Origin of the sequence: Acidihalobacter sp., from assembly GCF_037381185.1 — a bacterium.
GTDB lineage: Bacteria > Pseudomonadota > Gammaproteobacteria > DSM-5130 > Acidihalobacteraceae > Acidihalobacter_A.
In genome coordinates this window covers 1-50,680 of sequence record NZ_JARRQY010000035.1, presented here as the reverse complement: position 1 = coordinate 50,680, position 50,680 = coordinate 1, and the positions used below count along the sequence as shown (strand labels likewise).

The following is a 50,680-nucleotide window of genomic DNA, read 5'->3' as shown; positions in this document are numbered from 1 at the left end:
TGCATTCCAGCACTTCCGCCGGCTTTTTGTTCTCGCCGCAAGCCCGTATCCTATGAGTTTGCCAATACCAGCCGTGTCCATGTTCGAGCGCATCCGCGAAATCCCCTATAACTACACCTCGTTCTCCGATCGGGAGATCGTTATCCGCTTCCTAGGCGAGGATGCGTGGGAAACGCTCAACCGCCTGCGTTCCACGCGCCGTACAGGGATCTCGGCGCGCATGCTGTTCGAGGTGCTGGGCGACATGTGGGTGGTGACCCGCAACCCCTATATCCAGGACGACCTGCTCGCCAACCGCAAGCGTCTCAAACAGCTTATCGAGGCGATGAACCACCGGCTCGATCAGATTGTGACTCGTGCGGAGGGCAGCGAGGATGCCCTGGTTTTGGCCCGGTCAGCGCGAGAGGCGGTCAGGCGGTTCGCAAACGACTTCCCGGAGCAAGGTAAACGCCGCGCGCGAGCGCTGCGGCGTTTCTCACGGGATATACCGGCGGCGCGATCCCGCTGACGCCGGACAGCGCGGTGATCAACACCGAAAAGCTCGAAGGGCTGTCCTCGGTCGAGCGGCGGCGCTTGCCCGAAGTCGAGCAGGAAGTGGCGACGGTGCGAGCCGAGGCCGGCGTGGTGACCAAACGGGTATCCGAGCTGGCCGCCGCGCAGGGTTTGGTGTTCGCGGTCGACCCGACTTCGCAGGATGCCTCGACCATCGGCGGCAACGTGGCGATGAACGCCGGCGGCAAGAAGGCGGTGCTGTGGGGCACGACGCTGGACAACCTGGTGTCCTGGCGCATGGTGACGCCGGATGCGCAGTGGCTGGAGGTCGAGCGTCTCGGACATAACCTGGGCAAGATCCACGATCAGGACACCGTGCGTTTTCGCCTGACGCGCTTCAAGCCAGACGGGCGCACCCCGCTCGGCGAGCCGAAGGTGCTGAGTTTCCCGGGTCGGGCATTTCGCAAGGCGGGGCTTGGCAAGGACGTTACCGACAAATTCCTCGGTGGCCTGCCGGGTGTGCAGAAGGAGGGCTGTGACGGCCTGATCACCTCCGCGGTGTTCGTGCTGCACCGCATGCCGTCGTTCATACGCACTGTGTGCATGGAGTTCTATGGCGCCGACCTGCGCGATGCGGTGCCTGCCATCGTCGAGATCAAGGACGCGCTGGATGCGGATCCGGAGGTGGTGTTGTCCGGCCTCGAGCATCTGGACGAACGCTACGTGCGCGCGGTGAAGTACACGCCTAAGGGGACCCGCGGCGAGCGCCCGAAGATGGTGCTCATCGCGGATATCGTCGGCGACGACGAGGACGCGGTCGCGCGCGCCGCCTCGCGCGTGGTGCGGTTGACCAATCAGCGCGGCGGCGAGGGTTTCGTTGCCACCAGTCCGGAAGCGCGGCGGCGCTTCTGGGCCGATCGTTCGCGCACGGCGGCCATCGCCGCGCATACCAACGCCTTCAAAATCAACGAGGACGTGGTCATTCCGCTGGAGAACCTCGCCGCCTACAGCGAGGGTATCGAGCGCATCAACATCAATCTGTCGATGCGCAACAAGTTGCGTATCGTGGATGCGATGCTCGGATGCCTGCGTGGTGACCTGCCTGAACTCAAACGGGTGCCGGGCTACGAGAAGAGCGAGGAGGGCGAGGCGGAGCTGGCGGTCAAGCGCGATGCGGCGCTGAGTTATCTTGATGGCATCAAGGCGCGCTGGGAAGCCATGCTGGCGCACGCCGACGAGGCGGCGGCGGAGCATTCCGGGTTGTTGCCGGAAACGATGCGCGCCGATCTGCGCGAAGGCGATACGCTGATGGCGCTGCTGCTGCGTCGCAGCCTGCGTGTGTCCTACCGGGCCGAGGTCGAGCGCCCCCTCAAGGAGATCTTCGAGGGGCGTGAGTACGAACCGCTACGCGAACGCCTGGACGCGCTGCACGCGCGGGTGCTGTCCAGTCGCCTGTTCGTGGCGCTGCATATGCACGCCGGCGACGGCAACGTACACACCAACATCCCGGTCAATTCGAACGACTACGCCATGATGCGCGAGGCCGAGCAGGTGGTCGACGAGGTCATGGCGCTGGCGCGTTCGCTGGATGGCGTGATCTCGGGCGAACACGGCATCGGCCTGACTAAGATGCAGTATCTGGACCCGCAGGTGGTCGAGGCCTTCGCCACCTACAAGCAGGAGATCGATCCGGAGGGGCATTTCAACCAGGGCAAACTGATGCCGGGTTCTGGTCTGGCTGGGGCCTATACGCCGTCGCTGCGCCTGGTCGAACAGGAAGCGCTGATTCTGGAGGCCAGTGAGCTCGGCGACCTCAACAATGACATCAAGGACTGTCTGCGCTGCGGCAAGTGCAAGCCGGTGTGTAATACGCACGTGCCGCGCGCCAATCTGCTTTACTCGCCGCGTAACAAGATTCTTGGTACGGGGCTGATGATCGAGGCCTTTCTCTATGAGGAACAGACCCGTCGCGGCATTTCCCTGCGTCACTTCGAGCAGATGAACGAGGTGGCCGATCACTGCACCGTTTGCCACAAGTGCCTCACGCCGTGTCCGGTGAACATCGACTTCGGCGACGTGACCATCCGCATGCGGCATATCCTCAAGCAGCGCGGCAAGCGGCGCGCGAGTCCGGTGACGGCGCTGTCGATGGCGTTTCTCAACGTCAAGGACCCGACTACCATCCGGGCCATGCGCAAGGCCATGATCCAGTGGGGCTACAAGGCGCAACGCACTGGGCACAGCGTATTTCGCCGCTTTGGGTTGCTACGCAACAAGCGCCGCCCGTCGGCGACCGCGGAGCGCGCCTCGTTGCCGACGCAGGTCGTGCAGTTCGTCAAGAAGCCGATGCCCGGCAAGCTTCCGGCCCGCACCATGCGCGCTTTGCTGGACGTGGAGGACAACACCTTGGTGCCGGTGCTGCGCGATCCGGCGCGTACCACGGAGGATTCGGAGGCCGTATTCTATTTCCCCGGCTGCGGCTCCGAGCGCCTGTTCAGCCAGATCGGTCTCGCTACCCTGACCATGCTCTATGAGACGGGAACACAGACGGTTCTGCCGCCCGGTTATCTATGTTGCGGCTATCCGCAGACCTCCAGCGGCGATGCGGAGAAGGGCAAGGCCATCACCACCGAGAACCGGGTGTTGTTTCATCGCGTGGCCAACACGCTGAACTACCTCGACATCAAGACGGTAATAGTATCCTGCGGTACCTGCATGGATCAGCTGCTCAAGTACGAGTTCGAGCAGATCTTTCCCGGTTGTCGCCTGCTTGATATCCACGAGTTCCTGATGGAAAAGGGCGTCAAGCTCGATGGTGTCGAGGGCGTGCAGTACCTCTACCACGATCCCTGCCATACGCCGATGAAGACCTATAATCCCACCTCGGTGGCTTCGACGCTGATGGGGCAGGGCGTGCAACTGTCCGATCGCTGCTGCGGCGAGGCGGGAACCTTTGCGGTGAGCCGTCCGGACATCGCCACGCAGGTACGCTTCCGAAAGGAGGAGGAGCTGCGCAAGGGGATTCGCGACCTGACGGGGGCGGATACCGCAGACAGCGGCAATGTGAAGTTGCTGACCAGCTGTCCGGCCTGCCAACAGGGTTTGTCGCGCTACGCTGAGGATACCGGCCTTGATACCGACTACATCGTGGTCGAGCTGGCACGCAAGCAATTCGGGGAGGATTGGGCCGAGCGGTTCGTGGAGCAGGCGAATCGCGGCGGAATCGAGCGGGTGCTGCTGTAGACGTCTCCGGTCAGGCCCGGAGCGTGCGCTGGCGCGTCCCGGGCCTTTGTGAGCCGGCCTAGTTCAAGGTCTGGACGCCGTTTTCGCCACTCAGGATGAGGACGTCGGCTGGGCGCGCCGCAAAAATGCCGACCGTGACCACGCCGGGGATCATGTTCAGTTCGGTCTCCATCTTGACCGGGTCGAGGATGTCCAGGTTGTGTACGTCGAGGATCAGATTGCCGTTGTCGGTGGTGAAACCCTCGCGCAGGACGGGCTTGCCGCCACGCTTGACCAGCTCCCGACCGACGAAACTGCGCGCCATCGGAATGACTTCCAGTGGCAGCGGGAAACGCCCCAGGTAGTTGACCAGTTTGCTGTCGTCTGCGATGCAGACGAAGCGATCGCTGGCGCCGGCGACCACTTTCTCGCGCGTCAGTGCGCCGCCGCCGCCCTTGACCAGATGCATTTGCCGGGTGGCCTCGTCGGCGCCGTCGACGTAGAGCTGAAGCTGGCCGGTGGCGTTGAGGTCCAGCACCGGAATACCGTGATCGCGTAGTCTCTGAGCCGATGCTTCGGAGCTGGCGACGGTACCGTCGATGCGGGCCTTGATGCCGGCCAGCAGATCGATGAAGTGGTTGGCGGTCGAGCCGGTGCCGACGCCCACGACCATGCCGTTCTCGACATAGCTGAGCGCCGCCTCGGCAGCGGCTTTCTTCATTGCATCCTGGTCCATGGTCTCGTCCGTTGTGTAGGTTCTGGATGCATCATACTAAGACGAGCCGAGGATAGGCGATACTCGGCGTGTCTATGCGCATTCGCCGCTCGGGTGGGGGCGGAATCTTCGGCGCCCATGATCGCTTTGGCCCCTGTTTACGCGATGGGGCGGTGCGTTTTGCCCGGCGCGGAACGAGTTGGATCAGGTCGGTTCGCCGCCCGGCGGAAACCGCGGAAACGCCGGTCGATCTGGACGGCGCCTGGATCGACCGGCGTCTCGGGCAGGCTGTCAGCTGGCGGCCCGAAAGCGTTCGAAGCCGCGAGTCAGGTCGTTCTTGAGATCCTGTACGTCTTCCAGGCCGATGTAGAAGCGCAGGGCCGGGCCTTCGGCTTGCCACGTGGTGGCCGTACGTATCCTGCCTGGATCGAATGGGGTAACCAGACTTTCGAATCCCCCCCAGGAATAGCCCATGCCGAATAGCTTGAGATCGTCGAGCATGGCGGCGACGGCTCGTTGCGGGGCCGGGTGCAGAATCACCGAGAACAATCCCGACGAGCCGGTGAAATCACGCCGCCAGAGCGCATGGCCGGGGTGCTGTTCCAGTGCCGGGTGCAGCACTCGCGCGACTTCGGGGCGCTGTTCCAGCCAGTGCGCCATGTCCAGCGCCTGGCGCTCGGATTCGCGCAGGCGAAGGTTCAGCGTGCGCAGCCCGCGCAGGCAGAGAAAAACGTCCTCGGGGCCTACGGTGCTGCCCAGGCCGACGTGAGTCGCGCGCAGCGCGGGCCAGTATTCGGCGTTGGCCGAAGCCAGGCCGAAGAGCAGGTCGGATGCGCCGCTCAGGTATTTGGTGCCGGCTTCGATGACGATGTCCGCGCCGTGGCGGTGCGCGTCGAACATCAGCGGCGTCGCCCAGGTGTTGTCAATGATGACCGCCGCGCCGTGCGCGTGTGCGGCTTCGGCGATGGTCGGCACATCCTGGATCTCGAAGGTCAGCGAGCCTGGGGATTCGAGAAAGACGGCCCGGGTGTTCGGGCGCATGAGTTCGGCGATGCCGGCTCCGACGAGCGGGTCGTAATAGCTCGTTTCGACGCCGAAGCGCTTGAGCATCTTGTCGCAGAAGCTGCGCGTGGGGCCGTACACCGAGTCGGTGACCAGCAGGTGATCGCCGGCTTGCAGCACGGCGAGCAGAGAGGTGGTGATCGCCATCAGGCCGGAGGGCGCCAGGATGGTGCCGGCGGCGCCGGCCAACTCGGACCAGGCATCCTGCAGGGCGGCGATGCTCGGGTTTCCAAGCAGGCCGTAGGTGAACTCGGCGCGGTCGTTGAGCAGGTCGTCCATGCTCTCGAACAGCACCGTCGAGCCGCGGTAGATCGGCGGATTGACGAAGCCGTGCTGGGCGGCGGTGTCGCGGCCGAGATGCGTGAGGCGGGTGCTCGGCTGCAGATCGCCGGTGATGTCATTCCGGGTGTCGTTTGTCTTGCCCTGACTCACGTGGCCTCCTGGCGGTTGGATGTGATTTGGGTGTGAGAAAGAATATACCTTGAATCATGGATAGTGTTTTTAATGTATGCTTTTGATTGTTTGATTTTGGGTTATTCATGCTCAATAAAAGTTACTTCAAGGTAAATAAATCTAATCAGATGTTACGTGGATAAATTCGATCGCAATATTCTCGCCTGCCTGCAGGCGGATGCAACGCTCTCCATAAGTGAGATCGCACAGCGGGTCGGTTTGTCGCCGACGCCGTGCTGGCGGCGCATTCAGAAACTGGAGGAAGCCGGCGTGATCACCAAGCGCGTCGCGCTGTTGAATCCGGACAAGCTGAATGTCGGCGTCACCGTGTTCGTGTCCGTGCGCACCAGCGAGCACGACATGGACTGGCTCGAAACCTTTGCCCGCGGCGTGGCGGAAATTCCGGAGGTGGTGGAGCTGTACAGGATGAGCGGCGACGTGGATTACCTGCTGCGTATCCAGGTGCCGGATATCGCGGCATACGATACGGTCTACAAGAAGCTGATCAGCCTGGCGCGGCTGCAGGACGTGAGTTCGAGCTTTGCGATGGAGCGGATCAAGTCGACGACGGAACTGCCGTTGGACTATATCGCGGGCAGTGGATGATCGACTCGGCCGGACGGAGCTGCGTCCGCCCGGCCGGCTGCTTTGATGGACGATCAGTTCGCGTTCTGCTGTCCCGTCGGGGTCGCCGGAACCATCTTGGTCGTGACCATGTCGACTTTGACCGTGACGCGGCGGTTGGGAGCGAGGCACTTGACCAGTGGTTTCCAGCCGGACACCCCCTTGCATTGCACCACCGGATCGGCAGGTCCCATACCGACGCTCTGGATCTTGTTGGCGGAGATGTCGTAGTGCTGTTTGATGTAGGTGGCAACGGAGTCGGCGCGTTTTTGCGATAGCTTCATGTTGTAGGCGCGCGGCCCGATGCGGTCGGTGTAGCCGGTTATCTTCACCGATTGCACCTCGGAGTCCTTGATGCTCTTGAGCTGACTGTCGAGGAGCTGGGCTTGCTCGGGCGTGACCGCATACTTGTTGAAGCCCATGGTGGCCTTGCCTGAGGCGGTTTCGTTCAGGGTGATCATCTTGGGCTTGGGCTTGGGCTTGGGCTTGGGCAAAGGCGCCGGTGTGGGTTCGGGCTTGCTGGTGGAGACTGGCGCCGGTTTGGGCTTTGGCATCAGTTGCGAATCGCATGCGGCGGTCGCGTTCTTGCTGGTCCAGCTTCCGGTGTGCCAGCACTGGCCATAGCTGTTGTGCCAGGTCTGGCCGGCACTGTTGACCCAATAACCGGGCGCGGCGAAAGCGGACAGGGGCAGGGCGAGGCCGATGCCGAGAGCCAGCTGACGCAGAGCGGGGCGACTGATGTGACGCATTGAACACCTCCTTGTAGTGAAAGTCGGCTGCCGCCATTCGGGTAGCCGTCGCGAAGCATTTTTCGTTTCTGGCGAAAAAGGCTCAACTGTCGTCTGTTACCGACGTTTCGTCGGTTATGCCTTGCATCTTACGCTCAGGTTGTTGCCGAGAGGCGACGAATTATGCTCCGTCGCAGCTAGTCATCCTCTTCATCGTCTGTATCCTCGTCATATTGCTCCTCCAGCAGAATTGCCCAAAGCGCTTCGTGATGCTCGACGAGTCGCAGCAGTTCGTGGCGAAAGCCGAGCAGCGTTTTCTCGAAGCGGGCGAAGTCGTCGCCGCCGTTCACCGACTGGGCGGCGCGTTCGAGCCCGAGCAGGACGTCGCGCAGTTTGACGCTCGCGCCCATCGCCCCCTTGATCTGCTCGCGTGGCTGTGGAATCCAACTGCGGTCGTTGGTCAGTGAACGTAGACCCTCGCCGCTCTCTAGCAGACGTTTGCGTAGACGGTCGACGGCGCCGATTTTGCTCGAGCGGACGTCGCCGAATACCGCCAGATCGAGCAGAGCGAGCCAGTCGCGCCGCAAAGCAGCGACGTGGTTGCAGTCGAAGTCGAAGGAGGCGCTGACGCGGTCGGGATCGAAAGCCATAGGGGGGCTCCTTGCGGGAAATGGGACTTAGGCGGGTTTTTCCGAGGCGAGGCGGGTGTCGAGTGCGTCCAGGCGCTGGGGCGTGCCGACGTCGATCCAGTTGCCGCGGTAGTGTTCGCCGGATACGAGGCCTTGCGCCATCGCTTTACGTAGCAGCGGAGCCAGCGGTTGCGGACCCTCGCCCAGCCCGTCGAACAGTTCGGGCCGGTAATAGCCGATGCCGCTGAAAGTGAGCCGTGGCCCGCCGCTGTCGCTGGCACGATCGCCGTGCAGCGAGAAATCGCCTTGTGGATGTTGTTCGGGATTGTCGACCAGCACGAGATGGGCAAGTGCTTCGCCGGGGTCGAACGGGGTGAGCGGATGATCGCACCAGATGTCGCCGTTGACGACCAGAAACGGCGCGTCGCCCAGCAGCGGCAGCGCATGGCGTATGCCACCGGCGGTTTCCAGCGCTCCGGGCGGTTCCTCGGAGTAGCGGATATGCAGACCGAAGCGGCTGCCGTCGCCCAGCGTTTCCCGGATCTGTTCGCCCAGCCAGGAGAGGTTGACGGCTACCTCCCGGTAGCCGGCAGTGGCTAGGCGTTGCAGTTGGTGTTCGATCAGCGTCCGTCCGCCTACGCGCAGCAGCGGCTTGGGGGTGTGGTCGGTGAGCGGGCGCATGCGTTCGCCGCGTCCGGCGGCGAGGATCATCGCGCGCATGCTGACAGCTTCCGATCCAGCTGGGTTGGGATGTCCAGGGCCTTGAGCAGGTCGGCCAGGGGTGCGGTGTCCGCGTAGCGCGGTGCGGTGTGCATCACGTAGGCCAGCACGCGGGGCAGGTCGGCGAGATAGCCCATCTTGCCGTCGCGATGGCAGAGTCTGGCGAAGATACCGAGCACCTTCAGCTGGCGTTGCAGACCCATGAGGTCGAACCAGCGCAGGAAGGTATTGTCGGCGACTGCGGCGCAGAGGCCGGCGCCGACCGCATGGTCGCGATAGTCCAGGGCCCAGGCGCGAACGCGCTCGTCGGGCCAGGCGACATAAGCGTCGCGCAGCAGGGACACGAGATCATAGGTCAGCGCGCCGCGGACGGCGTCCTGATAGTCGAGCACACCGGGTTTGTCCTGGGCGGTGAGCATGAGGTTGCGCGAGTGGTAGTCGCGATGTACGAAGACCTGGGGCTGTTCGAGCGCGTTGGCGACCAGAACGTCTTCGATCGCATTCAGCGTGGCCTGCTGTGTGGGCGAAAGCTGTAGGCCGAAATGGCGGCCGAGGAACCACTCGGGAAACAGCGCCATCTCGCGTTCAAGCGTGCTGCGGTCGTAGTCGGGCAGGTCGGCATGGGACGCGCGCTGGATGCGCAGCAGCATGGCGAAGGCGTCGCTGTAGAGGGAGTTGGCGGTGTCGGGGTTCAGTTCGGCGAGGTAGTGCGTGGAGCCGAAGTCTTCGAGCAGGGCGAAGCCCTGCGCCGCGTCGTGGGCGTGGACCCGGGGTACGTGAACGCCGGCGTCGGCGAGGCGCCGGGTGACGTCAAGAAACGGTGCAAGCGCTTCCTGCTCCGGCGGGGCGTCCATGACGATGTAGTCATGACCCGCGGTGGTGCGGGTACGGAAGTAGCGTCTGAAACTGGCGTCGCCGGAGGCCGGCTGCAGCGCGTCGAATTTGTCGAGTTGGGTGGCGAGCCAGCTTCCGATGGCTTGGAGGCGGAGATCGTTCGGCATGTGGAAAGGCTGCGGCAGTGCGGATTCAGAACGCAGTATACGCAAGCGAGAGCACGCCGAGGGCGGCGCTGGCGAAGAGCACGCCGAGCACGCGCAGCCCCAGCCGCCGATGGCCTACGGCGGCGGCCAGTACGCCTTTGGTCAAGGTGTTGGAAATGGCGGCGATGACGATAGCGATGGCTGCGACGGAGAGGGCAAGGTCGCCCTGCGTCATGCGTGCCACCGACAGGTTGATGGGATCGACGTCGGTGACGCCGGAAACGGCGGCGAGCAGATACAGCCCGGCGTCGCCCAGAGTGCGCTTGATCGCTTCGGCCAGCAGCAGGATGACGGCGAGCAGCGCGGCGAAACGCAGGGCCTGGCGCAACTCCAGCGGATTCTGAAGCTCCGGCGGATGGGGAGTGGCCGCCGGCGTGCGGCGCCACAGCAGGGCAGCCCCGAGATAGGTGGCGACGGTCATGACGCCGAGCGGAAGCGCCAGGCGGGTGCCCAGTTGATGGTTGACCGCGCTGGCAATGATCAGCGTGCGCGGGAACATGGTGCCGCATGCGGCCAGGATGCCGGTGGCGTACAGACTGGCTTGCTCCGGCGTGCTGCGGCTCAGGCGCGAGAGGTTGAGGGTGACGGCGGTGGACGACGCCAGCCCGCCGAACAGTCCGGTGTAGAGCGTGCCGCGCCTGGGGCCGGCGAGGCGCATGGCGATGAAACCGGCGAAGGACAGGCCGGCGATGAGTACGACCATCCACCACAGCGTGTATGGGTTGAGCACATGCCATGGACCGAAGCCCTGGTCGGGCAGGATCGGCAGGACGACGACGGAGATCAGGAGCAGGCGCAGCGCCGCGTAGAAGGTCCGCTCCTCGAGTTCGTGTATCCAGTGGTGCAGCGTGGGCTTGAAGCCGAGCAGCAGGGTGGCGACGACCGCTGAAGCCGCGGAAAGATAGTAGGCGCCGCTGGCTGCAAGCAGGCCCAGCGCATAGGTCACCAGGGCGGCGATCAGGCCGATCAGGCCGATCAAGCCGAAGGTGCGGATGCCGGCGATGCGCGTTCCTTCCGGCGCCTCGCGGGCCTGCCAGCCGCGCTCGAGCCCGATGAGCAGGCCCTGGGCCAGGGCCAGGCCGAGCAGGTGGATGTCGCTGAATTCCGGCATGTCGCGACCAGGCCGCCCTAGCTCACAGCGCCGCTCCGGCTCGCGTTCAGTGCAGCTGCACGGGTTCGCGCTGCAGGTCGATGATCAGGTCGCGGATGCGGGTGGCGTCCTCGGCTTCCGGCTGGGCGACGAGATAGTGTCGCAGGTCGCGCAACGCCGCCGGCGCATAGTCTACCTCGTAGAACAGCAGGCCCCGGTCGCGGTATTCCTCGTCGAGGTGAGGGTCGATCGTGATGATCAGGTCGATGACCTCCAGGGCTCGCTGCACTTCGCCCTGCTGGCGGTAGATGCCCTTGAGGTTGCGCAGCATGCGTACCAGGATCTCGCGCTTGCCGGCGCGGTGCAGCAACGACTGCATCGCGCCCGGCGTCCGGCCGTACTGCGTCTGCAGGCGCTGGCGCAGGTCTTCCTCGTCCAGGCTCACGCCGCCGTTGAAGGGATCGAGCACAACCTGCCCGCCCATGACCGTCAGTTTGACCAGAAAGTGGCCTGGGAAGGAAACGCCTTCCAGCTCCAGGCCGATACGGCGGCCGATGTCCATGTAGACCAGTGCCAGCGTGATGGGGATGCCGCGGCGGCGATCGAGAACGTCGTTGAGGAAGCTGTTGCGCGGGTTGTAGTAGTCCTCGTCGTCGCCGCCGAAACCAAGTTCCTCGAACAGGAATCGGTTCAGGTAGGCGATGCGGGTGGGGACGTCGCTATCCGCCGGGATCCCGTCGGACAGGCTTTGTGCCCAGCGCGCGAGGCGGTCGAGATAGGGCGCTGGATCGAGCGATGGGTAGGCGCTGCGGGCGATCAGCAGGGCCGAGGTGGTGAGGTCGAGTTGCTCCTCGGGAAGAGTGGCGTGTCGCTGCAGCGTGTCGCGTAGTTCGTCGTACATCTCACCCTCCGCAGTGTCGTCCCATGCCTGAAGCATGAGGCCGGTTGCGCCTCGGTTCAAGTCGGGCGGCGCATAAAACGGGGTGAGGGCATGGCGCGTCTCAGTTGAGGTAGCCGCGGCAGCTATAGAGGAAGTAGGTGGTGGCGGGCTTGCCATGCAGGTCGATCGGGAGCTTTTCCGCCAGGGCGCAGTGGCCGAACTTGGCGCGCCATGAGGAGATATTTCCGTGGAACTGATAGGGAACCACGAGAATCCCGCGCGCGCCCTTGGCCGGACTGCCGTACCAAAGGTCGAGTTGGTGCAGCCTGTGAGTGGTGATCTGCACCGGTGTCGGGTACGCGTACCAGGCGAGATGACTGGCGTAGGACCAGTCGCCGGCGAACAATACCGGGGCCGTGCCGGGCGTATGCGCCTGCCGCGTGCGCAGTGCCTCGGCCGCCAGCGCCGCCTGTTGCCAGCCGTACAGGTCGGCGAGTGGGTTGTGATTGGTTTTGAACGGAATCCAGGGCGCGGCGAACTGGCTGAGGATGACGGCGCCGAGCAGCAGCGAATAGGCTGCGGACAGGTAGGTTCCGATGCGTAGCCAGCGGGAAGTTCCCCAGTAGCGCTGCAGCCAGTAGGCGATCGGGATGCTGAGCACGGCCCAGCCGGCGGCGGTCCAGTGCGGCAGCGAGACGCGCAGGCCCGAGGAGGCGTCCAGCAGTATCAGTACCGGCGCGGCGACGGCCAGCAGCAGGCGCATGCGCGGGTCGCCGCGGCGGCGCAGCGCGAGCACGGCGCTGGCCAGGCCGAACAGGTAGATGCCGGGCGAGTAGGCCAGGAACTGAATCGCTTCCGAGACCAGGAAACGGTGCACGGACCAGTTGGTCTGCGGGTTGTCGACGTGGAACACCTGATAGCGGAACGATATCCAGCCGTGCTGCCAGTTCCACCACAGTACCGGGCTGATCGCCGCCAGCGCGATCAGCATGGCCAGCCAGGGCCAGGGCGTGCGCAACTGCGACCAGCGCCGCTCGCTGATCATCAGCACGATCGCGGAGGCGACCAGCGTGATCGCAGTGTACTTGGACAGGCCGGCAAGGCCGAACCACAGGCCGACCCAGAGCCAGCCGCGCACCTGGTCGAGCGTGATCGTGCGGTACAGGGCGCGGGCGGACAGCAGGACGAACAGCAGCAGCGGGTCGTCCGGCAGCATGGACATGCCCATGAGCATGAACATGATGCCGGACTGCAGGACCAGCACGGCGTTGAAGCCCAGCCAGGGCGATTCTTCGGGAAACAGCTCGCGGGTGAAACGGTAGAGTACCGCGCTGCTGGCCAGAATCAGCGCCAGCGGCCACAGTCGTAGGCCGAGATTGGAGGTCGTCAAGTGCTCGATCAGGGCCTGCATCCAGCCGATCAACGGCGGATGGTCGAAGTAACTCCATGCCGGATAGGCCCCGTAGAGGGCATAATGTGCGGCGTCGCCACTCAGGCCGATGCTGCGCATGGCGAACAGGTGCGTGAGGCCGACCAGCGTCAGCAACGCGAGGGTCATCGCGCCGGGGCGGCTTGGAAGCGATCGCCTGGCGGTCATGGAGCGGTTGGCTTCGATGGTCTGCGCTTCGCGGTGTCGCCGAGGGGGTCGGCACTGGCGCGGCAGTCTAGGCGCGCCTCCCCGCGGCGGACAACTTACCTGTTAGTAACGTGAGGTTAATCCGGAATGAAGTGGCGCTGGGCGCTCGCGCTCCTGATCTTTTTCGCCTTCGTCGGCTGGCTCGAACACCTGATCGGCTGGAAACGGCTGCTGGTGCCGTGGCTGAGTCTGTCGCCGCCGACGCTGCTGGCCGCCTTGGTGCTGATGTTGGGCACCTACGCCCTGCGTGCCCTGCGTATCTACGACTATTTCAGCCCGGCGCTGCACGGGCAGTTCGCGGCGACCCTGCGTCTGACCATGCTGCACAATTTCTTCAACAACCTACTGCCGATGCGCACCGGCGAGGCGGCGTTCCCGGTGCTTATGCGGCGCTATTTCGGGGTGCCGGTGAGCCGCTCGGTGCCCTCGCTGCTGTGGCTACGGGTGCTGGATTTGCATGTGTTGCTCGCCGTCGGGTGGTCGGCTGTCAGCCAGCGCTACCTGCCCGATGCGCTGGGCGCGCCGCTGTTGGCGCTGTGGCTGGCGCTGCCTGCCGTGGCCTTTGTCATGCGCGCTTGGCTGGCTGCGCGCTTGCGGGGGCGCGGCGGGCGCGGCGCGGATCTGGGACGTAAATTGGTGGAAGGGCTACCCGAGCGGCCGGTGGTGTTCTGGCGCGCCTGGGCATGGACCTGGGTGAACTGGGGCGTGAAGCTGGCGGTGATGGCCTTCATCTTCACCCGCTTCGATCCACTGCCCTGGCTGGTGACTCTGCCGGGTATGATCGGCGGCGAACTGGGCAGTGTGCTGCCGGTGCACGGCGTGGCCGGCGTCGGAACCTACGAGGCCGGCGTGATGGCCGGGCTGGCGCCCCAGGGCGTGGCGTTGACCGCTGCGCTGGCCGCGGCCGTGAACCTGCATCTGTTCATTCTCGGGGCCACGGTGCTGGGTGCCGGCCTGGCCCGTTTGCTGCCGCGCCCCGAGGCGGAGGATGCCGCCGCGGAAAGTGCGGACTAAACAGCTCTGTAGTAAAACCCGATATCACGGGGCGGAAAATTTCCCTCACACGGAAAATGTTTCGCCGTTTCTTCGGTTATCTATTTAGAAAGAAGCGTATGGATACACAACGGTTGGTCGAACTGGAGGAGCGCGTCGCCTACCTCGAAGCCGGACTCGACGAGGTGACGCAAACTCTGATGTCGCGCGAACGGGAATTGCGCGACGCCTGGGTCGCGATCGAGCGTTTGCGGTCGCAACTCTCCGAGCTTGCGCCGCCAGCCGTCGGCGACCCGGGGCAGGAGCCTCCGCCGCCGCATTATTAGCCGTCGTGTATCGACAGGCAGAGCGTGTTCCGAGTCGTCGCACAAGCTCGTTGCGCAAATGACGCTCACAGGATGGAATGCGGGAAAACGGTGTCGGGGGAACCGGATCGGCTGGTGAAGTTGGTCGGTTGGTAGAGTACTGCGCCGGATTCGAGTTCTCGCACCAACCTGAGTGACAACAATGGCCTGCTAAGCGTCGAGATCCGGAATCAGCTCGCTCTCAAGGCGCGCGATGGCGTCCTTGAGCATCAGTTTGCGGCGTTTGAGGCGGCTCAGCTGCAACTGGTCGACGGCGGGGTTCACGGCCAGCGCATTGATGGCGGAATCGAGGTCGCGGTGCTCGACGCGAAGGGCTTCCAGGCGCAGGCGGATGCTGTCGGGAGTCTCGATCGGCTGCATGGCGCGTGGTATGGACGTGGGAAGCTGAACATACCATGCGACCGGGCGGCTGCAAAGTGCGACCGTCGGAGCATCAGCAGCCCCCTAGAGGTCGATCAGCTCGACCTCTAGGGGGCGGAGCGTGTGCGGGAGGAAACCTTCGGCCACGCGGGCGAAGCGTTCCGGCGAGTCGGTCGAAATGAAGTGCACGGAGGGTTTGGACGAAGGCTCGGCGGCAAGATCGAAGGTTGCCAGCATCTCGGCTACGGCTTCGGCGGTAGTGTGCGCCGAGTCGACCAGTGTCGTTTCCGGTCCCGCCACCTTGGCGATGGCCGAGGCGAGCACGGGGAAGTGCGTGCAGCCAAGCACCAATACATCCGGGCGAGCGTCGGCGAACAAGGGTTTCAGATACCGTTGGGCAACGGCTTCCACTACCGGGCCATCGTGCCAGCCCTCCTCGGCCAGCGCCACGAACAGCGGGCAGGCTGCGGCGCGCACGGCGGCAGCCGGGAGCAGGGCGTGGATGGCACGCTCATAGGCGCCCCCGCGCACGGTGCTTTCGGTGGCGATGACCGCGATGCGTCCGCTGCGTGTGGCTGCGCAGGCCGCCGCGGCTCCCGGCTCCAGTACGCCGATGACGGGAATTTGCGGAAAGGCTGCGCGCAGGTCTTCCAGCGCCAGGGCCGAGGCCGTGTTGCAGGCCACTACCAGTAGCTTGATGCCGCGCTTGACCAGCACTTCGGCGGCTTGACGCGCGTAGCGGCTGACCGTGTGCGGACTCTTGCTGCCGTAGGGCAGGCGCGCCATGTCGCCGAGATAGAGCAGGGCTTCGTGCGGCAGGCGTGCGTGCAGAGCGCGCAGCACGGTGAGTCCGCCCACGCCGGAATCGAACACGCCTATCGGCAGTTGCCGGATGTCCATGCTCAATCCAGCATGGCCTTGAGGCTGGCCAGGTGCGCGCGGCCGAGGTCGCGGGTTTCCTCTCGATTGGCCTGTTCGCGCCGCCATTCGATGTGTTCTTCGGGGAGTTCCTCGAGGAAACGGCTGGGTTCGCAGTCGATCTCCTCGCCGTAGCGCTTGCGTTTCTCGGCGTAGGTGATGAGCAGCGAGCGCTGGGCGCGGGTGATGCCGACGTAGGCCAGGCGGCGCTCCTCCTCCACGGTGTCGGCCTCGATGCTGGAGCGGTGCGGCAATAGCTCCTCCTCCATGCCGACCAGGAACACGTGCGGGAATTCCAGCCCTTTGGCGGCGTGCAGGGTCATGAGGTTGACTGCGTCGAGATCCTGCTCCTCGTTGTTGCGTTCTAGGATGTCCATCAACGACATGTGCGCGACCAGGTCAGCCAGGCTGCGCTCGGGTTCGTCGGCGCGCAGCCGGCCCAGCCAATCGACTAGTTCGTTGACGTTGTCCATGCGCCGCGCGGCGGCCTTGGGATCGTCGTAGGTCTCCTCCAGCCAGGCCAGGTATTCGATGTCGTCGAGCACGCGGCGGGTGAGACCGACCGGATCGGCTTCGGGTTCCGCGGCCCGCCGCGCCAACTCCTCGACCCATTCGGTGAAGCGGCGCAGCGCGGTGAGCGCGCGCGCCGACAGATGCTGCTCCAGGCCGAACTCGCCGGCGGCGGCGAGCAGACCGATCCCGCGGCCGTGGGCGTACTGGCCGAGCGCTTCCAGAGTCGAAGGGCCGATGCCGCGGCGCGGGATGTTGACCACGCGCAGGAAGGCGGCGTCGTCGTCAGGGTTGACCAGCAGGCGCAGGTAGCCCATGGCGTCCTTGATCTCCTGACGCTCGAAGAACGAGGTGCCGCCGGAGAGCTTGTAGGGCACGTTCTGTTCCCGCAGCCAGCGTTCGAAGGGGCGGGCCTGGTGATTGCCGCGATAGAGGATGGCGAAGTCGCGGTAGTTGCAGCGGTCTTGGAAGTGGCGTCGGATGATTTCCGAAACCACTTTGGCGGCTTCGTCCTCGGCGCTCTTGCAGGGCTGTATACGCAGCATCTCACCGGCGCCCAGCGCGCTCCACAGCCGCTTCTCGTAGAGATGCGGGTTGTTGGCGATGAGGTGGTTGGCGGTCTGCAGGATACGGCCGGTAGAGCGGTAATTTTGCTCTAGCTTGATCACCTGCAGGCGCGGGAAATCCTTGCCGAGCTGCTCGATGTTCTCGGGCCGTGCGCCGCGCCAGGCGTAGATCGACTGATCGTCGTCGCCCACCGCTGTGAGGCCGCCGTCGACGCCGACCAGCAGTCGCATGAGACGGTACTGGCAGGCGTTGGTGTCCTGGTATTCGTCGACCAGCAGATGGCGTACGCGGTTCTGCCAGCGCTCGCGCGCCTCGGGGTCCTCTTCCAGCAGCCGCACCGGATGCAGGATCAGGTCGTCGAAGTCGACCGCGTTGTAGGCCGCCAGCGAGCGCTGATAGGCCGCATAGACCTTGGCGGCGGTGAGCTGCAGATCGTTTTCGGCGTAGCCGATGGCTTCTTCGGGGCGCAGCAGGTCGTTCTTCCAGGTGGAGATTTGCCAGCGGACGGGGTCCGCTTCGCCGGGGGCGTCCTTGTGCGTGAGTTCGCGGATCAGCGTGGTGCTGTCCTGGGCGTCGAAGATGGAAAAGCCGGCCTTGAGGCCGACATGCTTGAGTTCCTGGCGCAGCAGGTTGAGGCCGAGGGTGTGGAAGGTCGATACGCTCAGGCCACGTCCTTCCTCGCGCGACAGCAGTGCTGCGGCGCGCGCCTTCATCTCGCGGGCGGCCTTGTTGGTGAACGTCACCGCGAAAATGCCGCGCGGGCTCAGTCCGCGGTGGCGCACGAGGTGCGCGATCTTGGCCGTGATCACGCGCGTCTTGCCGCTGCCCGCGCCGGCGAGCACCAGCAGGGGCGCGTCCGTTTCCTTGACGGCCGCGCGCTGGGCGGGGTTGAGGCCTTCGATTTCGGGGGAGGTGCTCATGGAGGTTGCGTATTCTAACCGGACGCTGGAGTCTTGTGGGGAGTCGCTGGTCGGCGACGCGCTTTTGGCTGCGCTAAGGCTTGGGCGGTGCGTGTCGAGATTGCTTCCCCTTGTCGGCGTTGAGGCTCGTTTCGGGCGTGTCGTCGATTCAGATAGATGCCCTATACCCCAAATCGCGTCCGAAACCGGCCGCCGAGGTCAGCAAGTACGTGGATTCCACTTGGCGCAAGCTAAACAACACCCGCCGCTGACTCGTGCCCGAAATCGGCACTAATTTGGAAACCAGTTTTGAGGAGATGGACAATACGATGCCCTTTATCCTCTCAACTCCTTTCCAGTCAATTCCAGGAACAGATCCTCCAGAGTCCGACTGCGTATCCGCAGGCCGTCCAGTGGCACGCTCGCCTTCAACAACGCGGCGATGGCGGCATTGACGTCGCCGGTTTCGATCTCGAACGAATCATGGGTTCGCCGCGCCGTCATCGGCAGTTCCCGGGTGCCGGTAGGAAGTGCGTCCAGCGGCAGTTGCAGGACGACATCGTTGAAATGGCGCGCGAGCAGGGCGTCGGGCGTGCCGAGAGCGATGATTTCGCCGTGATCCATGATGGCGATCTCGTCGCACAGCGTGTATGCCTCTTCCATGTAATGCGTGCTGAGCAGGACCGTTTTGCCCTCGGCCTTGATGTCTTCGATCAGGCTCCAGAAGTTGTGCCGGGCCTGCGGGTCGAGGCCGGTGGTCGGTTCGTCCAGGAACAGGACGTCGGGATCGTTGACCAGCGCGATGGCGAGCAGCATGCGCTGGCGTTGTCCGCCTGACAGGCGGCGATTGTCGCGGTCGAGGTATTCCTGCAACGCGCAGCGCTCGACCAGTTCGTCCAGCGCGCGGGTGCGTGGATAAAGGCTGGCGAACATCTGCAGGGTCTCGCGCACGGTGATGAATTCGGCCAGCGCGGTCTCCTGGAACATGATGCCGGCGCTATTGCGGAAATCCGTGCCCAGCGGTGCTCCGCGGTAGAGGATCTCGCCGCCGCTGGGAGAGGTGATCCCTTCGAGCATTTCCAGGGTGGTGGTCTTGCCCGCACCGTTGGGGCCGAGCAGCCCGAGACAACTGCCCGGCTCCACGGTGAGGCCGATGCCGCGCACGGCCCGGACCTTGCCGTAGTCTTTGGTCAGGTTACGGGCGACGAGCAGGGATTCCATGGTCTTAGGCGGCTTCTAGTCGAGGCTCAGCTCGCTGCGGATGCGTCCGCCGCCATGACTGAGGTCGATCCGCAGGTCGCGGCCGTCGAGTACGGTGGCGCAGGCGAGCAGGAATATCTCCAGGAACTCGCTGCGTTCCTGGTCGGGCAGCGCGCTCCGGCGGTTGAAGGTGCCGAAGGCGCTGTCGTGGAAGGCGGCGATGAACAGGATCATCTCGTGCATGCGTTGCTGGTCGTGCGGACTCGGCGCTCCGAAGCCGCTGAACGGCGTCGGCTCGTCGAGCTTGCGCTTGATGTGCTCGTAGACGTGTTCGAGGTATTCGGCCGCGCTCTGTTTGCCGTATTCGTCGGCTAGCGAAACGTCGAGGCCGAGGCGCTCTCCGGAGCGTGTGAGCATGGTGACCCGCTTCTCGATCGGCGCACCCGGCTGCTGTGGCGGTTGCTGGGACGCCATCGCTATGCGGCCAGCGTGCCGGTGACGATCACGTCGCGCCCGTCGGCCACGAAGTGCACCTCGGGTTCCAGGCCGGCCGCGCGGAACTGTTCGGCGATCTCCTCGGGGCGCAGGAAGTGGTTGCCCTGCACGTGTTCGCTCAGATTCTGGAAGGCCATGCCGCGTCGTGCAGGGCTGCGCAGATCGCTGCGCCGCGCCGGCCAGTTGGGCTCCCAGATGACCGCGGCACCGCCGGGACGCAGATGCTCGCGCAGGATACGGAAGACGTTTTCCTTTTCGTCCCAGACGTGGTGCAGGGCGCGGTTCATGGAGATCAGATCGACGGGTTCCTCGATGTGGAAGTTGTGGATGTCGCCGACCGCGAAGTTGAGGCGCTTGTCCAGCTCTTCCTGTTCGGCCAGCCGCGTCGCCTGGGAGATGTTTTCGTCGAAGCCGTCCAGGCCGATGCCGCGCAGGTGCGGGCAGCGGCGGGCCAGGGTGCGCAGGTACCAGCCGTTGCCGCAGCCCAGATCGACGGCCAGTCCCCCGCGTTCGTCGACCGCGCGGAAGGTCGGCACCTGATCGACGACCTGCTTTTCCAGCAGGGGGGCGAACTGGTGTTCCAGCATGGGGCCGAACCAGGGTAGTATGGTTTCGCGTTCGCCGAGTACGCGCTCGCCGGGGCGTTCGCCGCTGCGCATGAGTCCGGCAGCCCGCTCGCTCATGTGGGAGGAGAGCATGCTCTGCACGGCGAAAGGCATGAGGGTGCCGGGTTGCTCAGGCATGAAGGCGCGCCCCAGTGGCGTGAGCTGAAACTCGCCGTCCACCGCTTCATCGATCAGTTCGAAGGCGTAGGCGGCGTCGCACCAGCGTATGACGTAGGCGTCGTCCATTTCCGCTTGTGCGGCGAGGCGTGACGGGCTGGCGCTGCCGATTTCGTCCAGCGCGGCGAACAGGCCGTTGGCTACGCCGATGTAGGCGATGTCGAGGCTGACCGCCGCCTGGGCTCGGCGCATGATGTCCTGACGCAGGGAATCGATATCTGTGGCCATGGCTTTTGGGAAGATGCGCTGCGAAGAGGCGATCATCCTAGCACCGGCTTCGCATCTCCGCATGTCGTTCAAGGTGGCTGTTACCGACTTGTCACATGCCGGCATGCGGTATGAGGTAGTCTTGTGCCTGCTCCGTATAATGGCTTTTTTATCAGACGGAGGCGGGTGTCGCGCATGCCGCAGAAACCGCCGGACGATACGCCCTCCGCCGTTCGTTTCAGCGCCGCTCCGCGCAATGCAGCTGTGGGCGTGCGGTCTTCGGGAGGATTTGCATGAATCTGGGAACGCCGTTGAGTCCGAGCGCGCTGCGTGTGATGCTGCTGGGTGCGGGGGAATTGGGCAAGGAAGTGACGATCGAGCTGCAGCGTCTGGCTGTCGAGGTGATCGCGGTCGATCGCTACGCCGATGCGCCCGCGCACCAGATCGCGCACCGCGCGCACGTGATCGACATGACCGACCCGGTCGCACTGCGTGAGCTGATCGAACGCGAGCGCCCGCATCTGATGGTGCCCGAGATCGAGGCCATCGCGACCGACACGCTCGCCGAAATCGAAGCCGAGGGGCTGGCCGAGGTGATTCCCACCGCGCGCGCCACGCAGCTCACCATGAACCGCGAGGGTATCCGCCGTCTTGCGGCGGAGACACTGGGTCTGCCGACTTCGCGCTATGCCTTCGCCGATTCCCTGGAGGAGTTGCGGGCGGCGGCTGCGGAGATCGGTTTCCCCTGCATCGTCAAGCCGGTCATGTCTTCGTCCGGCAAGGGGCAGTCGCGCGTCGACAGCGCAGAAGCTGTCGATGCGGCGTGGGATTACGCGCAGTCCGGTGGACGCGTGAACAAGGGCCGGGTGATCGTCGAGGCGGTGATCGAGTTCGATTTCGAAATCACGCTGCTCACCGTGCGTACTGTCGGTGCGGACGGCCTGCCCGAAACGCATTTCTGCGAGCCCGTCGGTCATCGCCAGGAGCGCGGCGACTACGTCGAGAGCTGGCAGCCGCAGCCGATGTCTGCGCAGGCACGGCAGCGGGCACAGGAGATTGCCCGCGCGGTGACGGATGACCTGGGCGGGAGGGGCATTTTCGGCGTCGAACTGTTCGTTCGCGGCGATGCGGTGTGGTTCAGCGAAGTGAGCCCGCGCCCGCACGATACCGGCATGGTGACCATGGTCACGCAGGCGCAAAGCGAGTTTGCGCTGCACGCGCGCGCCATCCTCGGCCTGCCGGTGTCCAGCGAACTGCTGACGCCGGGTGCCAGCGCGGTGATCTACGGTGGCCTGGAAGCGCGCGGCATCGCCTATGAGGGCGTTGCCGATGCCTTGCGCGTCCCGGCCACGGAGCTGCGCCTGTTCGGCAAGCCGGAGTCGTTCGAGCGCCGCCGTATGGGGGTGGCCCTGGCGCGTGGCGAGGACATCCGGCAGGCGCGCGAGCGTGCGCGCGAGGCCGCCGCATGTGTACGCCCCGTGTCAGCCGATTGATTTCTCAACAAATTGATTTCTCAACAACAGGAGTTCAACGATGTACTACGTCGTCGCCAATCGCGTACCCGTCGCCCCCGGTTGGGAGGAGCGGTTCGAGGAGCGTTTCCGTAATCGTGCAGGACAGGTCGAGCAGCAAGCGGGTTTCGTCAGCATGGAAATACTCAAACCCCGCAGCGAAGGGGCGCCGTGGGTGGTGCTGACGCGCTGGGAGAATGAAGAGGCCTTTCGCAACTGGATCGGCAGCGAGGATTTCAAGGCCGCGCATCGCAACCCGCTACCCAAGGAAGCGTTCGTCGGCGAGGGCGGGTTGGAACAGCACGAGGTGGTGATTTCCGCATATCGCGGATGATTTCGTTGAGCTGTTGCTGCCTATCCGTATCGGAAGTATGGGCCAAGGGGAAAGGGGGGCTTGCCGCATTCGCTCGGCAGCGTATTCGTTCATCCGGGAGACGATAGATGGACGCCGCAGGGATGCCTGACACCCCGGTCACGATTGCATGCGCTCAAGCGCAGCCGGTTGCGGGAGACGTGGTCGCCAATGTCCGTCTGGCCGCAGCTATGGTCCGAGAGGCCGGTGATGCAGGAGCGACCATCGTTCAGTTCCCTGAGAAATTTCTCAGTGGCTATGAACCCGGTCTGATACGGTCGGATCCGGACAAATATGCGGTGACGGCCGAAGATCCACGGCTGCAGCCGATTTTCGAGGCCTGTCGGGAAAACGAGGTGGCCGCCCTGATCGGCGCTGCTGCTCGGGGTGGCGGCGATCTGCATGTGTCGTCGTTGATTGTCGACGGAACAGGCGGTTTCCGTGGCTTCTATCACAAGCAGTTCCTGTTCCCTACGGAACGCTCGCTTTATGCGGCGGGTAGGACTGGGGTCGCGCTGGACCTTGGCAATTGGCGGTTCGGGTTGGCCATCTGCTATGACACGGGTTTTCCGGAACATGCCAGAGCGGCAGCGCTTAACGGCTGCCATGTCTATTTCGCCAGTGCGCTGTTCAGTGCGGGCAACGGTTACTACGAATCACGCGTCTGGTTTCCCGCGCGTGCTCTGGACAATACGATGTTCTGTGCTCTTTCGAACCATGTCGGCACGACCGGCGACTGGCAGACTTGCGGCGCCAGCGCGATCTGGTCGCCCTACGGGAACGTGTTGGCCGAAGCTGGCAGGGACAACAGACAGCTGGTCATTGCGACGCTTGAGCCGGAAATGCTGCGCAAAATGCGCGAGCAGGAAACCATGCTATCCGATTTGCCCGCTCGTCTCCGGATGTCCGAGACCCCCTATCATGTGATCGGGCTGGTTGCTGACGCGATTCGTTAAACCCGGGTTTCGGATATTCACGTCTTCCGGTTCTTTGGTGACGCTTCAGCTTGGCATCGCCCGCTGCAGAATATCCTCTACCCCCGGTCCGGCCGGCAGTACGCCAAACGTTCGGGCATCAACGCCGTCGAGCCGCCTGGCGACGAACGCTTCCGCCACCGTTGCCGGAGCGGCGCCGATCAGCAAACTGGCCAGCAAGGCCAAAGCCATCCCGGCGACGAGACGGCGCGCACCGAATTCGAGTTCCGATCTGGCGGCCAGTGCATGTTCGAGCGTTGTCGTTTAGTGAGGGTAACCTGCTACCCAAGGAAGCGTTCATCGGTTAGGGCGGATTGGAGCAGCACGAGTTGGTGGATTCTGCATATCGTGAGTAGCAGCGTTTGTTTGTCGTTGATGGCCTTGAGACGCTATGTCACCATAAAAATATGGTTATTGGGCGTCACGATTGATGTCCACTGAATTCATTGGGTCGGGTTCGGAATATGGTTCGGGCAGCGTCGATGCTGATCGCGGTCAATATGCCGGGGATGAGGCGGCCCAGAGGGCGGGATTGCTTCGAGGAGTTTCCCGAACAAATGACGTGGGGTGAAGTGACTAGCAGTGATTTGTCACTAATAATCAAGTTGGGCGACAGGGGGCCTAGCTTTGAACCAAAGCACAATAATTTCAAATAGGGGGCGAGTATGGCAACGGCCGTATTGCATCCATCTCAAGCGTTTCGCAAAAAATCAACTAATATTCGATGATGAAGAAACCAAGGTCCTAACTTTTCTTGTTTTGCGTGGGCTTGATATTAACGGCGAAGATGAGTCTGGAATTAGTCCGCTTCAAGGGGCCGTATTGGAAAACTCTTTGCCTAAGGTTGATTTGGTTTTAGGGCTTGGATCGAATCCTCCGTTAACAAGTAAGTAAGGCGATTAATTTAACTCCACTTGAGCTTGCCATTAAGCTTAAGTCTACTAATAGATTAGAGCGTAGCAATGACAAGATCATAGCTGTGTTGCGAGCGGCAGTTCGAGATGCCAAGCGCGGCACAGCAGTGCAACGTCGTTCTACTGCACAGGTTGGCGGCGGCTGAGTTTGGACGTCATATCATATATAACCCAAACGCTGGCGATAGCTTCAAGGCAGACGTTTATCCCAGAATGAATCCTTGAGGCGTTGGCGCTCGCGCGTTAGCCCGGCATCGCCCGCTGCAGAATATCCTCTACCCCCGGCCCGGCCGGCAGTACGCCAAACGTTCGGGCATCAACGCCGTTGAGCCGGCTGGCGACGAACGCTTCCGCCACCGTTGCCGGAGCGGCGCCGATCAGCAAACTGGCTTGCAAGGCCAAAGCCATCCCGGCGACGAGACGGCGCGCACCGAATTCGAGTTCCGATCTGGCGGCCAGTGCATGTTCGAGCGAGCGTAGATGCCGGTCGAGGCGTGGTTCGGATTTGCGGGCCTCGGAGCATTCGTCGAAGAACGCGTCCAGTGCGGCCGGCGTTTTGGACAGCGCCCGCAGCACGTCGAGGCACTGGACGTTGCCCGAGCCCTCCCACAGGGCGTTCAATGGCGCCTGGCGGTAGAGGCGGGCGAGCAGAAAGTCTTCCACGTAGCCGTTGCCGCCGAGGCACTCCTGCGCTTCGTTGACCAGCGGTACCGCGCGTTTGCATACCCAGTACTTGCCGATCGGCGTCGCCAGGCGCTTGAGCAGGGCCTCGCCTTCCGAGGCTTCCGCTCCGGCAAAGGTTCGGGCTACGCGTATGGCGAGCCACATCGCCGCTTCGGCCTCCAGCGCCAGGTCGGCGAGTACGTTGCGCATCAGCGGCTGCTCGATCAGCGGTTTGCCGAATGCCACCCTATGGCTGCAGTGGTGTACGGCTTGCGCCACGGCCTGGCGCATCAGTCCGGCCGAGCCGATCATGCAGTCCAGCCGGGTTTCGGCGACCATCTGGATGATGGTCGCCACGCCGCGGCCCTCCTCGCCGACCATTACCGCCCGTGCGTCGTGGAACTCGACTTCACTGGAGGCATTGGAGCGGTCGCCGAGCTTGTTCTTGAGACGCTGCAGCACAAGGCCGTTGCGCGTGCCGTCCGGGTGCCAGCGAGGCAGCAGGAAGCATGACAGTCCTCCCGGCGCCTGGGCCAGCACGAGGAAGGCGTCCGACATCGGCGCGGAGAAGAACCATTTGTGTCCGTCGAGCGCGTAAGCCGTTCCGGGACCGCCGCTTTCCAGCGGGGTCGCACGGGTGGTGTTGGCGCGCACGTCCGATCCGCCCTGTTTTTCGGTCATGCCCATGCCGATGGTCAGGCCGGATTTTTGTGCGGCAGGGCGGTCGGTGGGGTCGTAGGAGGGCGCGAGGATGCCCGGTTCCCAGGCGGCGGCGACCGCGGGCGTCTCGCGCAGTGCCGGGATCGCTGCATGGGTCATGGTGATCGGGCAGAGGGTGCCGGCTTCGAACTGGTAGTGCAGATAGAACAGTACGCTGCGCGCGATGCGTGCCGTGGGGTCGGTCCCGGTCCAGCTAAGGCCGTGCAGTCCGTGTTCCTTGGCCAAAGACATGCAGCGGTGGTAGGCGGGGTGGAACTCGACGGCGTCGAGACGCAGGCCCTGCGAATCGAGGAAACGGGGTTCGGGGGGATGCTCGTTGGCCGTGAATCCCAGTTCGTGCAATTCACCTCCGGCAACGGCGCCATATTGTGTCAGGCGCGGATCGTCCGCCTGCAGGCCGGCCCAGGCGACCGCTTCCTGCAGCGCGGTGTCGCTGGTGTAGGCATTGCCCGGGTAGAGCGGCGGCGGCTGGTTGAAGACTTCGCGGTAGCTCGCTGCCGCGTCGGCTTGTGGCGTCCTGGTGCTCATCTGCGTCCTCCCGTATCACCCCGCGCGGATGGACCTTTTCGGTATCCGCGCGGGCCTACCAGTATTTTTCCGTGGTGATGTGTCCCGGCGTGCGTCGCCGGTTGCGGCGCAGACCGCGTTCGGACAGCGCCTGCGTGGTGTCGCGAATCATGTCCTGGTTGCCGCACAGCATGACCTGGGACTGCTCCGGGTCGAAGCGCAGGCCGGCGCGTTGTTCGAGTCGGCCGTCTACGATCGCGGCGGGTATGCGGCCTGCCAGTGCGAAGTCGCAGGATTCGCGGCTCACCATGGGAATGTAGTCGAAGTGATCGGAATGTGTGCTGCGAATTTCTTCGCTGCGCTCGCGGTAGGTGAGTTCCGCGTGTGCACCAGGCTTCCGTGGTTCCGAGCAGGCACAGGAACACGCCGAGGCCGGTGCCCGTGGCGAGCATCCATAGCTGCGCTGGGCGCTTCGTCTAGCGTGAAGAAGCCGCCGGCGTTGCGTCCCACCCAGAGCGTATCGCCTTCGCCGACCTCGAGCAGTGCAGTGGTGAGGGGGCCGTTCTCGACGGTGTTGTAGTAGATCTCCAGACCCGGCTCGCCGGGCGGATTGACGCAGGAATAGGGGCGGGCTACTTGTTCGCCGTCGATGTCCAGCGCGATGCGGATGAACCGCCCCGGCGTGAAGCGCTTGATGGGGGCGTCGATGCGCAGTGAATACAGGCGTTCGGTCCAGTGGTGTTTTTGCGTGATACGGCCTTGGAGCCAGTCGTCCATGGCGGGGTTCGAGCTCACTTGTGGCGGAGCGTGTCGGAGTCACTATGCGGCCGGTGGATTGGAAGTCGCAAGCCGGATCAATAGGCGGCTAACCGAACCGTAACGCCCTGGCCGCTTCATGGCCCGCCACGCATCGGCTACACTTCCCCCTTTTGCCTGTCCGGAGAAACCCGCACGTGTCCGAACCATCCAGTCTGCATCTGCTTCTGATGGCCGTCCTGCAAGGGGTGACCGAGCTGTTTCCCATCAGCAGTCTGGGACACAGCGTACTGATTCCCGGTATGCTGCACTGGCCCATGAACCGCGACGCGCCTTGGTTCCTGCCCTTCATCGTGGTGCTGCATCTGGGGACGGCGACGGCGTTGCTGCTGTACTTCTGGCGCGACTGGGCGCGGCTGTTCGGCGGTTTCATCCGTGCGCGCGGTTCGTTCAGCGACCCGGACGCACGGTTGTTGTGGATGCTGGCGGTAGGGACGGTACCGGCCGGGCTGATCGGGCTGGCGCTGGAGCATCAGATTCGCCATCTGTTTGCGGCCTTCCAGATCGTCGCCGTGATGCTCATGGTCAACGGCTTGATGTTGCTGCTCGGCGACTGGCTCAAGGGGCGGACGTCCAACGGCGATCTCGGCACGCTGACCTGGGGCAAGGCCTTCGGCGTCGGCATCGCGCAGTCGCTGGCCCTGATTCCCGGCATGTCGCGCTCCGGCGCGACGCTGGTGGCCGGCCTCAGCGCCGGTTTGGACTACGGTTCGGCGGCGCGCTTTTCCTTTCTGCTCGCCACGCCGATCATCGCCGCGGCCGGCGTGCTGGAAGTGCCCAAGCTGCTGCACCACGGTGCGGCTATGCATGGCCTGCTGCACTGGATCGTGATTTCCGGCGTGCTCGCCGGCGTATTCGCCTGGCTCTCGACCTGGTTCCTGATGCGCTGGTTCAAGGGCCACGAGTTCAGCGCGCTGCGCCCCTTTGCCGCCTACTGCCTGCTGTTCGGCGGGCTCGCCCTGTTCCTGGGGTAAAAGGCTTGTTCTACTTCCGCGACAGATCCTTGTCGCGGAACTCGCACAGGTCGCTGATCAGACAGGCGCCGCACTTGGGCGCGCGCGCCGTGCACACGTAGCGCCCGTGCAGGATCATCCAGTGGTGCGCGTCCTGGCGGAATTCCGCCGGTACCAGCCGCAGCAGGCGTTTCTCCACTTCCAGCACGTTCTTGCCCGGTGCGATGCCGGTGCGGTTGGCGACGCGGAAGATGTGCGTGTCCACGGCGATGGTCGGTTCGCCAAAGGCCGTGTTGAGCACCACGTTGGCGGTCTTGCGCCCGACGCCGGGCAGGGCTTCCAGCGCCGCCCGGTCGCGCGGCACCTCGCCGCCATGGCGTTCGAGCAGTAGACGGCAGGTCTTGATGACGTTTTCCGCTTTCGCGTTGTACAGGCCGATGGTCTTGATGCGTTCCTTCAGCCCGTCTAGTCCGAGATCGAGGATGGCCTGCGGCGTGTTGGCGACCGGGAACAGGCGTGCCGTGGCCTTGTTGACGCCCTTGTCCGTGGCCTGTGCCGACAGCACCACCGCGACCAGCAGTTCGAAGGGCGTCTCGTAGTGCAGTTCAGTGGTCGGATGCGGGTTGGCGTCGCGCAGGCGCGAGAAGATGGCGTGACGTTTGGCGGCGTTCATCGTCGGCTGGTATCCGGAGGCTAAAACGAGCGAGCCCCGCCAACGCGGGGCTCGCAAGTGTAGCGCGGGGAGCGTTTCGACGCTCGCTCGCGCAAGCCTCAGACGTGGCGGAAGTGGCCGACGTCGGGAACGGGCTCGTAGCTCTCGGTGGCCTTGGCCTTGAGATCGTGCACCAGCTTTTCGTGCTCTTCGGTGAGCGCGTGTTCGGCGTCATGGTCGAGCTTGGGGATGATCAGGTTGCGGATGAAGCCGCCCAGATCGTCCATGCAACTGGCCCAGTACTTGCCGTTCAGATGGAAGGCGTGTTCGGAGTGCTGGCCCATCGGATAGTGGTTGAAGCGCAGACCCATCGTGGCCTTGAGGTCGGCGTCCTGATCGACGAAGGCCTTGGCCCAGTCGTACCACCACTTGTAGTAGGTCTCCTGCAATTCCGTGTTGAACTGGTTCTTCTCGAAGAAGGCGCTGATCGACATGCGCGGGGCGAGGCCGTAGCGCGTACCTTGGTTGCTTGAAAACGGAAAGTGACCGGACATGCTGGGGCTCTCCTCTTGGTGTAGTAGTTTCGTTTCTCTGGCTTCGTGGGCCGCCTGGCTGCCGTCCGGCAGGGTGCGTCCCCTAGCCTGCAAGGTCTTGGTAGTCCAGCAGTATATCAGGGTTTTCCGAAATTCAACCCTTGTCCGGCGCCACCGGGGTATGGCGTTGGGCTGTGGCTTCGGTCGCTGCCTGTTTCTTCTTGGCCCGCGTGCGCTCGATCGCCGCCCGGATCGCGGCCTTGCGCGGATCTTCCACGGCCGCCTTCGCCGCTTGTTTCTTTCTTGCCATGCGCGCTTCCCGCTCCCGCTGCTCTTCGGCCAGCCGCCGCTGCCGCGCGTTATAGCGCTGCCGGGCCTTGTCGGCCTTGCGCCGCTCGTGTCTGCGGCGTGTCTCGAACAGCGGCCGATGCAGAGCTTCGGGAGAGGGCGGTTCCATGCTGATGCAGTCCACCGGGCAGGGTGGCAGGCACAACTCGCAGCCGGTGCATTCGTCCTCGATCACGGTGTGCATGAGCTTGGCGGCGCCGAGGATGGCGTCCACCGGGCAGGCCTGAATGCACAGGGTGCAGCCGATGCAGACGTCTTCGTCGATGCGCGCGACGGCCTTTTCCTTGTGTTCCCCGTGACGGGTGTTCAGCGGCTTGGGTGCACGTCCGAGCAGCCTGGCCAGGGCCCGTATGCCGTCATCGCCTCCGGGCGGGCATTGATTGATGTCGGCTTCGTTCCTTGCGATCGCTTCGGCGTACGGGCGGCAGCCGGGGTAGTCGCACTGGCCGCACTGGGTCTGCGGCAGCAGTGCATCGATGCGATCGGCCAGGGGCGGGCGGGCCGCGGCACGCCGGCGCGCGAAGAACGCGTAGCCGGACAGCAGGGCGAGGCCAAGCAGGCAGATGAGGGTCAGGGCGACGAGGTACGGCATTGGATGTGCGGTGTGTCGGGCTGCTGCGGTGCGTGATGGCGGCGGGCAAGTATCGGGCAGCGCCGAGTGCGAGTGCAACCGCGGTTGCAGGACATGCCTCGGAGCGGTATATGGAATAGACTCGTTTCCAACGGGCGGCTGTGCCTCTTCGGCGCAGCCTCGGCCGTCCGTCGAATCGTTGCAAGGAATCCGCATGACCACGAATCGAGCTACCCATGCAGGGGGCGACGAGATCATTTCGATCTCGCATCTGTCCAAGACCTACAATTCCGGCTACCAGGCGCTCAAGGACGTCGGCCTGCAGATTCGCAAGGGCGAGATCTTCGCGCTGCTGGGGCCGAACGGCGCCGGCAAGACCACCTTGATCAGCATCATCTGCGGCCTTGTCCGGCCCAGCGGCGGGCGGGTGCTGGTCGGCGGGTATGATATCGCGCGCGAGTACCGCCGCACGCGGGCCATGATCGGCCTGGTGCCCCAGGAGCTGACCGTCGACGTCTTCATCAGTCCGTGGACGACGGCCAGTCTCAGCCGCGGCCTGTTCGGCAAACCGCCGAATCCCGCGTATATCGAAAAGGTACTGAAGGATCTGTCGCTGTGGGAGAAGCGCGACAACCACATCATGACGCTCTCAGGCGGCATGAAGCGCCGCGTACTCATCGCCAAGGCGCTGGCCCATGAGCCGGACATTCTGTTTCTCGACGAGCCGACCGCGGGCGTCGACGTGGAACTGCGTCGCGAGATGTGGCAGCTCGTGCGCCAACTGCGCGAAACCGGCGTGACCATCATCCTGACCACGCACTACATCGAGGAGGCCGAGGACATGGCCGATCGTATCGGCGTGATCCACCGGGGCGAACTGGTCGTGGTCGAGGAAAAGACGGAGCTGATGCGCAAGCTGGGCAAGAAGCAGCTCACCCTGAACCTGCAGGCGCCGATCGAGCATCTGCCGTCCGGCCTGGAGGCCTACAATCTCAGCCTCGCGGCAGACGGCAGCGAACTGCTCTACACCTACGATGCGCGGGCCGAGGCCACGGGCATCGCCGCCCTGCTCGGCGATCTGCACGAGGCCGGCATCCATCTTTCCGACCTGAACACGAAACAGAGTTCGCTGGAGGATATCTTCGTGAATCTGGTGGAGGACAGAGCATGAACCTGCGCGCGGTCTGGACGCTCTACCGTTTCGAGATGACGCGCATGCGGCGTACTCTGATCCAGAGCGTGGTATCGCCGGTGCTGTCCACCTCGCTGTATTTCGTGGTGTTCGGTGCGGCGATCGGCTCGCGCATCACGCACATGGACGGCATCAGCTACGGCGCCTTCATCGTGCCCGGCCTGATCATGCTCACGCTGTTGACCAACAGCGTGATGAACGCTTCCTTCGCCATTTATTTCCCGAAGTTCACCGGCACCATCTACGAGCTGCTGACGGCGCCGGTATCCTCCTTGGAAGCGGTGTTGAGCTATGTCGGTGCCGCGGCGACCAAGTCGGTGATCCTCGGCCTGATCATTCTCGCCACGGCTTCGCTGTTCGTGCCGCTGCAGATCGTCCATCCGGTGTGGATGTCACTGTTCCTGCTGCTGACCTCGGTCACCTTCAGTCTTCTCGGTTTCATCATCGGCATCTGGGCGGACAACTTCGAGAAGCTCTCCGTGGTGCCGACGTTGATCCTCACGCCGTTGGCCTTTCTCGGCGGCAGTTTCTATTCGATCAAGATGTTGCCGCCCGTGTGGCAGACCGTGTCGCTGTTCAATCCGGTGGTCTATCTGGTCAGCGGTTTCCGCTGGAGCTTCTACGGTTCCGGCGACGTCAGCATAGGCATGAGCCTCGGCATGACGCTGCTGTTCCTGTTCCTGTGTCTGGCGGTGGTCTACTGGATATTCAGGACCGGCTATCGGCTCAAGAGCTGATCCGGGCGGCGGATGTAACCAACACAGAGGAAAACGGCTCATGAGCATGCATCTCTGGCTGGCCTTCGTCGCGGCTTCCGCGCTCCTGGTGGCGATTCCGGGCCCGACGGCGCTCACGCTGGTCAGCTATTCGGTCAGCCACGGGCGGGGCAACAGCGCACTGCTGGTTCTGGCGGTGATGCTTGGCGACGCCACGGCGCTGACCTTATCGCTGCTCGGTCTCGGTGCGCTGCTCGCGACCTCGGCGCTGTGGTTCGAGGCGGTGAAATGGGTGGGCGGTCTGTATCTCATCTATATCGGCATCAAACTGGCCCGTTCTGGTCGCGGCAGCGCGCCGCAGGCGGCAGCGGCTGTGCCGGGCACGCGCCGCCGGCTGTTCGCCAACACCTATCTGGTCACGGCCTTCAACCCGAAGGGCATCATGTTCTTCATCGCCTTCCTGCCGCAGTTCGTGAATCCCGGCGCGTCGGCCGTACCGCAACTCTGGCTGTTGTCCGTGACGTTCGTGGTCGTGGCAGCGATCAGCGCGACGCTCTACACGCTGTTCGCCGCCAGCATCCGCAAGGTCCTGAATACGCCGCGGGCGCAGGGCTATTTCAATTTGGCTGGTGGTTCGCTGTTGACGGTGGCGGGGGCGTGGGTTTTGTTTGCCAAGCGTGGTGTTTGATTGTTGGTTGGTTGGCGGTATGCCGAGGCGATGGTTCTTGGTGTGAATCAGCGGCGGGTGTTTTTTGGCGTACGATGACTGAAATCGGTGTCTGGTAAGCCATGGTGGCCTGTTTCGGGCGCGATTCGACGTTTCTGACTTCGGCTGGTGGTGCGATGCGCAGATGCCACTTCCCATTGTTCATGCGCAGAGGCCCTTTTCGTGTCCCTGCCGCCCGACCCCGCGCCGGGGCGCACGCTCGAGGCAAGGCCTAACGGGAACCGGAGAATCAAAACAGGACGCGTCCCAAGCCGCTGAACTACGAATCGGAAACGTAGGTTGGGGTAAGCGAAGCGCACCCCAACGCGGGCGGTGCAGCTCATGTTGGGGTTCGTTGCACTCACCCCAACCTACGGGAGCCGTGTTTTGACGTTCGGCCCCCCCTGATCGCTTGCCTCGCGGACGTGCGCCTGGGCGGGGATGGCCGGCAGGACGCCGGCCAAGCAGCCCTTCGCAGGACGCGAATGGCTGAGGGCCCCGTTCAGGGGTACGTTCGCGAGGTTGCCCGATAGGGACAAGCGATCCTGGGGGTGCGTTTCTTTCGCCGGTTTCTTTGCGCATTTCAAAGAAAAAATCGTCGGGAACGATTTTTCGCGCCAGCCCCGAAGGGGTGAGGCGCAGGGATGCGCCGAACAAACCGGCTCGGGCGCGTCACCTCGATCAAGCGAATCTCCAAACATTGAATCGCGCCCGAAACCGATCACCGAAGCCAGCAAGTACGCCGCCTTCACTCACACAAAATTAAAATCACAGACGCAGATTAGCGCCTGAAAGACCCCGCGTCCGCACAAAGCTAATAGATGTCCTTTTATGACCGCCTATCGTCACAATAGGCTATCGTTCAAGCCATGGAGCGAGGCGATGATGTGTCCTCATCCATACCGCAAGGAAACGGAACATGAGTGCCGCAAGCAAACGCACAGCCCTGCTCGTCATCGACGTGCAGCAGTCTTTCCGCCAACGCCCGTACTGGAGCGAAGACGAGGCCCCCGCCTTTTTCGCCAACCTGCAGCAAGTCGTCGACCACGCTTCCGAGACGGGTGTGCCGGTGCTCCAGGTGTTCCACACGGATGACAGCGAAGGTCCGCAGGGCTCCTTCTCGCGCGATTCGGGCTTCGTCGCCACCTTGCCCGAGCTGCGCATCGAGCCCGAGGCTGTGTTCTACAAGCAGGTGCACTCGGCCCTATTCGGGCGCAACGAGGAAGGCGCGACGCTGGAGCAGTGGCTGCGCAAGAACGGTATCGAGCGCGTCGTCGTCACCGGCATCCGTACCGAGCAGTGCTGCGAGACCACCACGCGCCATGCCTCCGACCTGGGCTTCGAGGTGCGCTACGTGACCGACGCCACGCTGACCTTCCCGATGACTTCGCCCTCCGGGCGGACGTATTCGGCGCAGGATATCCGCGATTGTACGGAGCTGGTGCTGGCCGGGCGTTTCGCCACCATCGTTACGCCGGAGGCAGCGCTGGCGTGAGAGAAGTGGTGTTCGCGCTGCCGCCGTCGGTGGTCCTGCTCGACGTGGCGGGGCCGGCGGAAGCGTTTCGCATCGCCAATCAGCTCGTGCCCGGCAGTTATGCGCTGCGTTATGCCTCGCCGTTGCCGCAGTTGCGGTCGGGGGTGGGGCTGGAGCTGGCGAGGCTGGAGCCGCTGCCGGAGGTGCTTGCCGAGGGCTCCATCGCGCTCGTACCGGGCGTGGTGTCCGCCGATTTCGACATGGACTCTGAGCCGGCACGCGCGTTGAGCGAATGGCTGGCGCGGGCGGTCGACGAGCGGGTGACGCTGATGTGCGTCTGCGCGGGTGCGCTGTTCGCGGCGCATGCCGGCTTGTTGGTGGGACGCGAGTGCACCACCCATCACGTACACCTCGACGAGCTGCGCCGGGCGGAGCCGAGTGCGCAAGTGCACGACAACCGCATCTTCGTCGAGGACGGGCCGGTGGTGACCAGCGCCGGTATCACTGCCGGCATCGACCTGGCCCTGTACCTGATCGGGCGCGATCTGGGCATGGCGACGGTGGGCGAGGTGGCGCGCGCGATGGTCGTGTACCTGCGCCGCGCCGGGTCCGATCCGGCGTTGTCGCCCTGGCTGCTGCACCGCAACCATCTGCACGCGGCCGTACACCGCGTGCAGGATGCTGTCGTCGCCGAACCCTGCGCCGAATGGTCGTCACGTGCGTTGGCGGAGGTCGCCTGCACCAGTTCCCGCCATCTTGCGCGGCTGTTCGCCGAGCATGCCGGCTGCACGCCGCTGGAGTACATGCAGCGCCTGCGCTTGGCGCTGGCGCGCGATCTGGTCACGCAGAGCGACCTGGATATGGAGCGCGTCGCCGAACGGGCCGGTTTCAGCTCCGCGCATCAGCTGCGCCGCGTATGGCGGCGCTGGGAGGCGCAGCCGCCGGGCGTGCTGCGTGGCCGGTCGGCGCATTGACCGCGCGAATAGCGGTGAAGATCGGATGATGCGTCTGCGAACGGACCGGGATGCCGTATCTCTCGGCGTCTTCCCTGCCGTTTCGCGCGTGCTGGTTACTTGCGCGCGACCAAGGTGAAGCACATCGGCAGCTGCGCTGGACGCTGCGTATAGATGTCGTAGTCCACTTCGCGGTTCGAATGCGGATGTTCGCGCAGACGCTCGATGGCGAATCCGGCCGCGGCGCAGGCTGTGACGATGTCGCCAAGCGTGTGAGTGAACCAGTAGGAGTCGATGCTGGTCTGTTCCCGGCTGCCGTCGTAGGTGATCGCTTCGTTCGATACGAAGGGTTCGAGTTCGAAATACGAGCGCACCGGCTTGAACGGGTCCGCTGCCTCGGGATCGAACATTTCCAGAATCGGGTGAGTTTCGTAAATCACCAATGGTGCCTTCGGCGTGAGCAGTTCCGACACCACGGCAAAGAAACGCTCCAGATCCGGCATCCAGCTCAACACGCCGATGGTGATGAGGCCAAGATCGAATCCTCGCGATACGTCCGGCGGCAAGTCGTATATGTCGGCGCAGAGGAAGCGGCAATTCGCCCCGGCGATGGCGGCAAGCTGTTCGGCCTGTTCGAGGAAAGCGGACGACTGGTCGATGCCCAGCGCCGGGGCCGCGCCCAGTGCGGCCATGGACAGCAGTTCGCGCCCGTTGTTGCAGCCGATCTGCACGGCTCGTTTGCCTTGAGGCTGCAGCGAAGACAAGGTCGCCGTCAGCGTTTCGTCGAGCACGCTGAAGCCCGGCTGCGCGAAGCCCGCCACCAATGCGTTCCATTCCTCGGTCTGCTTGTGCAGCGGGGCCGAGGCATCCCAGGCGGCGCGATTGGCGGCGGTGATATTGGCGAGATCGGTCATGGTCTGTCTCGATGGGGCGTGTACGTGAGGGAGGCGGCAGTTTGCTATGGCGGCAGCCTGTCGGGCAAATCCGTACCGCATGGCGTCGTCGTGTCGGCCGGTCCACTCACAATGGCGGTTTTGCCCGCTCAGGGCACGGACAGGCAGCGTCCCTCGGCCGCCAGTTCGGCGAAGCCCGCGGCCAGCGCGTCGAGCACCTTGCGCTCGGCCGGCGGCGGTAGCTGAAAGGCCCCGCCGCGAAGGCGGGGCGATCGGTCATTTCAGCGGCAGGTACACGTCCGTCACCAACTCGTGTTCCGGCGTTTCCGGCATCAGATTGCGGTAACAGAAGAACAGCGGGAAGTCGCGTAGTTCCTCGCCGCTTTCGGGTAGCCAGTCGCGGTACAGGAAGTATGCGACCTCACCGATGCGCTGGTGCGAACCGAAGTGACGCACGACGGCGCAGCGGCCGCCCGGGATCAGCTTGTTGACCACACCCTGCGGGTTGCCCTCGGGGATGGCCGCGGTTATCGAACCGCAGATGTCGAAGCGGAAGTCTTCCGGCGGCGTCGTGTCGGGATCGTCGTAGGCGACGCCGAAGGTTTCGCTGGTCTTGACCGGCGAGTGACCGCTGGTCTTGCGCCATTCGATGAACAGTTTGGCCGAGTCGTTGACGCCCTCGGAAGGGCCGTGATGTTCCAGCGCGGCCACGCTGGTTTGCGGGAAGTCGACGATGTTTACTTCCATGATCTGTGTCCTCTCTCGGTTCGGGAATTGATAGCGTTCATGCCACGGCTTCCAGGCCGGGCGTTTCCTGAATTGAGAGGGCGTCTGGCCGAAGGCGCTCTTGAATGCGCGCGAGAACGACTCGGGATTCTCGAAGCCCGCCTCCAGGGCGATGTCGATGATCCGCGTATCTCCAAAGGCGAGCCGATACGAGGCGCGTTTGAGCCGCATGAGCTGGATATAGCGGGCCACGCTGATGCCGGCGTACTGCGAGAACTGTCTGTGGAAGTGGAATTTCGAGAAATTCGCCACCTGGCTCAGGCGTTCCACGGACAACTCTTCGGCAAGGTGTTCGTCGATATAGTCGAACACCTTGCCGAGCCGTTGCGCATAGGCCGTCGCTCTTGTTCCGTTCACTGCCCTGCCTCCTCAATTCAGGACGCACTATGCCCGCTGCACTAGGTCATATCCTGACCGAGCTTGCTGTGTTGCCGATGTGGGAGGCAGGTACTGCACGGGGCCGTAGACCGTCCGTGCAGCCACCTGTCGACGTGCCACTTGAGATCTATGGCACGAGTTTCAGGAACGATTCCGGATTAGGGCTGAAATTGGCGTAGAGCGGAAGCAGCGCGCCGCCCATCGCACGCGCATTCGCACCGACCTTGCCTGCCCGTAACAGCGGCATATCGACTCCTTTCCAGGAGTGGAAAGTCATGGCCTGCCCAACGCCGTCGAGCAACGCCGTCAGGACCCCGCGGTCGAAGGAACCATCGATGATTACGCCGTCGAAGTCGAGTAGGCTCGCTGCGGCATTGATCGTCATCGCTATGGCCGCGCTGCTTTGCGCCAGCCATTGATCGGTTTCTTCATGCCACGGTGCCTGGAGGGCCCGCTCATCGCTCCAGGCGTCAGGGGCGAGTCCGCGGGCTCTGTAGCGCATTTCAAGATTCAGCAGCGAGGCGACGCTCAAGAGCTGAGGGGGCTTGCGTTGTTGGTCTCCGTGGCCCGCGGATAACGGCATGGAACCCACGGCGCCGGCGTTGCCGTGCAGGCCGTGATGGAGCTGACTGTCGATTACCAGGCCGCCGCCGATGAAGACGTCTACGTAGAAATACAGAAAACTGCGCAGGCTGCGTCCCTGACCGACCACCAGTTCTGCGACGCAGGCGGCCGCCGTGTCCTTCACGAAATCAACCGGCAGAGAGCAGAATTTCTCGATCTCGGCGACGTGGTCGATGTGCTTCCATCTCTGCTCGTAATCCGGCGGGAATCCGAGCAATTCGCCCCAGTCCTGAATCTCCAATGGCGCCGTAACGCCGATGCCGCTGATCAGTTCGGCTTTGTCCGGACCAAGTGTGTCGGTCAGAGAGCGCAAAGTCTGCTGGATTTTTCCGAAGATCTCGGCCGGATCGGGCACGTCGTACGAAAAGCTCAGACATTCGCGCATCTGCGCGCTGAAATCGACCAGTAACAGGTCTGTGCTGCGCCGTCCGATGTTTATGCCGATCGAAAATGCGCCATCCGGATTCAGCGCCATCGGCACCGAGGGTTGGCCGACCTTGCCTTTTACAGGGGCCTCTTTGATGACCAGCCCGTCCTCCTCCAGCCTGCCCATGATCTGCTGGACAGTCTGGGCCGACAGGTGGGTCATGCGCGCGATTTGCGCTTTCGAACAACTGCCGTTCAGGCGGATGGTCTGCAGCACCACGCGCTCGTTGAACTGCCTCATTCCCCCCTGGTTGGAACCGTGCGACAGAGGTCCAGGGCGTTTAGAGCCGGCTCTGTTCATAAACGGTCGCCATGCATGAATTACCTCCTCTCCTCATCGCGTATGTGTGTGCATGTAGGAATCGACGGACAGGGACGGCGTGACTTTCACCACCCATCCTGCTGTCGGAATTCGAACGCGTCCAAGCGCCGTCTCCGGACTGCTCCGACAGCTCTCAAGCGCGTCGGCGGTCTGCATCCGCAGGCGATCCGCCGGCCCTCTGGTCATTGGCGATGCCTGTTTCAGCCTGATTCCAGGACTGTGATTCAAATAGCCGTGCGTTGTGCATCCTGGGCGCTCATTATCGCGCCGAAACCGCCTCGGACGGTGTCTCCGCCGTCCGAACGCTTCGTCTGTGCATATGGCCTCGCTCGCTCCCTGCGAAGCATCGGTGGCTTATCCGCCGCTGGCCGATGAGAGAGATATTAGCCCTTGAATTATTTTAATCAATCTACTTGATTTATTCGTGACGCGCGCTATAACTCCCGATGATCCTACAGATGGCGCACCGCGAAACGGCTTTGCCAAGCGTTATCGTAGGGAAAACGGTAGGTCGGGAATTTCAACGGGAATTAACGACCGAGAAAATTATACGCGGCGATCCTTGCGAAGACTGCAGCTGGGTTTTCAATTGTGGATTCATGCTTAGCGGAGGAGATTACATGCCTATAAAGTTCAACAAAAAGGCTTTGGGATTGGGTGTGGCATGTGCCGCCCTCCTGGGTTTTTCGTGCGCTCAGGCCAGTGCGGCACAGCTCAGTGCCTGTCTGATCACCAAGACGGACAACAATCCTTACTGGATCACCATGCAGCATGCGGCGGCGGCCAAGGCCAAGGCGCTTGGCATCAAACTTTATTCGTATGCCGGCAAGTATGATGGTGACAATGCCACGCAGGTGAACGACGTCCAGACCTGCGTCGCCAATCAAGTCGATGCGATCATCATTGCAGCCTCTTCGCCCAAGGGCATCGCGCACACCCTCGACCAGGCGCACAAGGCAGGCGTGCTGATCATCGCGGTCGATACGCTGCTTAATCCGATAGATACCGCGCAGGTGTCCTTCGCCACCGACAATTTCGAGGCTGGCGAGCTTGATGGCCGTTGGGCGTTGAAGACCCTCGGAGCCAAGGCGAAGTCCGCCAAGATCGGCATGATCGATCTGGCCATCAATCAGCCGTCGGTCGGTGTCGAACGCGACCAGGGCTTCCTGAAGGGATTCGGCATCGCCCTCAAGAACCCCAACAAATGGGGCGACGAAACCGATCCGCGCATCGTTGGTCACGCCGTGTCTGGTGGAAACGAGAAGGGCGGCCTAAAGGCGATGGAGCAACTGCTCGCGATCAACAACAACATCAATCTGGTCTATGCGATCAACGAACCGGCTGCGTTCGGCGCCTATCAGGCGCTGAAGTCCTCCGGGCGTGCGGGCAAGGCCAAGCTGGTGGCGATCGACGGCAGTTGCCCCGGGATCAAGTGGGTCAAACAGGGAATCATCGACGCGGATGCCATGCAGTTCCCCAAACGCATGGTCGTCAAGGCGCTCGAGGCCTTGGTGCAGTACAAGAAGGACGGCACGGTGCCTAAGCCCAGCAAGGGATTGCCCTACTTCAACACCGGCGTGAAGCTGGTGACCGCGCATCCCGTTCCGGGCGTGCCGTCGATCAGTCCGGCTGAAGGGGCCAAGATGTGTTGGGGCTACACTAAGTCCTAGTACTCACGCCCAGGCCGCGAAATGGGCTTGGGGCGGCGCAACGCATAACCGCCTCAAGCCGCATCCCATGTCGGTAGCGGGAAACCGCATTCTGCGCCAAGCACACTTCAGAACGGGGAGAACGGGGTGAGTACACAACCTCTTGAGCCGGGGGCTGCGTTTCCAGATTCTCAAAAGAGCAGCAGTGACCCGCATTTTTCGAGCGATCGGTCATTCATCAAGCGTATCCAGCATCTCTTGCACCGCACGCCCTCGATCGTGCCCTTGCTGGTTCTGCTCATGGCCGTCATCGGTTTCAGCATTCTTCTCGGCCATCGGTTTCTGTCGCCGTTCACGCTGACCCTGGTACTGCAGCAGGTGTCAGTCATCGGCGTCGTCACCGTCGCGCAGACGCTGATCATCCTGACCGCCGGCATCGATCTAAGCGTCGGCGCCATCATGGTGTTGAGTACGGTCGTGATGGGGCACGCCGTCATGCACTACGGATTTCCCGGTCCCTTGGCCGTCGGGCTCGGTTTGTTCGTCGGTCTGGTTTGCGGTGTGATCAACGGCTGGCTGGTCGCGAACATCAAGCTGCCGCCGTTTATCGTCACCCTGGGCACATGGCAGATTTATCTGGCTACCAACTATCTGTACTCGAACAACGAATCCATTCAGTTTCAGACGCTGCAGGCGAAAGCGCCGGCGCTGTTGTTTCTCGGCAACACGTTCAACGTTCTGGGGGCTTCCTTGACGTACGGCGTGATTCTGATGTTCCTGCTTGTCGCGCTGTTCGCTTATGCGCTGTTCAAAACCAGTTGGGGGCGTTATGTCTACGCCGTCGGGGACGATTCGGAGTCGGCGCGCCTGGCGGGCGTGCGAACCAAGCGCATCCTGTATTCCGTCTACATCTTGTCGGGTCTTATCTGCGCGCTGGCCGGTTGGGTGATGATCGGGCGCGTCGGCGCGGTGACGCCGCAGGCCGGCGAACTGACGAATATCAGCAGTATCACGGCCGTGGTGATCGGCGGGGTTTCCCTGTTCGGTGGGCGGGGCTCCATTTACGGCGCCTTCTTCGGCGGCCTCATCGTGGGCGTCTTCACCCTCGGCCTGCGCATGGCGGGTTTCGATCCGCAGTGGACTTATCTGCTCATCGGCGCGCTCATCATCGTGGCGGTGATGGTGGACCAATGGATACGGAAGGTGTCGGCATGACTCAGCCCATCCTCGAAGCACGGAATGTCGTCAAACGATTCGGCGTGGTAACCGCGCTCGATCACTCGGATTTCGACCTGTATCCGGGCGAGATACTCGCTGTGATCGGTGACAACGGTGCGGGCAAGTCCACGCTGATCAAGGTCCTGACGGGAGCCTTGAGCCCGGACGAGGGGCAGGTCTTGGTGGGAGGCAAGGAGGTTCGGTTTTCTTCGCCGCTGGAGGCGCGTCAAGCCGGCATCGAAACGGTCTATCAGACGCTTGCGCTGTCCCCGGCGTTGTCCATTGCGGACAACATGTTCATGGGCCGCGAGCTGAGAAAGCCGGGCTTCCTCGGCAAGGCCTTGCGCATGCTCGACCGCAAGAAGATGGAGGAGGTCGCGCGGGAAAAGATCTCCGACCTAGGAGTGCAGACCATTCAGGATATTTCCCAGGCGGTCGAAACCCTGTCCGGCGGCCAGCGGCAGAGCGTGGCGGTGGCGCGGGCCGTCGCTTTCGGCAGCAAGGTGGTAATTCTGGACGAGCCCACCGCGGCGTTGGGCGTCAAGGAATCCCGGCACGTGCTCGATCTGATCCTCGACGTGAAGGCGCGCGGCATTCCGATTGTGCTGATCTCGCACGACATGCCGAGTGTTTTCGAGGTCGCGGACCGCATTCACATCCATCGTCTCGGCAAGCGGCTCTGTGTCATCAATCCGGCCGATTACACCATGTCCGATGCGGTCGCCTTCATGACCGGCGCGCGTCAGCCAGACGAGATGCAGATGGCCAGCTAGCCGCGCTGCCGCAGCGCGGCGACTGCGTCATCCCCGTTCGCCGGCGGGACGATCGACGTGAAATCCCCAAAATCCGGCACCTTCCTCAAGGTGCCGTCCGGCGTTCCTCCTGCCGCCCGAGGGGGCGCGCATCCAGCGGCGGCGGCGCGAAGACCTTTAGCTCGGGAAGCGCGCCGTCGTATCGCTCGACTTCCACCAGGAAGCTGTTCGCCGACGGTCCCTGCGTGAACGACGAGGTTCCGATGTTGTTGGTCAGGGCATTGGAATTGCCATGAATTTCCAGGCTCAGCGGATCCGTCGGGTCCAGTGTGTCGTACCAGGCGTATGCCGTCGCTCTTGCCCTGTCCACTGCCCTGCCTCCTCAATTCAGAGCGTACATGCCCGCCGCACTAGGTCATATACCCTGACCGAGCTTGCTGTGTTGCGCGAGCGGAGGTGGATTGGAGTCAGTTTTGCACGCCGGCGGTCTGCGCCTGGATCAACCTGCGCGGTGCGTAGCCCTCGGGTTTGTCGCCGATTGCGTTGGCGCCGGTCAGCATCGCCTGCATGCCGGGGGTGAAGAAGGTGTAGGGGTAGGCGGCAGGCGGTGCGCCGGCCTCGTCCAGGCGGGTGCGCAGCTCCGCCGGCAGCTCGAAGTCGAGCGCGTGCAGATTGTCTTCGAGCTGCGCCGACTTGGTGGCGCCGATCAGCACCGATCCGACGCCGGGACGTCCGGCGACCCAGTTGATGGCGACCTGCGCCATGCTGTGTCCGGTCTCGCGGGCGACGTTTTCGAGTTCGGCGACGATGGCGAAATTGCGTCCGGTCAGTTTCTCGAACGCCGGATTCCCGCTGCCGCTCATCGTCTGCAGGCGGCCTTCGCCGAACTGGCCGGACTGCGACGGCCTGTACTTGCCCGACAGCAGACCGCTGGCCAGCGGACTCCAGGCCATCACGCCCATGCCGTGCTGCGTAGCCAGTACGGGGTACTCGTTCTCGATGCCGCGTTCGGCCAGGGAGTATTCGAGCTGCAGCGCGGACAGCGGTTCGTAGCCGCGCAGCTCGGCGATGGTTTGCGCGCGGCTGGCGTACCAGGCCGGCACGTTCGACATGCCGACGTGGCGCACCTTGCCCGTACGTACCAGATCGTCAAAGGTCCGCATTACTTCCTCGGCGGGCGTCAGGGTGTCCCAGGCGTGCATGAGATAGAGGTCGATGTAGTCGGTGTTCAGCCGCTTCAGGGATCCCTCGACCGCGCGCAGGATGTTCTTGCGCCCGTTGCCGCCGGCGTTGGGGTTGCCGGGTCGGCGCTGAAGGAAAACTTGGTCGTGATCACCATGCGGTCCCGCAGCCCGCGTTCTTTTACGAACTCGCCGATCCATTGTTCGCTGATGCCGTTGGTGTACAGATCGGCGGTGTCGATCAGGTTGCCGCCGGCGTCGACGTAGGCGTCGAACAGGGCGCGGGCGGTCTCCTTGTCGGCGCCCCAGCCCCAGTCTGTGCCGAAGGTCATGGTGCCGAGGGCGAGGCGGCTTATGCGCAGACCGCTGTTGCCGAGAGTGAAGTAGCGATCAAGGCTCATGGCGTTTCTCCTGGTGAAGTCGAGATGTGCGATGAGCGCAGTCTGGGCTTTGTTTGTTATGCGATAAATACGTATAGTCTTAATGACTTTTAAAGTACTTATTGATAATGGCCGTGCGTTTCAAGCAACTCGACGGTTTCATTGCGTTCACGACCGTGGCGCGCCTGCGCAGCTTCACTGCCGCGGCTGCCGAACTCGAGGTGAGTCCGCAGGCCGTCAGCCAGTCGCTCAGGGCCTTTGAGGAACGCCTGGGGGTTCGGCTGTTCAACCGCACCACGCGCAGCGTGGCGCTGAACGAGGCCGGCGAGCGTCTGCTGGCCAGGGCCGGGCCGGCGTTGGGCGATCTGTTCGATGCCCTGGAAACCGTACAGGAGTTTCGCGACCGGCCGGCCGGACTGCTCAGGATCAACCTGCCGCGCCCGGCCTACAGCGGTCTGTTGCAGCCCGTTCTGCCCGCGTTCCATGCGGCATATCCGGACATCGAACTGGAACTGTGCTTCGACGACGGTTTCTCGGACATTGTCGAGCCGGGATTCGATGCGGGTATCCGACTGGGCGAATCGGTGGTGCAGGACATGGTCAGCGTGCCGCTGAGCCGCGAGGAGCGCATCGTCATCGTCGCCACCCCCGACTATCTGGCGCGTAGAGGCGTACCGCTGTCGGTGGAGGATCTGCACGCCCATGACTGCATCCGCTTTCGCATGCCGACCGGCGGTGTGGTGTATCGCTGGGAGCTGCTCAAGGACAGGCGGGAGATCGAGATGCAGGTGGACGGTCCGATCACGGTGAACGACACCGGGGCCATGGTGAGCGCCGCGCTGGACGGCTTCGGCTTGGGGTACGTGCTGGAATGCACGGCCGCGGCGCATCTGGCCAGCGGCCGCCTGGTGCGCGTGCTGGAGCGTGCCTGCCCCACGCTGTCGGGTTTTCACCTCTACTATCCGAGCCGGAGGCAGTTGCCCGCCAAGCTGCGCTGTTTCATCGACTATTGGCAGGCGCACGCTCGCGGCCTGCGCGAGCCGGCGCGCTGAGGTTGTTTGCCGCTCCCGCCCGCCTACGCCGGTTTAGGGGAATCGATGAGCGGCGGGGGCGAGAAGACGCCCAGCTCCGGTAGGTCGCCCGTGTATTTCTCGATCTCGACCAGGCAACTGTTCGCGGACGGCCCCTGTGCGAACGAGGACGAGCCGATGTCATTGGTCAGCGCGTTGGGATTGCCGTGGATTTCCAGGCTCAGCGGGTCCGCCGGGTCCAGCACGTCGTACCAGGCGCCGGTGGCGAGCTGTACGACGCCCGGCCGCAGCGCGTCCGATACGCGAGCCCCGGCGAGCAGGGCGCCGCGGTCGTTGAACACCCGCACCACGTCGCCGTCGCGGATGTTCCGCGCCGCGGCGTCGCGCGGATTCATGCGCAATGGTTCGCGCCCGCGGATCTTCGATTCCTGACTGGTGACGCCGTGGTCGAGCTGGCTGTGCAGGCGGGTGGCCGGCTGGTTGGACAGCAGGTGCAGAGGAAAGTGCTCGGCCTGGGGGCTGCCGAGCCACTCGCGCTTGTCGTACCACGCCGGGTGGCCGACGCAGTCGGGGCAGCCGGCATCGGCGATGGTTTGCGAGAACAGCTCGATCCTGCCCGAGGGCGTGTCCAGCGGATGGCCGGCCGGATCCTGCCGGAAGCGTTCGAGCACCAGTGGGCGTTCTTCCAGCATCGGGCGCAGGTCCAGCGCCGGTCCTTCCCTGAAGCTGGCGAAACCGGGCAGGCTGATGCCGACTTCCCCGGCGTTCCGACGGGTGACGTCCCAGAGATGCTCCAGCCATTCGTCCGCGTCGCGTCCCTCGGTGAATTCCGCCTCGAACCCCAGCCGCTTTGCCAGCCCGATGAACACGGCGTAGTCGTCGCGTGCCTCGCCGTAGGGGGTGAGCACCGCGTGCATCGGCGTCAGCCAGTGGTCCATGCTGCTGCCGGCGAAGTCGCTGCGCTCCAGCGGCGAGGTGACCGGGAATACGATGTCGGCCATGCGCGCCGTGGTGGTCCAGTTGGGCTCGTTGACGATGACGGTCTTGGGCCGTGTCCAGGCGCGGCGCAGGCGGTTGATGTCCTGGTGGTGGTGGAACGGGTTGCCGCCGGCCCAGTAGACAAGGTCGATGTGCGGATAGGTGAGCGTTCGGCCGTTGTAGCTGAAGGTCTCGCCGGGATGTTCCAGCAGGTCGGCGATCCGTGCGACCGGGATGACGTCCTGCACCGGGTTGGGCGGCCGCGGGATGGTGCCGATCTTGAACGGCAGGTAGCGGCGCTGCATGGTGTTCATGCGCTCGACCCCCGTGCCCATCAGTACGCCACCGCCCGGCAGGCCGATGTGACCGAGCGCCGCGGCCAGCGCCCAGGCCGCCCAGTGCGTCTGTTCGCCGTGCTCGGCGCGCTGCAGGGAGTAGGTGACTCCGATCAGACAGCGCTCTTCGGCCATGCTGCGGGCCAGCGCGCGGATCTCCTCGGCCGGCAGTTCGGAGAGCGTGGATGCCCAGGCGGCATCCTTGGGTCGGCCGTCATCGCGGCCGGTGACGTAGTCGGCGAGGCGGTCGAAGCCGGTGCAGTAGGTGCTCACGAACTCGCGGTCGTAGCGGTCCTCGACGATCAGCGTATGCAGCATGCCGAGCATGATCGTCACGTCGCTGTTCGGCCGGCAGGCCAGCCAGCGGGTGTCGAGGCTGTCGAGCACGTCGTCGCGGATCGGGCTGATGTTGACGACCTCGACGCCCCCATCGCGGATGGCTGCGAAATGCTCGGCGGCGTCGTGGCGGCCGATGCCGCCGGAGTTGACCTGTGCGTTGCGCACCGCCGCGCCGCCGAAGAAGACGATGCGCCTGCAATGCTGCGCGATCTCCTGCGTGGTCGGCGCTTGTGCCGCGGCGTAGTAGGCATTCATGCCCAGCACGTGCGGGATCAGGACTTCGGCGGCGGCGAAGGAGTAGCTGTCGACCGAATCGGTGTAGCCGCCGAACAGGCGCATGAAGCGATGTATCTGCCCTTGCGCATGATGGAACCGCCCGGCGCTGGCCCAACCGTAGGAGCCGGCGTAGATGGCTTTGTTACCGCCCGCATCGCGCGCTTCGCTCAGCGCATGCGCGGCGATATCCAGCGCTTCGTCCCACTTGACTTCGACGAACGGCTCGCGTCCGCGTTGGGTGGTGTCGCTGGCGCGGCGGTGTTCATAGTAGCCGCGGCGGATGGCGGGGCGCGCGATCCGGCAGCGTGGATCCTGGGTCGCCGTCAGCGAACGGCCGATGGCGGAGGGCCGGTCGTCGCCGGGCGCAGGGGTCACGGACAGCGCGCCGCCGGGAGTCCGGTCGACGAGGAAGTTGCCCCAGTGGGTGGCGGTCATGCGGCGCAGGTCCATGACGGTCTCCGGTTCGGGATGTGCTTTTCAGGGAAGTTTGCAGGCATGCCGGCAGGATATTCATGGCGGCTAAGTGTTGCCGACAAGATTGCAGAAGTGGACGGTTGTGGGCAAGTACATATCCGGACATGCGTCGGCAGAGAAGCGGACGTATGATCTCCCTCTGGAATTGGAAGGACTGACTGGCGACAATGCGGTATACCGCCATGTCGCTCCGGCCCGGGGTGTCGTGGTTTTCGGCGGCAACAGCAACGGTTGAGGCTAGGATGGCAGAGATAGTAGTACTTGGCGCAGGGATGGTGGGCATCGGCGCGGCGCTTGCACTGCAGGAACGCGGGCATGAGGTGACGGTGCTCGAGCGTGGTGAACCCGGGCATGAAACGAGCTACGGCAATGCCGGCCTGATCCAGAGGGAGGCGGCCGAACCCTACGCCATCCCGCGTGACCTGCCGACCTTGTGGCGCTATGCGACCGGCCGCAGCAACGACATCGTCTATCGCCTGGGCGACGTGCTCAAGTCCGCCTCGCCGCTGTGGAGCTACTTCCGCTCCTCCGCCACGCACCGCCACCGCGCCATCGCGCAGACCTATTCGAAGCTGATCGCCTGTTCGACGGCCGATCACGGGCCGCTGATCGAAGCGGCGGGCGCGGACGATCTCATCGGCAGAGCCGGTTTCTACCAGTTGTACCGCGATCCCCGCGAGTTCGACGAGGCGGTAAGCGAAGCCGAGCGCGTGCGCAAGACCTATGGCGTCGAGTCACGCGTGCTCGACGGTGCGGCCCTGATGGCCGAGGAGCCGGCCTTGCGCAAAGAGGTGCCCGGCGCCGTGCACTGGACCGAAACCTGGTCGACGAACGATCCGGGTGGTCTGGTCGGCGCCTATGCCCGCCTGTTCGCCGCGCGCGGCGGGCGCATCGTGAAAGGCGATGCGCAGAGCCTGCGCCAGGAAGGGAGCGCATGGCATCTGCACAGCGAAGAGGGCCCGCTGCAGGCGTCCGACGTGGTCGTCGCGCTGGGGCCGTGGTCGCCGGACGTGCTGGCGCGTTTCGGCTATCGCGTGCCGATGGTCTGGAAGCGCGGCTACCATCGGCATTTCAGCATGACCGCGACCTTGAACCGTCCCATCATGGACGTTGGCAACGGGGTGGTGCTGTCGCCGATGACCTACGGCCTGCGGATCGCGACCGGCGCCGAACTGGTCGACCGCTCCGCGCCCATCAATCTGCGCCAGGTCGAGCGCGGCCTGGCCGGCGCCCGCGAGCTGATGGATATCGGCGAGCCGGTGAACGGCGAAGTCTGGTTCGGCCACCGGCCCTGCATGCCCGATATGCTGCCGGTTGTCGGCGCAGCCCCCAACCATCCGGGGCTATGGTTCGATTTCGGGCACGGCCATCAGGGCCTGACGCTAGGCCCGACCACGGGCCGGATTCTCGCCGACATCATCGACGGGAAGAGCGAAGGCGTGGCGCCTGCCTTGTCGCCGGTGAAGAGGATTCAGACTGCGGCGTAAGCAGTGTGGGGATTGCTGCCGACCCTATCCGTCGAGATCCCAGTGAAGTCCGTGCTACTGCTGCTGCAGGCTGAACAGTGCCTGCAGCAGATATGCCGTAGCCGGCTCATGTTCGCCTTGCCGATACGCCATCCCCAGCTCTCGCCACAGCGGTGGATCAAGTGGCCGAGTAACGACGCGCTGGTCGGACAGGAGGGCCCCTTCTTCGTGTGGCAGCAAGGTGCTCCTTCCGCGGGGTTCTCCTGAGCGGCTTTCAGAAAGGCCAGTATCGGATCGCGTCGCCATGGCTCGATGACCAGCCCAGCCACTTTCGCTTGCGGTAGCGCGACAATGCCTATGTCCAAAGCACCGCTCGCCAGTCGTTCCAACGACTGATGCGAGGTCAGCACGGCGATCTGCACGTCGATGCCCGGATGAGTGTCTGCCAGGATCTCCAGCGCCCGCGGCAGCAGATGTGCGATCACTCCGGTGGAGGAGCCGATGCGTACCCGGCCAGCCAGTCCCTTGGACTGACGGGCCATGTCATCCATTACGTGAGCGACGTCGGCCAGCAGGCGGCGTGCGTGCTCAACCAGGCTTTCCCCGATAGCCGTGGGCCGTACCGCTCCGCGAGTGCGTGAGAGCAGGCGCGCGCCGATCCGCGTTTCCAGTTCGGAAATGTGCAGACTGACCGTCGGTGGCGCCAAGTGCAGCCGGCGCGCCGCTTCGGCGAAGGAACCGTGCTCAACGATCACGACCAGCGTGCGCAACTGGTCCAGATTGAATTCCCGCATAGCGATCAGTGTTCAGAAAATATGAATTTAGAGAGCAGTAATTACAACTTTCCTGATTTTATGGGGCGCGGCAGGATAGGGCCATCGAAACTCACACGGGAGTCCACAGATGAGTTTGGCGCGGGTGTTTATCGACGGTGACCAGGGAACCACGGGTTTGCAGATCCACGCACGTCTGCAGGGGCGCGACGACATTGCCGTCGACACTCTGCCGCCGGAGTCACGCAAAGACGTGAAGCAGCGCAGCCGGGCGTTGAACGAGTGCGACATCGCCATTCTCTGTCTGCCGGATAATGCTGCACGCCAGGCCGTCAGTCTTTTGGATAATCCGGCCGTGCGCGTGATTGACGCCAGCTCGGCGCATCGAACCACTCATGGTTGGGTGTATGGTTTTCCGGAATGGCAGGCCGGGCAGCCGCAGCTGATTGCGCAGTCGAAGCGGGTCACCAATCCGGGCTGCTATTCCACGGGCGCCGTCGGTGTGTTGTCTCCGCTGGTGCGGGCGGGGCTGGTGCCCCGGGACTATCCGGTGACTATTCAAGCCGTGTCCGGCTATTCCGGTCAGGGGCGCGCGGGCGTTGAGCTGTACGAAGGTGAGCATGCGGCGCAAGCGCCGGCATTCCAGGTGTACGGTCTTAGGCTGAGGCACAAGCATGTGCCGGAGATCCAGCAATACGCCGGTCTGACCTTTCCGCCCGTATTCGTTCCGGCCTATGGGGCTTACCGCCAGGGCATCGTGATGTGTATCCCGCTGCAGCAACGCTTGCTGCCCGGTGGGGGCGACGTGGAATCAATGCATGCCCGTCTGGCGCAGCACTACGCTGATACGCCGTATGTGCACGTGCTTCCGCCCGCATCCGCCGCCGAACTGGGCTACCTGAATCCCGAGCTCTGCAATGGCGGCAACGAAATGCAATTGGCCGTGTTCGCCAACCGTGAAAGCGGGCAGATTCTGCTGACCGCCGTGTTCGACAATCTTGGCAAAGGGGCGGCCGGTGCGGCCGTGCAAAACCTGGATCTGATGCTTAATGGGACTGTCGAGTGAGTGTTTTTGATGCCTGTTGCGTTTTCAGTGCGCCATCGGTTCGCGCTTTGTTGCAAAGATCGTACGTATTTACGGATTGACCGAGGCTAGGAAAGGCAAGCAGAGCGCTGCTGCAGACAGTGCCACAGCATATGCATGGAGGCGCAAGCCTTGGCCCGGCTCATTCGGGCGTATGGCGTCCGGCGAGTGGG

46 protein-coding genes and 2 pseudogenes are annotated in these 50,680 nt (G+C 63.9%); 19 read left to right on the top strand and 29 right to left on the bottom strand.

Features of this window, described 5'->3' with window-relative positions; translation table 11 throughout:
* Positions 1 to 79 precede the first annotated feature (79 nt).
* Positions 80 to 3,735 (top strand): annotated as a pseudogene (locus P8014_RS13020) (DUF3683 domain-containing protein).
* Positions 3,736 to 3,793: 58 nt separating this feature from the next.
* Here P8014_RS13020 and rpiA read toward each other — a convergent pair.
* On the bottom strand, positions 3,794 to 4,450 hold the full coding sequence (gene rpiA, locus P8014_RS13015; protein ID WP_337817753.1) for a ribose-5-phosphate isomerase RpiA: 657 nt from the start codon (positions 4,448 to 4,450) through the stop codon (positions 3,794 to 3,796).
* A 270-nt stretch (positions 4,451 to 4,720) separates the two neighbouring features.
* On the bottom strand, positions 4,721 to 5,923 hold the full coding sequence (gene metC, locus P8014_RS13010; RefSeq protein ID WP_337817752.1) for a cystathionine beta-lyase: 1,203 nt from the start codon (positions 5,921 to 5,923) through the stop codon (positions 4,721 to 4,723).
* 156 nt (positions 5,924 to 6,079) lie between these two features.
* Here metC and P8014_RS13005 point away from each other — a divergent pair, with 156 nt between their 5' ends.
* Positions 6,080 to 6,550, top strand: coding sequence for an Lrp/AsnC family transcriptional regulator (locus tag P8014_RS13005; protein WP_337817751.1), 471 nt, complete (start codon positions 6,080 to 6,082; stop codon positions 6,548 to 6,550).
* 53 nt (positions 6,551 to 6,603) lie between these two features.
* On the opposite strand, the gene P8014_RS13000 is transcribed toward P8014_RS13005, so the two are convergent.
* The 7 genes from P8014_RS13000 to P8014_RS12970 all read right to left on the bottom strand — a co-directional run bounded on the left by P8014_RS13000 (position 6,604) and on the right by P8014_RS12970 (position 13,252).
* Complete coding sequence (locus P8014_RS13000) at positions 6,604 to 7,317, bottom strand: OmpA family protein (RefSeq protein WP_337817750.1); 714 nt, start codon at positions 7,315 to 7,317, stop codon at positions 6,604 to 6,606.
* Between the two features lie 176 nt (positions 7,318 to 7,493).
* Positions 7,494 to 7,946 (bottom strand): hypothetical protein, encoded by a 453-nt coding sequence (locus P8014_RS12995; RefSeq protein ID WP_337817749.1) that lies wholly within the window; start codon positions 7,944 to 7,946, stop codon positions 7,494 to 7,496.
* 27 nt (positions 7,947 to 7,973) lie between these two features.
* On the bottom strand, positions 7,974 to 8,645 hold the full coding sequence (gene murU / locus P8014_RS12990; RefSeq protein ID WP_337817748.1) for an N-acetylmuramate alpha-1-phosphate uridylyltransferase MurU: 672 nt from the start codon (positions 8,643 to 8,645) through the stop codon (positions 7,974 to 7,976).
* Complete coding sequence (locus P8014_RS12985) at positions 8,633 to 9,646, bottom strand: phosphotransferase (protein WP_337817747.1); 1,014 nt, start codon at positions 9,644 to 9,646, stop codon at positions 8,633 to 8,635. The genes murU and P8014_RS12985 overlap by 13 nt, the downstream gene beginning before the upstream one ends.
* A 25-nt stretch (positions 9,647 to 9,671) precedes the next feature.
* Positions 9,672 to 10,796 carry an MgtC/SapB family protein gene (locus tag P8014_RS12980; RefSeq protein WP_337817746.1) on the bottom strand — a complete coding sequence of 375 codons (1,125 nt, stop codon included), beginning with the start codon at positions 10,794 to 10,796 and terminating at the stop codon, positions 9,672 to 9,674.
* 46 nt (positions 10,797 to 10,842) lie between these two features.
* Positions 10,843 to 11,712, bottom strand: coding sequence for a tetratricopeptide repeat protein (locus P8014_RS12975; protein ID WP_337817745.1), 870 nt, complete (start codon positions 11,710 to 11,712; stop codon positions 10,843 to 10,845).
* A 64-nt stretch (positions 11,713 to 11,776) separates the two neighbouring features.
* Positions 11,777 to 13,252, bottom strand: a complete 1,476-nt coding sequence (locus P8014_RS12970; RefSeq protein WP_337817744.1) for a glycosyltransferase family 39 protein — start codon at positions 13,250 to 13,252, stop codon at positions 11,777 to 11,779.
* 126 nt (positions 13,253 to 13,378) lie between these two features.
* Between P8014_RS12970 and P8014_RS12965 the strand changes: the two genes are divergently transcribed.
* Together P8014_RS12965 and P8014_RS12960 are read left to right on the top strand one after the other, a co-directional pair.
* On the top strand, positions 13,379 to 14,305 hold the full coding sequence (locus P8014_RS12965) for a lysylphosphatidylglycerol synthase transmembrane domain-containing protein (RefSeq protein ID WP_337817743.1): 927 nt from the start codon (positions 13,379 to 13,381) through the stop codon (positions 14,303 to 14,305).
* Positions 14,306 to 14,403: 98 nt separating this feature from the next.
* On the top strand, positions 14,404 to 14,610 hold the full coding sequence (locus P8014_RS12960; protein WP_337817742.1) for a SlyX family protein: 207 nt from the start codon (positions 14,404 to 14,406) through the stop codon (positions 14,608 to 14,610).
* A gap of 189 nt (positions 14,611 to 14,799) precedes the next feature.
* On the opposite strand, the gene P8014_RS12955 is transcribed toward P8014_RS12960, so the two are convergent.
* The 6 genes from P8014_RS12955 to P8014_RS12930 form a co-directional block, all read right to left on the bottom strand.
* On the bottom strand, positions 14,800 to 15,009 hold the full coding sequence (locus P8014_RS12955; RefSeq protein WP_337817741.1) for a DUF465 domain-containing protein: 210 nt from the start codon (positions 15,007 to 15,009) through the stop codon (positions 14,800 to 14,802).
* Between the two features lie 84 nt (positions 15,010 to 15,093).
* Complete coding sequence (murI, locus tag P8014_RS12950; RefSeq protein WP_337817740.1) at positions 15,094 to 15,909, bottom strand: glutamate racemase; 816 nt, start codon at positions 15,907 to 15,909, stop codon at positions 15,094 to 15,096.
* Positions 15,910 to 15,911: 2 nt separating this feature from the next.
* The gene (locus tag P8014_RS12945) at positions 15,912 to 17,906 is read right to left on the bottom strand and encodes a UvrD-helicase domain-containing protein (RefSeq protein ID WP_337817755.1); all 1,995 of its coding nucleotides are present in this window, start codon (positions 17,904 to 17,906) and stop codon (positions 15,912 to 15,914) included.
* A gap of 333 nt (positions 17,907 to 18,239) precedes the next feature.
* Positions 18,240 to 19,124, bottom strand: coding sequence for an ABC transporter ATP-binding protein (locus tag P8014_RS12940; protein WP_337817739.1), 885 nt, complete (start codon positions 19,122 to 19,124; stop codon positions 18,240 to 18,242).
* A gap of 15 nt (positions 19,125 to 19,139) precedes the next feature.
* Complete coding sequence (locus P8014_RS12935; protein WP_337817738.1) at positions 19,140 to 19,577, bottom strand: hypothetical protein; 438 nt, start codon at positions 19,575 to 19,577, stop codon at positions 19,140 to 19,142.
* Positions 19,578 to 19,579: 2 nt separating this feature from the next.
* The gene (locus tag P8014_RS12930) at positions 19,580 to 20,644 is read right to left on the bottom strand and encodes a class I SAM-dependent methyltransferase (protein ID WP_337817737.1); all 1,065 of its coding nucleotides are present in this window, start codon (positions 20,642 to 20,644) and stop codon (positions 19,580 to 19,582) included.
* Positions 20,645 to 20,880: 236 nt separating this feature from the next.
* Here P8014_RS12930 and purT point away from each other — a divergent pair, with 236 nt between their 5' ends.
* The 3 genes from purT to P8014_RS12915 all read left to right on the top strand — a co-directional run bounded on the left by purT (position 20,881) and on the right by P8014_RS12915 (position 23,406).
* Complete coding sequence (purT, locus tag P8014_RS12925) at positions 20,881 to 22,080, top strand: formate-dependent phosphoribosylglycinamide formyltransferase (RefSeq protein WP_337817736.1); 1,200 nt, start codon at positions 20,881 to 20,883, stop codon at positions 22,078 to 22,080.
* Positions 22,081 to 22,120: 40 nt separating this feature from the next.
* Positions 22,121 to 22,432, top strand: a complete 312-nt coding sequence (locus P8014_RS12920) for an antibiotic biosynthesis monooxygenase (protein WP_337817735.1) — start codon at positions 22,121 to 22,123, stop codon at positions 22,430 to 22,432.
* 107 nt (positions 22,433 to 22,539) lie between these two features.
* Entirely contained in the window at positions 22,540 to 23,406 is an 867-nt protein-coding gene (locus P8014_RS12915; RefSeq protein WP_337817734.1) for a carbon-nitrogen hydrolase family protein, read from the top strand.
* A 45-nt stretch (positions 23,407 to 23,451) separates the two neighbouring features.
* Here the strand turns inward: P8014_RS12915 and P8014_RS12910 are convergent, their stop codons facing one another.
* The 3 genes and pseudogenes from P8014_RS12910 to P8014_RS12900 all read right to left on the bottom strand — a co-directional run bounded on the left by P8014_RS12910 (position 23,452) and on the right by P8014_RS12900 (position 27,005).
* Entirely contained in the window at positions 23,452 to 23,616 is a 165-nt protein-coding gene (locus P8014_RS12910) for a hypothetical protein (RefSeq protein ID WP_337817733.1), read from the bottom strand.
* Positions 23,617 to 24,581: 965 nt separating this feature from the next.
* On the bottom strand, positions 24,582 to 26,249 hold the full coding sequence (locus P8014_RS12905) for an acyl-CoA dehydrogenase family protein (RefSeq protein ID WP_337817732.1): 1,668 nt from the start codon (positions 26,247 to 26,249) through the stop codon (positions 24,582 to 24,584).
* 55 nt (positions 26,250 to 26,304) lie between these two features.
* A pseudogene (locus P8014_RS12900) lies at positions 26,305 to 27,005 on the bottom strand (ferredoxin--NADP reductase).
* Positions 27,006 to 27,181: 176 nt separating this feature from the next.
* On the opposite strand from P8014_RS12900, the gene P8014_RS12895 reads away from it, so the two are divergent.
* Positions 27,182 to 28,018, top strand: a complete 837-nt coding sequence (locus P8014_RS12895; protein WP_337817731.1) for an undecaprenyl-diphosphate phosphatase — start codon at positions 27,182 to 27,184, stop codon at positions 28,016 to 28,018.
* 10 nt (positions 28,019 to 28,028) lie between these two features.
* Here the strand turns inward: P8014_RS12895 and nth are convergent, their stop codons facing one another.
* The 3 genes from nth to rsxB all read right to left on the bottom strand — a co-directional run bounded on the left by nth (position 28,029) and on the right by rsxB (position 30,122).
* Positions 28,029 to 28,670, bottom strand: a complete 642-nt coding sequence (gene nth / locus P8014_RS12890) for an endonuclease III (protein ID WP_337817730.1) — start codon at positions 28,668 to 28,670, stop codon at positions 28,029 to 28,031.
* Between the two features lie 98 nt (positions 28,671 to 28,768).
* A complete protein-coding gene (locus P8014_RS12885; protein WP_337817729.1) occupies positions 28,769 to 29,203 on the bottom strand; it encodes a hypothetical protein in 435 nt (144 codons plus the stop codon).
* Positions 29,204 to 29,336: 133 nt separating this feature from the next.
* Positions 29,337 to 30,122, bottom strand: a complete 786-nt coding sequence (gene rsxB / locus P8014_RS12880; RefSeq protein ID WP_337817728.1) for an electron transport complex subunit RsxB — start codon at positions 30,120 to 30,122, stop codon at positions 29,337 to 29,339.
* A 193-nt stretch (positions 30,123 to 30,315) separates the two neighbouring features.
* On the opposite strand from rsxB, the gene P8014_RS12875 reads away from it, so the two are divergent.
* From P8014_RS12875 to P8014_RS12855, 5 genes are all read left to right on the top strand, one after another.
* Entirely contained in the window at positions 30,316 to 31,272 is a 957-nt protein-coding gene (locus tag P8014_RS12875) for an ABC transporter ATP-binding protein (protein WP_337817727.1), read from the top strand.
* On the top strand, positions 31,269 to 32,030 hold the full coding sequence (locus tag P8014_RS12870) for an ABC transporter permease (protein WP_337817726.1): 762 nt from the start codon (positions 31,269 to 31,271) through the stop codon (positions 32,028 to 32,030). The genes P8014_RS12875 and P8014_RS12870 overlap by 4 nt, the downstream gene beginning before the upstream one ends.
* 40 nt (positions 32,031 to 32,070) lie before the next feature.
* On the top strand, positions 32,071 to 32,697 hold the full coding sequence (locus P8014_RS12865; RefSeq protein WP_337817725.1) for a LysE family translocator: 627 nt from the start codon (positions 32,071 to 32,073) through the stop codon (positions 32,695 to 32,697).
* 937 nt (positions 32,698 to 33,634) lie between these two features.
* Positions 33,635 to 34,210, top strand: coding sequence for an isochorismatase family protein (locus P8014_RS12860; protein ID WP_337817724.1), 576 nt, complete (start codon positions 33,635 to 33,637; stop codon positions 34,208 to 34,210).
* Positions 34,207 to 35,163, top strand: a complete 957-nt coding sequence (locus P8014_RS12855; RefSeq protein WP_337817723.1) for a helix-turn-helix domain-containing protein — start codon at positions 34,207 to 34,209, stop codon at positions 35,161 to 35,163. Before P8014_RS12860 ends, P8014_RS12855 begins: the two co-directional genes overlap by 4 nt.
* A gap of 95 nt (positions 35,164 to 35,258) precedes the next feature.
* Here P8014_RS12855 and P8014_RS12850 read toward each other — a convergent pair whose 3' ends face one another.
* The 3 genes from P8014_RS12850 to P8014_RS12840 form a co-directional block, all read right to left on the bottom strand.
* On the bottom strand, positions 35,259 to 36,056 hold the full coding sequence (locus P8014_RS12850; RefSeq protein ID WP_337817722.1) for a class I SAM-dependent methyltransferase: 798 nt from the start codon (positions 36,054 to 36,056) through the stop codon (positions 35,259 to 35,261).
* Positions 36,057 to 36,311: 255 nt separating this feature from the next.
* Positions 36,312 to 37,178: an AraC family transcriptional regulator gene (locus tag P8014_RS12845; protein ID WP_337817721.1), complete on the bottom strand. Its 867-nt coding sequence runs from the start codon at positions 37,176 to 37,178 to the stop codon at positions 36,312 to 36,314.
* A 148-nt stretch (positions 37,179 to 37,326) separates the two neighbouring features.
* Positions 37,327 to 38,466, bottom strand: a complete 1,140-nt coding sequence (locus tag P8014_RS12840) for an ROK family transcriptional regulator (RefSeq protein ID WP_337817720.1) — start codon at positions 38,464 to 38,466, stop codon at positions 37,327 to 37,329.
* Between the two features lie 563 nt (positions 38,467 to 39,029).
* Between P8014_RS12840 and P8014_RS12835 the strand changes: the two genes are divergently transcribed.
* From P8014_RS12835 to P8014_RS12825, 3 genes are all read left to right on the top strand, one after another.
* Positions 39,030 to 40,241: a substrate-binding domain-containing protein gene (locus tag P8014_RS12835; protein ID WP_337817719.1), complete on the top strand. Its 1,212-nt coding sequence runs from the start codon at positions 39,030 to 39,032 to the stop codon at positions 40,239 to 40,241.
* A 126-nt stretch (positions 40,242 to 40,367) separates the two neighbouring features.
* Positions 40,368 to 41,435, top strand: a complete 1,068-nt coding sequence (locus tag P8014_RS12830; RefSeq protein ID WP_337817718.1) for an ABC transporter permease — start codon at positions 40,368 to 40,370, stop codon at positions 41,433 to 41,435.
* The gene (locus P8014_RS12825) at positions 41,432 to 42,211 is read left to right on the top strand and encodes an ATP-binding cassette domain-containing protein (protein WP_337817717.1); all 780 of its coding nucleotides are present in this window, start codon (positions 41,432 to 41,434) and stop codon (positions 42,209 to 42,211) included. Before P8014_RS12830 ends, P8014_RS12825 begins: the two co-directional genes overlap by 4 nt.
* Positions 42,212 to 42,296: 85 nt before the next feature.
* On the opposite strand, the gene P8014_RS12820 is transcribed toward P8014_RS12825, so the two are convergent.
* From P8014_RS12820 to P8014_RS12810, 3 genes are all read right to left on the bottom strand, one after another.
* Positions 42,297 to 42,560, bottom strand: coding sequence for a hypothetical protein (locus P8014_RS12820; protein WP_337817716.1), 264 nt, complete (start codon positions 42,558 to 42,560; stop codon positions 42,297 to 42,299).
* Positions 42,561 to 42,657: 97 nt separating this feature from the next.
* Positions 42,658 to 43,431 (bottom strand): aldo/keto reductase, encoded by a 774-nt coding sequence (locus tag P8014_RS12815; RefSeq protein ID WP_337817754.1) that lies wholly within the window; start codon positions 43,429 to 43,431, stop codon positions 42,658 to 42,660.
* Positions 43,428 to 43,772 (bottom strand): aldo/keto reductase, encoded by a 345-nt coding sequence (locus tag P8014_RS12810; protein WP_337817715.1) that lies wholly within the window; start codon positions 43,770 to 43,772, stop codon positions 43,428 to 43,430. The genes P8014_RS12815 and P8014_RS12810 overlap by 4 nt, the downstream gene beginning before the upstream one ends.
* Positions 43,773 to 43,885: 113 nt before the next feature.
* Here P8014_RS12810 and P8014_RS12805 point away from each other — a divergent pair, with 113 nt between their 5' ends.
* The gene (locus tag P8014_RS12805) at positions 43,886 to 44,803 is read left to right on the top strand and encodes a LysR substrate-binding domain-containing protein (RefSeq protein WP_337817714.1); all 918 of its coding nucleotides are present in this window, start codon (positions 43,886 to 43,888) and stop codon (positions 44,801 to 44,803) included.
* Positions 44,804 to 44,826: 23 nt separating this feature from the next.
* Here P8014_RS12805 and P8014_RS12800 read toward each other — a convergent pair whose 3' ends face one another.
* Positions 44,827 to 47,160, bottom strand: coding sequence for a molybdopterin-dependent oxidoreductase (locus P8014_RS12800; RefSeq protein WP_337817713.1), 2,334 nt, complete (start codon positions 47,158 to 47,160; stop codon positions 44,827 to 44,829).
* A gap of 266 nt (positions 47,161 to 47,426) precedes the next feature.
* Between P8014_RS12800 and P8014_RS12795 the strand changes: the two genes are divergently transcribed.
* Positions 47,427 to 48,671, top strand: coding sequence for an FAD-dependent oxidoreductase (locus tag P8014_RS12795; protein WP_337817712.1), 1,245 nt, complete (start codon positions 47,427 to 47,429; stop codon positions 48,669 to 48,671).
* Here P8014_RS12795 and P8014_RS12790 read toward each other — a convergent pair.
* Entirely contained in the window at positions 48,656 to 49,444 is a 789-nt protein-coding gene (locus P8014_RS12790) for a LysR family transcriptional regulator (protein WP_337817711.1), read from the bottom strand. The two genes, P8014_RS12795 and P8014_RS12790, sit on opposite strands and share 16 nt — an antisense overlap.
* Before the next feature lie 109 nt (positions 49,445 to 49,553).
* Between P8014_RS12790 and argC the strand changes: the two genes are divergently transcribed.
* On the top strand, positions 49,554 to 50,489 hold the full coding sequence (gene argC, locus P8014_RS12785; protein ID WP_337817710.1) for an N-acetyl-gamma-glutamyl-phosphate reductase: 936 nt from the start codon (positions 49,554 to 49,556) through the stop codon (positions 50,487 to 50,489).
* Positions 50,490 to 50,680 lie beyond the last annotated feature (191 nt).

Coding starts and splice junctions, on each gene's coding strand:
- P8014_RS12800 (WP_337817713.1), bottom strand. CDS start 47,160: ATGGACCTGCGCCGCATGACCGCCACCCACTGGGGCAACTTCCTCGTC.
- nth (WP_337817730.1), bottom strand. CDS start 28,670: ATGAACGCCGCCAAACGTCACGCCATCTTCTCGCGCCTGCGCGACGCC.
- P8014_RS12935 (WP_337817738.1), bottom strand. CDS start 19,577: ATGGCGTCCCAGCAACCGCCACAGCAGCCGGGTGCGCCGATCGAGAAG.
- P8014_RS12970 (WP_337817744.1), bottom strand. CDS start 13,252: ATGACCGCCAGGCGATCGCTTCCAAGCCGCCCCGGCGCGATGACCCTC.
- P8014_RS12980 (WP_337817746.1), bottom strand. CDS start 10,796: ATGCCGGAATTCAGCGACATCCACCTGCTCGGCCTGGCCCTGGCCCAG.
- P8014_RS12875 (WP_337817727.1), top strand. CDS start 30,316: ATGACCACGAATCGAGCTACCCATGCAGGGGGCGACGAGATCATTTCG.
- P8014_RS12810 (WP_337817715.1), bottom strand. CDS start 43,772: ATGAGCCTTGATCGCTACTTCACTCTCGGCAACAGCGGTCTGCGCATA.
- P8014_RS12955 (WP_337817741.1), bottom strand. CDS start 15,009: ATGCAGCCGATCGAGACTCCCGACAGCATCCGCCTGCGCCTGGAAGCC.
- P8014_RS12920 (WP_337817735.1), top strand. CDS start 22,121: ATGTACTACGTCGTCGCCAATCGCGTACCCGTCGCCCCCGGTTGGGAG.
- P8014_RS12975 (WP_337817745.1), bottom strand. CDS start 11,712: ATGCTTCAGGCATGGGACGACACTGCGGAGGGTGAGATGTACGACGAA.
- rpiA (WP_337817753.1), bottom strand. CDS start 4,450: ATGGACCAGGATGCAATGAAGAAAGCCGCTGCCGAGGCGGCGCTCAGC.
- P8014_RS13000 (WP_337817750.1), bottom strand. CDS start 7,317: ATGCGTCACATCAGTCGCCCCGCTCTGCGTCAGCTGGCTCTCGGCATC.
- rsxB (WP_337817728.1), bottom strand. CDS start 30,122: ATGCCGTACCTCGTCGCCCTGACCCTCATCTGCCTGCTTGGCCTCGCC.
- argC (WP_337817710.1), top strand. CDS start 49,554: ATGAGTTTGGCGCGGGTGTTTATCGACGGTGACCAGGGAACCACGGGT.
- P8014_RS12960 (WP_337817742.1), top strand. CDS start 14,404: ATGGATACACAACGGTTGGTCGAACTGGAGGAGCGCGTCGCCTACCTC.
- P8014_RS12860 (WP_337817724.1), top strand. CDS start 33,635: ATGAGTGCCGCAAGCAAACGCACAGCCCTGCTCGTCATCGACGTGCAG.
- P8014_RS12865 (WP_337817725.1), top strand. CDS start 32,071: ATGAGCATGCATCTCTGGCTGGCCTTCGTCGCGGCTTCCGCGCTCCTG.
- P8014_RS12905 (WP_337817732.1), bottom strand. CDS start 26,249: ATGAGCACCAGGACGCCACAAGCCGACGCGGCAGCGAGCTACCGCGAA.
- P8014_RS12940 (WP_337817739.1), bottom strand. CDS start 19,124: ATGGAATCCCTGCTCGTCGCCCGTAACCTGACCAAAGACTACGGCAAG.
- murU (WP_337817748.1), bottom strand. CDS start 8,645: ATGCGCGCGATGATCCTCGCCGCCGGACGCGGCGAACGCATGCGCCCG.
- P8014_RS12965 (WP_337817743.1), top strand. CDS start 13,379: ATGAAGTGGCGCTGGGCGCTCGCGCTCCTGATCTTTTTCGCCTTCGTC.
- P8014_RS12850 (WP_337817722.1), bottom strand. CDS start 36,056: ATGACCGATCTCGCCAATATCACCGCCGCCAATCGCGCCGCCTGGGAT.
- P8014_RS12985 (WP_337817747.1), bottom strand. CDS start 9,646: ATGCCGAACGATCTCCGCCTCCAAGCCATCGGAAGCTGGCTCGCCACC.
- P8014_RS12915 (WP_337817734.1), top strand. CDS start 22,540: ATGGACGCCGCAGGGATGCCTGACACCCCGGTCACGATTGCATGCGCT.
- P8014_RS12790 (WP_337817711.1), bottom strand. CDS start 49,444: ATGCGGGAATTCAATCTGGACCAGTTGCGCACGCTGGTCGTGATCGTT.
- P8014_RS12910 (WP_337817733.1), bottom strand. CDS start 23,616: ATGGCTTTGGCCTTGCTGGCCAGTTTGCTGATCGGCGCCGCTCCGGCA.
- murI (WP_337817740.1), bottom strand. CDS start 15,909: ATGGACATCCGGCAACTGCCGATAGGCGTGTTCGATTCCGGCGTGGGC.
- P8014_RS12885 (WP_337817729.1), bottom strand. CDS start 29,203: ATGTCCGGTCACTTTCCGTTTTCAAGCAACCAAGGTACGCGCTACGGC.
- P8014_RS12825 (WP_337817717.1), top strand. CDS start 41,432: ATGACTCAGCCCATCCTCGAAGCACGGAATGTCGTCAAACGATTCGGC.
- P8014_RS12995 (WP_337817749.1), bottom strand. CDS start 7,946: ATGGCTTTCGATCCCGACCGCGTCAGCGCCTCCTTCGACTTCGACTGC.
- P8014_RS12870 (WP_337817726.1), top strand. CDS start 31,269: ATGAACCTGCGCGCGGTCTGGACGCTCTACCGTTTCGAGATGACGCGC.
- purT (WP_337817736.1), top strand. CDS start 20,881: ATGAATCTGGGAACGCCGTTGAGTCCGAGCGCGCTGCGTGTGATGCTG.
- P8014_RS12795 (WP_337817712.1), top strand. CDS start 47,427: ATGGCAGAGATAGTAGTACTTGGCGCAGGGATGGTGGGCATCGGCGCG.
- P8014_RS12930 (WP_337817737.1), bottom strand. CDS start 20,644: ATGATCGCCTCTTCGCAGCGCATCTTCCCAAAAGCCATGGCCACAGAT.
- P8014_RS12835 (WP_337817719.1), top strand. CDS start 39,030: ATGGCGCACCGCGAAACGGCTTTGCCAAGCGTTATCGTAGGGAAAACG.